The 55480-nt window shown below is 70.3% G+C and carries 55 protein-coding genes and 3 pseudogenes (2 of these 58 cut by a window edge); 29 read left to right on the forward strand and 29 right to left on the reverse strand.

What is annotated here, in order from left to right; all coding sequences use genetic code 11:
* On the reverse strand, nucleotides 1-362 hold the start of the coding sequence (locus tag ACFY0F_RS11465; RefSeq protein ID WP_388791953.1) for an acetyl/propionyl/methylcrotonyl-CoA carboxylase subunit alpha. Its footprint begins 1411 nt before the window's first position; the window shows 362 of its 1773 coding nt (coding positions 1-362); it begins with the start codon at nucleotides 360-362; the stop codon falls past the left edge of the window.
* Between the two features lie 373 nt (nucleotides 363-735).
* On the opposite strand from ACFY0F_RS11465, the gene ACFY0F_RS11470 reads away from it, so the two are divergent.
* Complete coding sequence (locus ACFY0F_RS11470; RefSeq protein WP_388791955.1) at nucleotides 736-1263, forward strand: hypothetical protein; 528 nt, start codon at nucleotides 736-738, stop codon at nucleotides 1261-1263.
* On the opposite strand, the gene ACFY0F_RS11475 is transcribed toward ACFY0F_RS11470, so the two are convergent.
* The 4 genes from ACFY0F_RS11475 to ACFY0F_RS11490 form a co-directional block, all read right to left on the reverse strand.
* A complete protein-coding gene (locus ACFY0F_RS11475; protein WP_388791957.1) occupies nucleotides 1235-1852 on the reverse strand; it encodes a Maf family protein in 618 nt (205 codons plus the stop codon). The genes ACFY0F_RS11470 and ACFY0F_RS11475 overlap by 29 nt on opposite strands.
* 32 nt (nucleotides 1853-1884) lie before the next feature.
* Nucleotides 1885-2013, reverse strand: a complete 129-nt coding sequence (gene mmpB, locus ACFY0F_RS11480) for a morphogenic membrane protein MmpB (protein WP_361813067.1) — start codon at nucleotides 2011-2013, stop codon at nucleotides 1885-1887.
* Between the two features lie 82 nt (nucleotides 2014-2095).
* On the reverse strand, nucleotides 2096-2305 hold the full coding sequence (locus ACFY0F_RS11485; protein WP_388791959.1) for an acyl-CoA carboxylase epsilon subunit: 210 nt from the start codon (nucleotides 2303-2305) through the stop codon (nucleotides 2096-2098).
* Nucleotides 2306-2314: 9 nt separating this feature from the next.
* On the reverse strand, nucleotides 2315-3925 hold the full coding sequence (locus ACFY0F_RS11490; protein ID WP_388791961.1) for an acyl-CoA carboxylase subunit beta: 1611 nt from the start codon (nucleotides 3923-3925) through the stop codon (nucleotides 2315-2317).
* 110 nt (nucleotides 3926-4035) lie between these two features.
* Here ACFY0F_RS11490 and ACFY0F_RS11495 point away from each other — a divergent pair, with 110 nt between their 5' ends.
* On the forward strand, nucleotides 4036-4893 hold the full coding sequence (locus ACFY0F_RS11495) for a biotin--[acetyl-CoA-carboxylase] ligase (RefSeq protein WP_388791963.1): 858 nt from the start codon (nucleotides 4036-4038) through the stop codon (nucleotides 4891-4893).
* Between the two features lie 243 nt (nucleotides 4894-5136).
* Nucleotides 5137-6264, forward strand: a complete 1128-nt coding sequence (locus tag ACFY0F_RS11500; protein WP_388791965.1) for an adenylate/guanylate cyclase domain-containing protein — start codon at nucleotides 5137-5139, stop codon at nucleotides 6262-6264.
* A 32-nt stretch (nucleotides 6265-6296) separates the two neighbouring features.
* Here the strand turns inward: ACFY0F_RS11500 and ACFY0F_RS11505 are convergent, their stop codons facing one another.
* On the reverse strand, nucleotides 6297-6890 hold the full coding sequence (locus tag ACFY0F_RS11505; protein ID WP_388791967.1) for a hypothetical protein: 594 nt from the start codon (nucleotides 6888-6890) through the stop codon (nucleotides 6297-6299).
* A gap of 187 nt (nucleotides 6891-7077) precedes the next feature.
* On the opposite strand from ACFY0F_RS11505, the gene ACFY0F_RS11510 reads away from it, so the two are divergent.
* The 3 genes from ACFY0F_RS11510 to hutH all read left to right on the forward strand — a co-directional run bounded on the left by ACFY0F_RS11510 (nucleotide 7078) and on the right by hutH (nucleotide 10730).
* Complete coding sequence (locus ACFY0F_RS11510) at nucleotides 7078-7872, forward strand: enoyl-CoA hydratase/isomerase family protein (RefSeq protein WP_388791969.1); 795 nt, start codon at nucleotides 7078-7080, stop codon at nucleotides 7870-7872.
* A gap of 88 nt (nucleotides 7873-7960) precedes the next feature.
* Nucleotides 7961-9103 (forward strand): diguanylate cyclase domain-containing protein, encoded by a 1143-nt coding sequence (locus ACFY0F_RS11515; RefSeq protein ID WP_388791971.1) that lies wholly within the window; start codon nucleotides 7961-7963, stop codon nucleotides 9101-9103.
* Nucleotides 9104-9191: 88 nt separating this feature from the next.
* Nucleotides 9192-10730 carry a histidine ammonia-lyase gene (gene hutH / locus ACFY0F_RS11520; protein WP_388792412.1) on the forward strand — a complete coding sequence of 513 codons (1539 nt, stop codon included), beginning with the start codon at nucleotides 9192-9194 and terminating at the stop codon, nucleotides 10728-10730.
* Between the two features lie 53 nt (nucleotides 10731-10783).
* Here hutH and ACFY0F_RS11525 read toward each other — a convergent pair whose 3' ends face one another.
* Nucleotides 10784-11575: a hypothetical protein gene (locus tag ACFY0F_RS11525; RefSeq protein ID WP_388791973.1), complete on the reverse strand. Its 792-nt coding sequence runs from the start codon at nucleotides 11573-11575 to the stop codon at nucleotides 10784-10786.
* A gap of 41 nt (nucleotides 11576-11616) precedes the next feature.
* A complete protein-coding gene (locus ACFY0F_RS11530) occupies nucleotides 11617-11937 on the reverse strand; it encodes a hypothetical protein (protein WP_388791975.1) in 321 nt (106 codons plus the stop codon).
* Nucleotides 11938-12046: 109 nt separating this feature from the next.
* On the opposite strand from ACFY0F_RS11530, the gene ACFY0F_RS11535 reads away from it, so the two are divergent.
* The 3 genes from ACFY0F_RS11535 to ACFY0F_RS11545 all read left to right on the forward strand — a co-directional run bounded on the left by ACFY0F_RS11535 (nucleotide 12047) and on the right by ACFY0F_RS11545 (nucleotide 17493).
* Nucleotides 12047-12388, forward strand: a complete 342-nt coding sequence (locus tag ACFY0F_RS11535; protein WP_388791977.1) for a hypothetical protein — start codon at nucleotides 12047-12049, stop codon at nucleotides 12386-12388.
* Nucleotides 12389-12623: 235 nt separating this feature from the next.
* Nucleotides 12624-13874, forward strand: coding sequence for an Ig-like domain-containing protein (locus ACFY0F_RS11540; protein WP_388791979.1), 1251 nt, complete (start codon nucleotides 12624-12626; stop codon nucleotides 13872-13874).
* Nucleotides 13875-14190: 316 nt separating this feature from the next.
* Complete coding sequence (locus ACFY0F_RS11545; RefSeq protein WP_388791981.1) at nucleotides 14191-17493, forward strand: S8 family serine peptidase; 3303 nt, start codon at nucleotides 14191-14193, stop codon at nucleotides 17491-17493.
* A gap of 87 nt (nucleotides 17494-17580) precedes the next feature.
* On the opposite strand, the gene ACFY0F_RS11550 is transcribed toward ACFY0F_RS11545, so the two are convergent.
* A complete protein-coding gene (locus ACFY0F_RS11550) occupies nucleotides 17581-18474 on the reverse strand; it encodes a helix-turn-helix transcriptional regulator (RefSeq protein ID WP_388791983.1) in 894 nt (297 codons plus the stop codon).
* 117 nt (nucleotides 18475-18591) lie between these two features.
* Here ACFY0F_RS11550 and ACFY0F_RS11555 point away from each other — a divergent pair, with 117 nt between their 5' ends.
* The gene (locus ACFY0F_RS11555) at nucleotides 18592-19632 is read left to right on the forward strand and encodes an NAD(P)-dependent alcohol dehydrogenase (RefSeq protein ID WP_388791985.1); all 1041 of its coding nucleotides are present in this window, start codon (nucleotides 18592-18594) and stop codon (nucleotides 19630-19632) included.
* Nucleotides 19633-19702: 70 nt separating this feature from the next.
* Here ACFY0F_RS11555 and ACFY0F_RS11560 read toward each other — a convergent pair whose 3' ends face one another.
* Entirely contained in the window at nucleotides 19703-20437 is a 735-nt protein-coding gene (locus tag ACFY0F_RS11560) for a Type 1 glutamine amidotransferase-like domain-containing protein (protein WP_388791987.1), read from the reverse strand.
* A gap of 220 nt (nucleotides 20438-20657) precedes the next feature.
* On the opposite strand from ACFY0F_RS11560, the gene ACFY0F_RS11565 reads away from it, so the two are divergent.
* Nucleotides 20658-22190 (forward strand): lysyl oxidase family protein, encoded by a 1533-nt coding sequence (locus ACFY0F_RS11565; RefSeq protein WP_388791989.1) that lies wholly within the window; start codon nucleotides 20658-20660, stop codon nucleotides 22188-22190.
* Nucleotides 22191-22250: 60 nt separating this feature from the next.
* On the opposite strand, the gene ACFY0F_RS11570 is transcribed toward ACFY0F_RS11565, so the two are convergent.
* The 5 genes and pseudogenes from ACFY0F_RS11570 to ACFY0F_RS11590 form a co-directional block, all read right to left on the reverse strand.
* Nucleotides 22251-23528 (reverse strand): ATP-binding protein, encoded by a 1278-nt coding sequence (locus tag ACFY0F_RS11570; protein WP_388791991.1) that lies wholly within the window; start codon nucleotides 23526-23528, stop codon nucleotides 22251-22253.
* Between the two features lie 133 nt (nucleotides 23529-23661).
* Nucleotides 23662-24177 (reverse strand): DUF4291 domain-containing protein, encoded by a 516-nt coding sequence (locus ACFY0F_RS11575; RefSeq protein ID WP_388791993.1) that lies wholly within the window; start codon nucleotides 24175-24177, stop codon nucleotides 23662-23664.
* 88 nt (nucleotides 24178-24265) lie between these two features.
* The gene (locus ACFY0F_RS11580; protein ID WP_388791995.1) at nucleotides 24266-24916 is read right to left on the reverse strand and encodes a hypothetical protein; all 651 of its coding nucleotides are present in this window, start codon (nucleotides 24914-24916) and stop codon (nucleotides 24266-24268) included.
* An 82-nt stretch (nucleotides 24917-24998) separates the two neighbouring features.
* Nucleotides 24999-26516, reverse strand: a complete 1518-nt coding sequence (locus tag ACFY0F_RS11585) for a restriction endonuclease (RefSeq protein WP_388791997.1) — start codon at nucleotides 26514-26516, stop codon at nucleotides 24999-25001.
* Between the two features lie 205 nt (nucleotides 26517-26721).
* Nucleotides 26722-26877, reverse strand: a pseudogene (locus tag ACFY0F_RS11590) (DUF4291 family protein); the annotation flags it as partial.
* Between the two features lie 369 nt (nucleotides 26878-27246).
* Between ACFY0F_RS11590 and ACFY0F_RS11595 the strand changes: the two are divergent.
* From ACFY0F_RS11595 to ACFY0F_RS11635, 9 genes and pseudogenes are all read left to right on the forward strand, one after another.
* On the forward strand, nucleotides 27247-27693 hold the full coding sequence (locus tag ACFY0F_RS11595) for a fluoride efflux transporter FluC (RefSeq protein ID WP_388791999.1): 447 nt from the start codon (nucleotides 27247-27249) through the stop codon (nucleotides 27691-27693).
* Entirely contained in the window at nucleotides 27693-28040 is a 348-nt protein-coding gene (locus ACFY0F_RS11600; protein ID WP_388792001.1) for a DUF190 domain-containing protein, read from the forward strand. The genes ACFY0F_RS11595 and ACFY0F_RS11600 overlap by 1 nt, the downstream gene beginning before the upstream one ends.
* Nucleotides 28037-28411, forward strand: coding sequence for a fluoride efflux transporter CrcB (gene crcB / locus ACFY0F_RS11605; protein WP_388792003.1), 375 nt, complete (start codon nucleotides 28037-28039; stop codon nucleotides 28409-28411). Before ACFY0F_RS11600 ends, crcB begins: the two co-directional genes overlap by 4 nt.
* Nucleotides 28412-28818: 407 nt before the next feature.
* Nucleotides 28819-29148, forward strand: coding sequence for a hypothetical protein (locus ACFY0F_RS11610; protein ID WP_388792005.1), 330 nt, complete (start codon nucleotides 28819-28821; stop codon nucleotides 29146-29148).
* Between the two features lie 518 nt (nucleotides 29149-29666).
* The gene (locus ACFY0F_RS11615; protein ID WP_388792007.1) at nucleotides 29667-29945 is read left to right on the forward strand and encodes an FmdB family zinc ribbon protein; all 279 of its coding nucleotides are present in this window, start codon (nucleotides 29667-29669) and stop codon (nucleotides 29943-29945) included.
* Between the two features lie 51 nt (nucleotides 29946-29996).
* Nucleotides 29997-30653: an AmiS/UreI family transporter gene (locus tag ACFY0F_RS11620; RefSeq protein WP_388792009.1), complete on the forward strand. Its 657-nt coding sequence runs from the start codon at nucleotides 29997-29999 to the stop codon at nucleotides 30651-30653.
* 121 nt (nucleotides 30654-30774) lie between these two features.
* On the forward strand, nucleotides 30775-32022 hold the full coding sequence (gene fmdA, locus ACFY0F_RS11625; protein WP_388792011.1) for a formamidase: 1248 nt from the start codon (nucleotides 30775-30777) through the stop codon (nucleotides 32020-32022).
* A 259-nt stretch (nucleotides 32023-32281) separates the two neighbouring features.
* Nucleotides 32282-32634 (forward strand): annotated as a pseudogene (locus ACFY0F_RS11630) (transposase); the annotation flags it as partial.
* Nucleotides 32635-32655: 21 nt separating this feature from the next.
* Nucleotides 32656-33084, forward strand: a complete 429-nt coding sequence (locus ACFY0F_RS11635; protein WP_388792013.1) for an ester cyclase — start codon at nucleotides 32656-32658, stop codon at nucleotides 33082-33084.
* Nucleotides 33085-33118: 34 nt separating this feature from the next.
* Here the strand turns inward: ACFY0F_RS11635 and ACFY0F_RS11640 are convergent.
* From ACFY0F_RS11640 to ACFY0F_RS11650, 3 genes and pseudogenes are all read right to left on the reverse strand, one after another.
* A pseudogene (locus ACFY0F_RS11640) lies at nucleotides 33119-33202 on the reverse strand (DUF4291 domain-containing protein); the annotation flags it as partial.
* A gap of 141 nt (nucleotides 33203-33343) precedes the next feature.
* Entirely contained in the window at nucleotides 33344-34057 is a 714-nt protein-coding gene (gene msrA / locus ACFY0F_RS11645; protein ID WP_388792015.1) for a peptide-methionine (S)-S-oxide reductase MsrA, read from the reverse strand.
* A 104-nt stretch (nucleotides 34058-34161) separates the two neighbouring features.
* Nucleotides 34162-35280, reverse strand: a complete 1119-nt coding sequence (locus ACFY0F_RS11650; protein WP_388792017.1) for a hypothetical protein — start codon at nucleotides 35278-35280, stop codon at nucleotides 34162-34164.
* Between the two features lie 130 nt (nucleotides 35281-35410).
* Here ACFY0F_RS11650 and ACFY0F_RS11655 point away from each other — a divergent pair, with 130 nt between their 5' ends.
* A complete protein-coding gene (locus tag ACFY0F_RS11655) occupies nucleotides 35411-36565 on the forward strand; it encodes a cystathionine gamma-synthase (protein WP_388792019.1) in 1155 nt (384 codons plus the stop codon).
* 29 nt (nucleotides 36566-36594) lie between these two features.
* Here the strand turns inward: ACFY0F_RS11655 and ACFY0F_RS11660 are convergent, their stop codons facing one another.
* The 3 genes from ACFY0F_RS11660 to ACFY0F_RS11670 form a co-directional block, all read right to left on the reverse strand.
* On the reverse strand, nucleotides 36595-36840 hold the full coding sequence (locus ACFY0F_RS11660) for a hypothetical protein (RefSeq protein WP_388792021.1): 246 nt from the start codon (nucleotides 36838-36840) through the stop codon (nucleotides 36595-36597).
* 34 nt (nucleotides 36841-36874) lie between these two features.
* Nucleotides 36875-37378: a sigma factor-like helix-turn-helix DNA-binding protein gene (locus ACFY0F_RS11665; RefSeq protein WP_388792023.1), complete on the reverse strand. Its 504-nt coding sequence runs from the start codon at nucleotides 37376-37378 to the stop codon at nucleotides 36875-36877.
* A 158-nt stretch (nucleotides 37379-37536) separates the two neighbouring features.
* Nucleotides 37537-38043: a MarR family winged helix-turn-helix transcriptional regulator gene (locus ACFY0F_RS11670; RefSeq protein ID WP_388792414.1), complete on the reverse strand. Its 507-nt coding sequence runs from the start codon at nucleotides 38041-38043 to the stop codon at nucleotides 37537-37539.
* A 163-nt stretch (nucleotides 38044-38206) separates the two neighbouring features.
* Between ACFY0F_RS11670 and ilvA the strand changes: the two genes are divergently transcribed.
* The 3 genes from ilvA to ACFY0F_RS11685 all read left to right on the forward strand — a co-directional run bounded on the left by ilvA (nucleotide 38207) and on the right by ACFY0F_RS11685 (nucleotide 41472).
* Nucleotides 38207-39436, forward strand: a complete 1230-nt coding sequence (gene ilvA, locus ACFY0F_RS11675; RefSeq protein WP_388792025.1) for a threonine ammonia-lyase — start codon at nucleotides 38207-38209, stop codon at nucleotides 39434-39436.
* Between the two features lie 180 nt (nucleotides 39437-39616).
* Entirely contained in the window at nucleotides 39617-40618 is a 1002-nt protein-coding gene (locus ACFY0F_RS11680; RefSeq protein ID WP_388792027.1) for an ATP-binding cassette domain-containing protein, read from the forward strand.
* Nucleotides 40615-41472, forward strand: coding sequence for an ABC transporter permease (locus tag ACFY0F_RS11685; RefSeq protein WP_388792029.1), 858 nt, complete (start codon nucleotides 40615-40617; stop codon nucleotides 41470-41472). Before ACFY0F_RS11680 ends, ACFY0F_RS11685 begins: the two co-directional genes overlap by 4 nt.
* Nucleotides 41473-41545: 73 nt before the next feature.
* On the opposite strand, the gene greA is transcribed toward ACFY0F_RS11685, so the two are convergent.
* Nucleotides 41546-42046, reverse strand: a complete 501-nt coding sequence (gene greA / locus ACFY0F_RS11690) for a transcription elongation factor GreA (RefSeq protein WP_388792031.1) — start codon at nucleotides 42044-42046, stop codon at nucleotides 41546-41548.
* Between the two features lie 168 nt (nucleotides 42047-42214).
* Nucleotides 42215-42613 (reverse strand): DUF4307 domain-containing protein, encoded by a 399-nt coding sequence (locus ACFY0F_RS11695; RefSeq protein WP_388792033.1) that lies wholly within the window; start codon nucleotides 42611-42613, stop codon nucleotides 42215-42217.
* A 155-nt stretch (nucleotides 42614-42768) separates the two neighbouring features.
* Here ACFY0F_RS11695 and mca point away from each other — a divergent pair, with 155 nt between their 5' ends.
* On the forward strand, nucleotides 42769-43650 hold the full coding sequence (gene mca, locus ACFY0F_RS11700) for a mycothiol conjugate amidase Mca (RefSeq protein WP_388792035.1): 882 nt from the start codon (nucleotides 42769-42771) through the stop codon (nucleotides 43648-43650).
* A gap of 1 nt (nucleotide 43651) precedes the next feature.
* On the forward strand, nucleotides 43652-43891 hold the full coding sequence (locus ACFY0F_RS11705) for a hypothetical protein (protein WP_388792037.1): 240 nt from the start codon (nucleotides 43652-43654) through the stop codon (nucleotides 43889-43891).
* A gap of 7 nt (nucleotides 43892-43898) precedes the next feature.
* Here ACFY0F_RS11705 and ACFY0F_RS11710 read toward each other — a convergent pair whose 3' ends face one another.
* Both ACFY0F_RS11710 and ACFY0F_RS11715 read right to left on the reverse strand, forming a co-directional pair.
* Nucleotides 43899-47096, reverse strand: coding sequence for a tetratricopeptide repeat protein (locus ACFY0F_RS11710; protein ID WP_388792039.1), 3198 nt, complete (start codon nucleotides 47094-47096; stop codon nucleotides 43899-43901).
* A gap of 106 nt (nucleotides 47097-47202) precedes the next feature.
* A complete protein-coding gene (locus tag ACFY0F_RS11715) occupies nucleotides 47203-47589 on the reverse strand; it encodes a hypothetical protein (RefSeq protein ID WP_388792041.1) in 387 nt (128 codons plus the stop codon).
* Nucleotides 47590-47704: 115 nt separating this feature from the next.
* Here ACFY0F_RS11715 and ACFY0F_RS11720 point away from each other — a divergent pair, with 115 nt between their 5' ends.
* Both ACFY0F_RS11720 and ACFY0F_RS11725 read left to right on the forward strand, forming a co-directional pair.
* Entirely contained in the window at nucleotides 47705-48283 is a 579-nt protein-coding gene (locus ACFY0F_RS11720; RefSeq protein ID WP_388792043.1) for an ArsR/SmtB family transcription factor, read from the forward strand.
* Nucleotides 48264-50348 (forward strand): thioredoxin domain-containing protein, encoded by a 2085-nt coding sequence (locus tag ACFY0F_RS11725; RefSeq protein ID WP_388792045.1) that lies wholly within the window; start codon nucleotides 48264-48266, stop codon nucleotides 50346-50348. The genes ACFY0F_RS11720 and ACFY0F_RS11725 overlap by 20 nt, the downstream gene beginning before the upstream one ends.
* Nucleotides 50349-50411: 63 nt before the next feature.
* Here the strand turns inward: ACFY0F_RS11725 and ACFY0F_RS11730 are convergent, their stop codons facing one another.
* From ACFY0F_RS11730 to ACFY0F_RS11745, 4 genes are all read right to left on the reverse strand, one after another.
* Nucleotides 50412-51143, reverse strand: a complete 732-nt coding sequence (locus tag ACFY0F_RS11730) for a Mut7-C RNAse domain-containing protein (protein WP_388792047.1) — start codon at nucleotides 51141-51143, stop codon at nucleotides 50412-50414.
* Nucleotides 51144-51176: 33 nt separating this feature from the next.
* Nucleotides 51177-51812 (reverse strand): TetR/AcrR family transcriptional regulator, encoded by a 636-nt coding sequence (locus tag ACFY0F_RS11735; RefSeq protein WP_388792049.1) that lies wholly within the window; start codon nucleotides 51810-51812, stop codon nucleotides 51177-51179.
* A 2-nt stretch (nucleotides 51813-51814) separates the two neighbouring features.
* Complete coding sequence (locus tag ACFY0F_RS11740) at nucleotides 51815-53422, reverse strand: MFS transporter (RefSeq protein ID WP_388792051.1); 1608 nt, start codon at nucleotides 53420-53422, stop codon at nucleotides 51815-51817.
* Between the two features lie 116 nt (nucleotides 53423-53538).
* Nucleotides 53539-54252, reverse strand: a complete 714-nt coding sequence (locus ACFY0F_RS11745) for a hemolysin III family protein (protein WP_388792053.1) — start codon at nucleotides 54250-54252, stop codon at nucleotides 53539-53541.
* Nucleotides 54253-54616: 364 nt separating this feature from the next.
* Between ACFY0F_RS11745 and ACFY0F_RS11750 the strand changes: the two genes are divergently transcribed.
* On the forward strand, nucleotides 54617-55480 hold the start of the coding sequence (locus ACFY0F_RS11750; protein ID WP_388792055.1) for a phosphoenolpyruvate carboxykinase (GTP). 960 nt of this gene lie beyond the right edge of the window; the window shows 864 of its 1824 coding nt (coding positions 1-864); the start codon lies at nucleotides 54617-54619; the stop codon falls past the right edge of the window.

Genomic DNA, 55480 nt, shown 5'->3' on the forward strand with positions numbered 1-55480 from the left:
ATGTGACGGGCCGCCACCTTGTCACCCAGATCGCGGATGGCCTGCGGCGGCGGACCGATCCAGATCAGACCCGCGTCCAGGACGGCCTGGGCGAACTCCGCGTTCTCCGACAGGAAGCCGTAGCCCGGATGGATGGCGTCGGCGCCGGACTCACGGGCGGCACCGAGGACCTTGTCGATGTCGAGGTAGCTGGTGGCCGGAGTGTCACCGCCCAGAGCGAACGCCTCATCCGCGGCGCGGACATGCAGAGCGTCCCGGTCCGGGTCGGCGTAGACGGCAACGCTCGCGATACCCGCGTCCCGGCATGCCCGGGCCACGCGGACAGCGATTTCGCCACGGTTGGCGATGAGCACCTTGCGCACGATTGAGGCTCCCTCCTTGAAACAAGCCGAGTTTAGGGACTGCCGACACGGCACTTCGACCCGTCCCCAATGGTGAGCTTGCCCACACGGAGCGTGATTCGAGGCTCGCTCGACCCGCGAAAGCCCATGTCGCACCCAGGTGCGCAGGACCCCACCGGGCAACCCTAGTCCCGTCATGTGGTCAAGGTCTCTGTGAGAGCGTGCCGCGCCCCACTCGGTTTCTTTGTCGAGTCCCTACGAATGGCCCAACGACTCTTTGCTCCCGACCGGACCCTTGTCCCGAGGTTTACCCGTTAGTAGCGTTCAGGATGTCTCGGACGTACTGCAGGCAACGCGGCTCTGGTCGAGCCGCGGTCGAAAGTGGGTGGGGCCGGTGGTGCGCAGACCGGTGGCGTGGATCGTGGCGGTCATACTCCTCGTCGAGGCGTTCGGTGTCGCGGCACTGAACTGGTTCCTCGGAGTGGTCGTCGACCACCAGAACATGTCCCTCGCCGGCCTCGACGCGGACAAGATGGCACTCTCCTCGAAGATCGGCGGAGTGCTCTTCGGTCTCTACTTCGCGCTGTGCGCCCTGGTGGCGCTGCTGGTGGCCGTCCGCGACCGCGCACCGGCCGGCGTCGGCCGCGTCCTGCTGATCAGCGTGGCGGTGGTGCACGGGCTGCTGGGCGCGTTCGCGGTGGGGCTGGTGGGCTGGAAGGCGTTCACCTTCATGGCGGTGGTGCTCGCGCTGATCGTGCTGCTCCTGATGACGTACGACCGTCAGGAGGGCCCCGCCGCGGCGGCGGCCGGGGGCACGCCCGGCGACGGCGGCGGCCCCGGTGGCGCCCCGGTCCCGGACCCCGAGCCGCAGGACGAGGTGCCCCCCGCCCCGGTCACTGGGCCGGCGCCCACAACTCCGTGATGCCGACGCCCAGTTCTCCCAGCAGCCGCCGGACCAGGGGCAGGCTGATGCCGATCACGTTGCCGTGGTCGCCGTCGATTCCCTCGATGAACGGTGCCGAGCGGCCGTCGAGGGTGAACGCGCCGGCGACGTGGAGGGGCTCGCCCGAGGCGACATAGGCGGCGATCTCCTCGTCGGTGGGTTCACCGAAACGGACCACGGTGGAGGCGGTCGCGGACACGTACCGCTTGGCCACCGTGTCCCACACGCAGTGACCCGTCTGGAGGACCCCGGCCCGCCCGCGCATCGCCTTCCAGCGGGCGGCGGCCTCCTCGGCGTCCGCCGGCTTGCCCAGCGCCTGCCCGTCGAGCTCCAGCACCGAGTCGCAGCCGATCACCAGGGCGCCCTGCACCTCCGGCCGGGCGGCCACCACGGAGGCCTTCGCCTCGGCCAGGGCGAGGGCCAGCTCGGCGGGGGTGGGCGCGGTGACGGCGTCCTCGTCGACCCCGCTCACGATCACCTCGGGCTCGATCCCGGCCTGCCGGAGCAGACCGAGCCGGGCGGGGGACTGGGAGGCGAGCACGAGTCGCCTGCGCGGCTTGGCAGTCATGCGGCCAGGTTAGCGAGGCCGGCGTGGCCCCCTCACCTCAGCCCGATCACCACCATCGCCAGCACCATGGCCAGTGCCATGAGGAGGCCGAGCCGCCGAAGCATGTCCTGCATGTCGCGCAGTTCTTTCGGCGGCTCGTTCTCGGGGTCGGACCACAGCATCCCTCCATGGTCCGGCGGGGCGCCCGCGCGGCGCCTGAGTACGCGTACTCAACTTGGCCGCGGGGGATTCCGCTTGTCCGGGTCACCCGGGCCAGTAGGTGCGGCTCCACGCCGCCGGGCCCGGCCGGGGCAGCCGGCGGGCGGCGATGCGGGCCGGGTCGGCCCAGGAGTCCCGGGGCCCCTCCGCGCCGGACGGCGTGTCCACAGCCGCCGCGGCGCGGGCCCGGACCACCGCCAGGGCGGCGGCCAGCTCCTCGGGGGTCGGATTGCCCCGTACCACTCTGATCGTCACAACGGCTCCTTACAGCGGAATGTTGCCGTGCTTCTTCGGAGGAAGGGATTCCCGCTTCGTACGCAGCTGACGCAGGCCCCGCACCACGTGGCCGCGCGTGTCGGACGGCATGATCACCGCGTCGATGTAGCCGCGCTCGGCCGCGACGTACGGGTTGAGCAGGGCGTCCTCGTACTCCTGGATGAGCCGCGCCCGGGTGGCTTCCGCCTCGCCGGCGGCCTCCGCCTCGGCGATGGTGCGGCGGTGCAGGATGTTGACCGCGCCCTGCGCGCCCATCACGGCGATCTGCGCGGTGGGCCAGGCCAGGTTGAGGTCCGCGCCCAGGTGCTTGGAGCCCATGACGTCGTACGCCCCGCCGAAGGCCTTCCGGGTGATCACCGTGATCAGCGGGACGGTGGCCTCGGCGTACGCGTAGATCAGCTTGGCGCCGCGCCGGATGATGCCGTCGTGCTCCTGGTCGACGCCCGGCAGGAAGCCCGGCACGTCGACGAAGGTGATGACCGGGACGTTGAAGGCGTCGCAGGTCCGCACGAACCGGGCCGCCTTCTCGCTCGCGGTGATGTCGAGGCAGCCCGCGAACTGCAGCGGCTGGTTGGCGACGATGCCCACCGGGTGGCCCTCGACCCGTCCGAAGCCGGTGAGGATGTTCGGCGCGAACAGCGGCTGCGTCTCGAAGAACTCGGCGTCGTCGAGGATGTGCTCGATCACCGTGTGCATGTCGTACGGCTGGTTGGCGCTGTCCGGCACCAGCGTGTCCAGCTCCCGGTCCTCGTCGGTGACGGTGAGGTCCGCCTCCTCCGGGAACACCGGGGCCTCGCTGAGGTTGTTGGACGGCAGGTACGACAGCAGCTGCTTGACGTACTCGATGGCGTCCTTCTCGTCGCCCGCCATGTGGTGGGCCACCCCGGAGGCGGTGTTGTGGGTCCGGGCGCCGCCCAGCTCCTCGAAGCCGACGTCCTCACCGGTGACGGTCTTGATGACGTCCGGACCGGTGATGAACATGTGCGAGGTCTGGTCGACCATGACGGTGAAGTCGGTGATCGCGGGCGAGTACACGGCACCGCCCGCGCAGGGGCCGACGACCAGCGAGATCTGCGGGATCACACCGCTGGCGTGGGTGTTGCGCCGGAAGATCTCCCCGTACGCGCCCAGCGAGGCCACGCCCTCCTGGATCCGCGCACCGCCGGAGTCGTTGATGCCGATGACCGGGCAGCCGGTCTTCAGCGCGAAGTCCATGACCTTGACGATCTTCTGCCCGTACACCTCGCCCAGCGCCCCGCCGAAGACGGTGAAGTCCTGCGAGAACACGGCGACGGGCCGCCCGTCGACGGTCCCGTAACCCGTCACCACCCCGTCCCCGTAGGGACGGTTCTTCTCCAGCCCGAAGTTGGTGGACCGGTGCCGGGCGAACTCGTCCAACTCGACGAAGGAACCCTCATCGAGCAGCAGTTCGATCCGCTCACGGGCCGTCAGCTTGCCCTTGGCGTGCTGCTTCTCGACGGCGCGTGCGGAGCCGGCGTGCGTCGCTTCCTCGATACGGCGCTGGAGATCCGCGAGCTTGCCCGCGGTCGTGTGGATGTCGATCCCTTGGATCTCTTGACGCTCTTCCGGCTCGGACATCGGGACGCGGCTCCCTGCCTGCTCAAAAGTGGGGACGATTACTCATCCGAAGCGTAGTGGGGTGCCCGCCGGTCGGCAGTGCGGTGTATGCCACACCTAGGGTGGCTTGCATGACGCCACGAGATGCAGCAGACAGCCGCTGGTCCGACCTGGACCGCCCGCCCCTGAACGCCGCGGCACTGCGGCGGGCGCTGGTGCGGGAGGGCGGTCTGTGGACCCGGCTGGAGGTGGTGCAGCGCACCGGATCCACCAACAGCGACCTGGTGGCCCGGGCAGACAAGGGCGAGGCCGCCGAGGGCGCCGTGCTCGTCGCCGAGGAGCAGACCTCCGGCCGGGGCCGCCTGGAACGCCAGTGGACCGCCCCCGCCCGATCCGGCCTGTTCTTCTCCGTCCTGCTGCGCCCGGCCGAGGTGCCCGTGGCCCGCTGGGGCTGGCTGCCCCTGCTGACCGGGGTCGCCGTGGCCACCGGCCTGTCGCGGGCGGCGGGCGTCGACACGGCCCTCAAATGGCCCAACGACCTGCTGATCACCGTGGGCGGCGAGGAACGCAAGGCCGGCGGAATCCTCGCGGAACGGGCCGGGGGCGACGGGGTCGTCATGGGCGTCGGTATCAACGTCTCCCTGCGCGCCGAGGAACTGCCGGTCCCCCAGGCCGGTTCGCTGGCGCTCGCCGGCGCGGTCACCACGGACCGCGACCCGCTGCTGCGGGCGGTGCTGCGGTCGCTGGAGGACTGGTACGGGCGCTGGCGGCGGGCCGGGGGCGACCCGACGGCGAGCGGCCTGCAGGAGACCTACGCGGCGGGCTGCGCCACCCTCGGCCGGCACGTACGGGCCGAGCTGCCGGGGGACCGTTCGGTCGTCGGCGAGGCGGTGGCGATCGACGGGGACGGCCGCCTGGTCCTGGCGACGGAGGAGGGGGTACGGGAGCCGGTGGGGGCGGGGGACATCGTGCACCTCAGGCCGGCCTGAGGTCTGCAGCGCCGGGTGAGCGTATTCCGGCCTGTCCGGCGTTTGAGGACGAGGCCGTTCAGGCCGAAAGCGGGGGTATGGGGGCGGCAGCACCCCCAGTCGACGGCAAGGTCACCAGGCCATCACCAAACCGGCACCGACCACTGAACCCCCGCCGAACCCAACGGAGTGAGCTGGCGCACACCTGCCGTAGAGTGAAGGCCGGTCGATAACTGACCGTGGCAGATCGGAAGGGCAGCAGGCGTGACCGTCGACGACACGGGCTCCGGCGCGGACGCGGACGGCCGGGTGGACCCCCTTGCCGCCGACTCCGGCGAGGACAACCCGCTCGCCCTGCGCCTCGAGCACCTCATCCTGGGCGCCGAGCGCCGCTACACCCCTTTCCAGGCGGCCCGCAGCGCCGGCGTCTCGATGGAGCTGGCCTCCCGCTTCTGGCGGGCCATGGGCTTCGCCGACATCGGGCAGGCCAAGGCGCTGACGGAGGCCGACGTACTGGCGCTGCGGCGGCTGGCCGGTCTCGTCGAGGCGGGGCTGCTGAGCGAGGCCATGGCCGTGCAGGTGGCCCGCTCCACCGGGCAGACCACCGCCCGGTTGGCGGAATGGCAGATCGATTCCTTCCTGGAGGGGCTGACCGAGCCGCCCGAGCCGGGCATGACCCGCACCGAGGTGACGTACCCGATCGTCGAGCTGCTCCTGCCCGAGCTGGAGGAGTTCCTCGTCTACGTCTGGCGCCGCCAGCTCGCCGCCTCGGCCGGCCGGGTCGTGCAGGCCGCGGACGACGAGGAGATGGTCGACCGCAGGCTGGCCGTCGGCTTCGCCGACCTCGTCGGCTTCACCCGGCTGACCCGCCGGATGGAGGAGGAGGAGCTCGGCGAGCTCGTCGAGGCGTTCGAGACGACCGCCGCCGACCTGGTGGCCGCACGCGGCGGCCGGCTCATCAAGACCCTCGGCGACGAGGTCCTGTACGCCGCCGACGACGCGGGCACGGCCGCCGACATCGCGCTGCGCCTGGTGGAGACGATGGCGAACGACGAGACCATGCCCGAGCTGCGCGTCGGCATGGCGTTCGGCACGGTGACCACGCGCATGGGCGACGTCTTCGGTACGACGGTGAACCTGGCGTCCCGACTGACGTCGATAGCGCCCCGCGACTCCGTGCTCGTCGACAGCGCCTTCGCCGAGGAGATCATCCGCACCGGCGAGGCACCCGCGTCGGAGGCGGAGGCGGCCGAGGCCGCGGCCGCCGCCGAGAAGGAGGGCGAGGAGCCTCCGACGTACCGCTTCGCGCTCCAGCCGATGTGGCAGCGCCCGGTCCGCGGCCTCGGCGTCGTCGAGCCGTGGCTGCTCTCGCGACGGGACAGCGAGGCCTAGGGCGACCGACGCCCGGGACGGGAGACCGACGCCTAGCGCGAGGCCCGCTCCACGCACAGCCCTATGATCGGCACGCACACGCCCCCCGGCTGACTCCGCGTCGGCGCGGGACCGCCCGTGCTCCGGCTCGGTGCCGGCACCGGTGCCTGGGGCGAGGCAGGGGCGTGGTGCGTCGCCGACGGCCTCGGCGTGGCCGCCGGTGCCGCAGGGTCCTCGGCCTTCGTGGGGATGGTCGTGGGGACGGTCGCCGGGGGTGCCGTCGCCGCGGCGCGGGCGGAGCCCGGGAGCGCCATGGGCGACGAAGCGGCGGCCGGCGTGGGGCGCCCGCTCACTCCGCCCATCGTGGAGGTCGCCGAGGGCAGTTCCGTCGGTACGGCGCCGATGGTGACGGACCGGTCCGTGGTGGCGCCGGTGTCGGGCCGTGGCTCGGCCTCCGCGGTGCGCGGGACGCCGACCCCCGCGTCCGGTGCCAGCCGTACGAGGCTGAGGGCACTGGCGGCCAGGGCCAGGCCGCCGGCGGCGATCAGGGCCTTGCGGGGACGGGGCTTGCGGTGGCGGCCGCGCCGGAACAGCGGTGCCAAGGTCCGCGCCGGGACCGTATTCGTGTGTATGTCCGTGTCTGTCATGTCGCTCCCTCCCCGCCGCGTGCCCCGATACCCCGAGCAGCGCACGCTATGCGCTCCCGTGGGCGGTTGGGCCCGACTCGGGCGGGATGTCACTCGAACGGGGTAGCGGTCCGCCTCTTTCCCCGGTCGGGTCCGGCTGCGATGATCAGGGCGTCAGGGAGTTAACCCGCGTTAACCGGAGGGTGTCATGAGCGAGGAGCGGTTCGGGGAGTTCGTGCTGGTGCGACGGCACGGGCACGTCGCGGAGCTCGTGCTGGACCGGCCGGGGGCCATGAACGCCGTCTCGACCGACATGGCCCGGTCCGTCGCCTCCGCGTGTGCCGCGCTCGCCGCCGACCGGGACGCGCGCGTGGTCGTGGTCACGTCCTCGCACGAGCGGGCCTTCTGCGTCGGGGCGGACCTGAAGGAGCGCAACTCGTTCAGCGACGCCGACCTGGTGCGCCAGCGGCCGGTGGCCCGGGGTGCGTACACCGGGGTGCTGGAACTGCCGATGCCGACCATCGCCGCGGTGCACGGGTTCGCGCTGGGCGGCGGCTTCGAGCTGGCGCTGTCCTGCGATCTGATCGTGGCCGACCGCACCGCCGTGCTCGGGCTGCCCGAGGTGTCCGTGGGCGTGATCCCGGGCGGCGGCGGCACGCAGCTGCTGCCGCGGCGCGTCGGGGCGGCGCGGGCCGCCGAGCTGATCTTCACCGCGCGGCGGGTGGAGGCGCCCGAGGCGCTGGAGCTGGGGCTGGTGGACCAGTTGGTGGAGGCGGGCCGGGACCGGGACGAGGCCCTGTCGCTGGCCGCCCGGATCGCCGGGAACTCGCCGGTCGGGCTGCGGGCGGCGAAGCGGGCGCTGCGGCTGGGGCAGGGGCTGGGCCTGCGGGCCGGGCTGGAGGTCGAGGACGCGGCCTGGCGGGCGGTGGCGTTCTCGGGGGACCGGGCGGAGGGGGTGGCCGCGTTCAACGAGAAGCGCAAGCCCCAGTGGCCGGGGGAGTGAACGGGCCGCGGCCGCACCGCAGACCCGTTTGGCACCGTATTGCCATCCTTTTCCGGAGCTTCCGGTGAAACGTACCTAACCTGGGGTGATGGGTGAGGACAAGCGGCTCGCCGCCGTGGTCGCACTGGCGCAGGGCATGGCGGCGGCGCGCACGCCCCGTGAGTCCTGGCGGGCCGCCGCGCTCGGCGCGTGCCGGGCGCTGGACGGGAGCTTCGCCGCGCTGTCCGTGTGGGAGCGGGACCGGGGGCAGCTCCGGGTCCTGGTGAACGTGGGGGAGCGGGCCCCGGACGAGGAGGAGTTCCCGGACCACGAGGCCTATCCGGTGCACCAGTTCCCGGAGATCACCGAGTTCCTGCACGAGCGGTGGGCGGGCGGTCAGGGACCCAACGCCTGGGTGGAGACCTCCGAGGGGCCCGCCGCCGGCCGTCCCGGTTACTTCCACCAGCGCGTCGCCGCCCTGCGCCGCCGTGGACGCGGCTGCTGCGTGATCGCACCGGTCCTGCTCTACGGCAGGGCCTGGGGCGAGCTGTACGTCGCCCGCGCGGCCGACGCCCCCGTCTTCGGCCGGGGCGACGCCGACTTCGCGACCGTGCTGGCGGCCGTCGTCGCCGCGGGGCTCGCGCAGACCGAACGGCTGCGGGAGGCCCGGCGACTGGCGTACACCGACCCGCTGACCGGCCTGGCCAACCGCCGCGCCGTCGACGTGCGCCTGGAGGAGGCCGTCGAGCGGCACCGGCGGGAGGGCGTCGTGGTCAGTCTGGCCGTGTGCGACCTGAACGGGCTCAAACGGGTCAACGACACCCAGGGTCACGCCGTGGGGGACCGGCTGCTGGAACGCTTCGGCTCCCTGCTCTCGCTGTGCGGGGCGACGCTGCCCGGGGCCCTCGCGGCCCGTCTGGGCGGGGACGAGTTCTGTCTGCTCGCGGTGGGGCCGCCGGCCGACGCCGTGGTCAGGGCGGCGGACGAACTCTGCCGCCGCGCCGCGGAGCTGGACCTGGGCGAGGGCGTGGCCTGCGGGGTCGCGTCCACCGCGGACCCCATCGGTGACGTGCGTTCCGCCCGCCGGCTGTTCCGGCTGGCCGACGCGGCGCAGTACCGTGCGAAGGCACTGGGCGCGGGCCGGCCGGTGGTCGCCGGGCGGCAGGGCCCCGACGATCCGGTGGTCCGCCTCGCCGACGAGCCGTCGCCCGAGCGGGCCGAGCGCCGCCGGTTCCGCGGCCGCCGGCCGTGACCGCGTCGTCGGCCCATGAGGTAAGGGTCGCACCCGTACCCCACTAGTGACATCCCCGCATTCAATGCGTACGCTCCTGAATATGGATATGCACACTGTGGTGGTGGGGACGACGGGTGTCACCGCGTCCGACGTTCTCGCCGTGGCGCGCGGCGGCGCCCGCGTCGAGCTGTCGCAGGAAGCGGTGTCGGCCCTCGCGGCGGCCCGGGGGATCGTGGACGCCCTGGCGGCCAAGCCGGAGCCGGTCTACGGCGTGAGCACCGGTTTCGGAGCCCTGGCGACCCGGCACATCAGCCAGGACCTGCGCACCCAGCTGCAGCGCAACATCGTCCGCTCGCACGCCGCCGGCATGGGACCGAGGGTGGAGCGGGAGGTCGTCCGGGCCTTGATGTTCCTGCGCCTCAAGACCGTCTGTTCGGGGCACACCGGTGTCCGGCCCGAGGTCGCCCAGACCATGGCCGACGTCCTCAACGCCGGAATCACCCCGGTCGTGCACGAGTACGGCTCGCTCGGCTGCTCCGGCGACCTCGCCCCGCTGTCCCACTGCGCCCTGACCCTGATGGGCGAGGGCGACGCCGAAGGCCCCGACGGGACGGTCCGCCCCGCCGGTGAACTGCTCGCCGAGCACGGCATCGCGCCGGTCGAGCTGCGTGAGAAGGAAGGCCTCGCCCTCCTCAACGGCACCGACGGCATGCTCGGCATGCTGGTCATGGCCCTCGCCGACCTCGACCTGCTCTACAAGTCCGCCGACGTCACCGCCGCCCTCAGCCTGGAGGCGCTGCTCGGCACGGACAAGGTGCTCGCGCCCGAACTGCACGCCATCCGCCCCCACCCCGGACAGGGCGCCTCCGCCGCCAACATGCTGGCCGTGCTCAAGGGCTCCCAGCTCACCGGTCACCACCAGGACGACGCACCCCGCGTCCAGGACGCCTACTCGGTGCGCTGCGCCCCGCAGGTCGCCGGCGCCGGACGCGACACCCTCGCGCACGCCCGGCTGGTCGCCGAGCGCGAGCTCGCCTCCGCCGTGGACAACCCGGTGGTGCTTCCCGACGGCCGCGTCGAGTCCAACGGCAACTTCCACGGCGCCCCGGTCGCCTACGTCCTGGACTTCCTCGCCATCGCCGCCGCCGACCTCGGCTCCATCGCCGAGCGCCGCACCGACCGGCTGCTCGACAAGAACCGCAGCCACGGCCTGCCGCCGTTCCTCGCGGACGACGCCGGCGTGGACTCCGGGCTGATGATCGCCCAGTACACGCAGGCCGCGCTGGTCAGCGAGATGAAGCGGCTCGCCGTGCCGGCGTCCGCCGACTCCATCCCGTCCTCCGCCATGCAGGAGGACCACGTGTCGATGGGCTGGTCGGCGGCGCGCAAGCTGCGCACCGCGGTCGGCAACCTGGCCCGGATCATCGCCGTCGAGCTGTACGCCGCCACACGGGCCATAGAACTCCGCGAGGGGCTCGCGCCGGCACCCGCCTCGCAGGCCGTCATCGACGCCGTACGGGGCGCGGGCGTGCAGGGCCCGGGACCGGACCGGTTCCTGGCCCCCGACCTGGCCGCCGCCGAGGCGTTCGTGCGCGACGGCGGGCTCGTGGCCGCCGTGGAAACGGTCACCGGACCGCTCCAGTAGCACCCGGACGAGAGGGGGCCCTGTCCTCGGACAGGGCCCCCACATGCCGTGCGTCACTTCAGCTTGGCCGCCTGGGCCTTGATCACCGGGGCCGACACCGTGTAGGCCTTCTTGGCCATCGCGGCGCCGATGTTGATGGTGCTGTACGTCGCGACGGTGTTCCCGTGCCGCACGACCTCGCCGTGCAGCGGAACGGCCCCGTCCGGCGTGTTGTTGGTCGCCGTGAAGGCCAGCGACTCGTCACCCGTGGCCGCGGACTTCTCCTCGGCGACCTTGGTGAACTTCCCCTTCTCGCCGGCCTGGTCGCCCGAGAACCCGCCCGCGCACGCCTTCACCGCGGCGGAGACCGACCGCAGGGCCTGCTCGGCGCCGTCCCCGTCGTACGAGGACAGGGTGACCACGGTGACGTCCGAGTCCATGGAGTCCTTGAGCGCGTCCTCGAACTTGCCGTCGGCCAGGTCGTCCAGGGACGTGGCGTCGTCCGTGGGGTCCTTCTTGTCCTGCCTGGCCATGCGGCTGGTGTGCGTCGCGGGGTCGCCCGGCGCCACACCGGTCAGGACGTCGAGCAGCGGGTCGCACCCGGCGTCGTCCGTCGTGACCGCGCTGTCGGCGGGGATGCCGCCCTGGACGGCCCCGACCTTGAAGCCGGGCACCTCGCCCCTGGCGATGATCAGCTTCTGCAACTCGGCGCCGCTCAGCGCCTTCGCGGCCGGCTTCTCGCCCTTGCCGCCCCCGCCGTTCCCCGAATCGCCGGAACCCCCGTCTGAACAGCCCGTGACAAGGGCGAACGACAGCACGCTCACTGTGGCAGCGGCGCACCGTCGCACGCCCGATGATCTCTTCATGAGCGGACTATGAGAGACGGGTCAAAGGATCGTCAAGGCCTTTAAAAGTCGAGGCGTTCCCGGCGCACCGAATACACCACGAAACCGGCGCCCACGGCGAGGCAGAAAGTGCCGCCGATGACATACGGCGTGGTGTCGGGGCTTCCGGTGTCGGCGAGTCGGGCGTCGTCCGCCGAGGCCGACGTGGTCTCCGTCTGCGTCTCGGCCTCGGACACCGCCTTCGCCTGGGTGACCTGCGCCGCCGGGGTCTCCGCTCTCACCGTGGTGTCCTGCGACGCGTTCGCGGACGGGACGAACCACAGGGCGCCCAGGAGGGTGCCCGCGGCGGTGGCGGTCAGCAGCGGGCGGCGAACGGATGACACGGAATATCGATCCCCTTGTGACGCTGGCGAATTGGCCGTGTGGGGCGATGTTAGTGAAAGGCGCGGGTCACAGGAAAGTCACGGGAGGTTTCCGCCGTACTCTCCGGGCATGAGCATTGAAGAGACATCACGTTTTGTACGGCTTCGGGTTGAATTGGTCCTTGAGGTGGAGGACGACGGCGAGGTCACCAGGGCCGCGCTGCGTCGGCTCGCGGCGGATCCGGAGCTGCCGGACGACGAACGGGCGCAGGCCGAGAGCAGTGTGACGGAAGACACCGCGGAGGCCCTGGCCTATCTGGTCGATCCGTTCGACCTGGTCGGTGAGGTGCCCGGGGTGGAACTCCAGCAGGCCTCCTGGTCCACCGAGCGGATCGACTACGACCCCGATTCGCCGGACTGGGATCTCGACGAGGAGGATGACGAGAAGGAAGACGAAGGCGACGAGGCCTGAAACGGCGGCATCGGCCGGGCATCAGGGGGGCGCGCGACCTCGGACGGCAACCGCCGACCGGGGTTTCGTCGTCTCAGGGGGCGCACGGCCGACTTCCGCACCACCCGTCCCGCGGACGTGGTGTGGCCCACATCCGCCAGGAATGCGGAACGGAGCGCAACGGTCGTAGCGTTGAAGATTCGCAGGCGGGGGACTCGGGGTCTTTGGGGATTCGGCGAACATGGAGAAGCGTGTGATGACGGACAGTAAGCGGCGCAAGGGCCTGATGGCCGCGTCCGCACTGCTCGGTGGTGTACTGGTGCTCTCGGCGTGTTCCGGTGGCGACGACAAGTCCTCCGGCAGCGGCAGCGGCGACAGCTCGCAGGCCCAGGCCGACGAGGCGGCGGCCAAGAAGTCCTCCGAGGCCCGGATCACGATCACGCCCAAGGACGGTTCGGACAACGCGTCCATCAACAAGTCCGCCACCGTCCAGGTCGCCAAGGGCACGCTCACCGAGGTGACCATGACGACCGCCGACGGCAAGGCCGTCGCGGGCCAGTTGGCCGCCGACAAGAAGAGCTGGAAGCCCAGCGTCCAGCTCGAGCGCTCCACCACCTACAAGGTCGCCGCGGCCGCGAAGGACTCCGAGGGCCGCGTCGCCCACGAGAACGCCTCGTTCACCACGGTCTCCCCGGCCAACAGCTTCATAGCCAACTTCACGCCGGAGGACGGCTCCACGGTCGGCGTCGGCATGCCCGTGTCGATCAACTTCGACAAGGCGATCACCAACAAGGCCGCCGTCCAGAAGGGCATCACGGTCTCCTCCAGCAGCGGCCAGGAGGTCGCCTGCCACTGGTTCGGCGCCAACCGCATGGACTGCCGCCCGCAGGACTACTGGAAGGAGAACTCCACCGTCACGCTGAAGCTCGCGCTCGACGGTGTCGAGGGTGCCTCCGGTGTCACCGGCGTCCAGCAGAAGACGGTCACCTTCCACATCGGCCGCAACCAGGTCTCCTACGTCGACGCGAAGACCAAGCAGATGAAGGTCACGCAGGACGGAAAGACCGTCAAGACCATCCCGATCTCCGCCGGTTCGCCCGAGAACAAGACGTACCAGGGCGTCATGGTGATGCAGGAGAAGTTCAAGCAGACCCGTATGAACGGCGCGACCGTGGGCTTCACGGACGACGACGGCAAGGGCGAGTACGACATCAAGGACGTGCCGCACGCCATCCGCCTCACCAGCTCCGGCACCTTCCTGCACGGCAACTACTGGGGCGCGAAGTCCATCTTCGGCAGCGTCAACACCAGTCACGGCTGCGTGGGCCTGTCGGACACCAAGGGCGCGAACGACCCGAACACACCGGCCGCGTGGATGTACAACCACTCGATCCTCGGTGACGTCGTCGTCGTGAAGAACACCGGCGACAAGACCGTCGCCCCGGACAACGGCCTCAACGGCTGGAACATGGACTGGGCGCAGTGGAAGGCCGGTTCGGCCGTCTGACGCTCACCCGACCCACATCCTTCCGGTGCCGCCCCCAGGGGCGGCACCGGTTTTTTCCCGCCGCTGGAGGGCGCAGCACGTATAGCACCGCTCACCGGTAGTGAACTTCGCGATTCTGTAACGGTGTTCCCCCTGGTGCGTAACAGTTCCCGGTAGCGCTTTCTCACCTGTCTCTCATCTATTGAGCCGTCAGATCACCCCCCGGCATACTGCGTGCTCCGGGGGGTTGACGTTCATGCGTACGAGACTGCCCCCGGCCGGGTGAACGGGGAATTCGCCCGGTACTCCGTCTCCAGGGGGAGTTTTGCGCAGACAAGTGAAAAGAGCGGCTGCGGCCACCGTGGCCACCGCGGCCGCCGTCGCCCTCGCCGCGGGTATGACCAGCCCGGCGTCGGCGAAGCCCGGGCAGCGGTCGACGACCGCCGCCGCATCGCTCACGTCCAAGCACCGCATCACCCTGATCACCGGCGACCGGGTCGCCGTCGACGCCAAGGGCCGGGTCGTCGGCCTGGAGCGGGCCAAGGGACGCGAGCACATCCCGTTCCAGATCCGCAGGGCCGACGGACACACCCTCGTCATCCCCGCCGACGCGGCTCACCTGGTCGCCTCCGGCAAGCTGGACCAGCGGCTGTTCGACATCACCGAACTCAACAAGGCCGCCACCCGCAAGTCCCAGAAGAACGGCCTGAAGGTCATCGTCGGCTACAAGGGCGCCGCGACGGCCGCCAAGTCCGACGTCCGCGACGCGGGCACCCTCCGCCACAGCCTCAAGACGCTGAACGCGGACGCGGTGCAGACCCCGGCCAAGGAAACGCCGGAGCTGTGGGACGCGGTCACCAACGGTGACAAGACCGCCTCCGGCATCGCCCACGTCTGGCTCGACGGCGTCCGCAAGGCCAGCGACGACAAGTCCGCCCCGCAGATCGGCGCCCCGACCGCGTGGGCGGCCGGCTACACCGGCAAGGGCGTCAAGATCGCCGTCCTGGACACCGGTGTGGACACCACCCACCCGGACCTGAAGAGCCAGGTCATCGAGTCCAAGAACTTCTCGACGGCAGCCGACGCCAAGGACCACTTCGGCCACGGCACCCACGTCGCGTCCATCGCGGCGGGCACCGGCGCCAAGTCGAACGGCAAGTACAAGGGCATCGCACCCGACGCCAAGATCCTCAACGGCAAGGTCCTGGACGACAGCGGCTCCGGTGACGACTCCGGCATCCTCGCCGGCATGGAGTGGGCGGCCTCGCAGGGCGCGAGCGTCGTCAACCTCAGCCTGGGCGGCTACGACACGCCCGAGGTCGACCCGCTCGAGGCCGAGGTCAACAAGCTCTCCACCGAGAAGGGCATCCTGTTCGCCATCGCCGCGGGCAACTCCGGCCCCCAGTCGATCGGTTCACCGGGCAGCGCGGACGACGCGCTCACCGTCGGCGCCGTCGACAAGTCCGACAAGCTGGCGGACTTCTCCTCCACCGGTCCGCGCACCGGCGACGGCGCCATCAAGCCGGACGTCACCGCGCCCGGCGTGGACATCACCGCCGCCGCGGCGCCGGGCAGCGTCATCGACACGGACCCCGAGGTCCCGCACCCGGCGCCCGGCTACCTGACCATCTCCGGTACGTCGATGGCCACCCCGCACGTCGCGGGCGCCGCCGCGATCCTGAAGCAGGAGCACCCGGACTGGGGCTTCGCCGAGCTGAAGGCCGCGCTGACCGGCTCCGCGAAGGGCGGCAACTACACGCCGTTCCAGCAGGGTTCGGGCCGTATCGCGGTCGACAAGGCCATCAAGCAGACCGTGGTCGCCGAACCGGTGTCGGTGAGCTTCGGCACGCAGGCGTGGCCGCACACCGACGACACCCCGGTCACCAAGCAGATCGAGTACCGCAACCTCGGCACCAAGGACGTCACGCTCAACCTGGCCGCCACCGCCGCCAACCCCAAGGGGCAGGCGGCTCCGGCGGGCTTCTTCAAGCTCGGCGCCACCAAGGTGACGGTCCCCGCGGGCGGCAAGGCCTCCGTCGGCCTCACCGTCAACACCAAGCTGGGCGGCACTCTCGACGGCGCGTACTCCGCGTACGTCACGGCGACCGGCGGCGGCCAGACCGTGCGTACGGCCGCGGCCGTGCAGCGCGAGGTGGAGTCCTACACGGTCACCTTCAAGCACACCGGCCGTGACGGGCAGCCGACGGGGGTCTACGACACCGAGCTGTCCGGTTACACCGGCATCGGCAAGGACCAGTACTTCGTGGCGCAGCCCGACGCCTCGGGTACCACGACCCTGCGTCTGCCCAAGGGCACGTACCTGCTGAACTCGGTGATCGCGAAGAACTTCACCACCTTCGAGGGCGGCGTCGACTGGCTGGTGCAGCCGAAGCTGAGCGTCACCAAGGACCTCACGGTGAACCTCGACGCCCGCACCGCCAAGGCGGCGGACATCACCGTGCCGGACGCCCAGGCCAAGTCCACCTCCGCGATGATCAACTACTTGTACGCTCCGGCGAACAACGGCTTCGAGATCGATCTGGACAGCTTCGCCAACATCCGCATGGCGCACCTCGGCCCGGAGCTCCCGAGCGGTCTGACCCAGACCTGGGGCGGCCAGTGGACGAAGGGCGCGAGCACCGAGTACGACGTGGCCACCAGGACGCAGGTCAAGAAGATCCAGGGTGACAAGGTCCGCCACTTCAAGGCCGGTGAACTGGCCACGGTGAAGAACGCGGTCGGCGCCGCAGCCTCCGGCAAGACCGGCGGCATCACCCCCTGGGCCGTCCTGGGCGACGACACGGTGTTCGGCAACCCGGTGGAGCAGAAGCTGCCCGGTACGCGCACGATGTACGTGTCGGCCGTCGACGGCGCCCAGTGGAGCTTCGACGTCGACCAGTACAGGGGCCACGACGCCGACGGCTTCCCGATCTCGGAGGCCTTCTACCTGCTGGGCGCCCCGCAGACCTTCAAGGCGGGTCAGACCTACAGCAAGACCTTCAACACCGCGGTCTTCGGCCCGCACCTCAACTCCGAGTACGGCCTGTTCCGGCAGGACAACGAGATCTACGGCGCCCTGCCGCTGTTCGCGGACAGCAGCGGGCACGACGGTTTCTCGGACTTCACCGGGGCGACCACCACCCTGTACCGCAACGGCACCAAGGTGGGCTCCAACAAGGACCCGCTGTTCGGCGAGACCTTCAAGGTTCCCGCCGGTGACGCCGAGTACAAGCTGACCACCTCGGTGACGCGGACCGTCAAGGTCGCGGCCGCCTCCACCCGGATCGACGCGAGCTGGACCTTCCACTCCAAGAAGCCGGCCGGCGGTTTCGCCCAGCTCCCCGCCTCCACCGTCCGCTTCAACGCCAAGACCGGCCTGGACAGCCGCGTCGAGGCGGGCAGGACGGTCACCTTCCCGGTCACCGTGGAGGGCGCGGCAGCGGGCCGCAACCTGCAGTCCCTCGCGGTGTGGGTGTCGTACGACTACGGCCAGACCTGGAAGAAGGTCACGGTCAGCAACGGCAAGATCACCGTGAAGAACCCGGCGAACGGGAAGGCCATCTCCTTCCACGCCAAGATCGCCGACAAGAAGGGCAACAAGTCGACGATCTCGATCTACAACGCGTACTACGGCAAGTGATCGGCAAGTAGTCCGCAGGCAGTAAGAGGGGCGTACCGGAGATCTCCGGTACGCCCCTCGCCGTGCGCCGGGCCGGGCGCCGCCCGGTCAGCCCTTCGCCCCTGCGCGGGTCGCGTCCGCTCCCCAACTGGCCAGCAGGCGCAGGGCCTCGGCCGACGGGGAGCCCGGTTCGGCGTGGTAGACGATCAGGGACTGGTCCGCGTCGTCCGTCATCCTGAAGGACTCGAAGTTCAGGGACAGCGCACCCACCAGCGGATGCCGCAGCCGCTTGACGCCGTGGCTCTTCTCCTTGACGTCGTGGGTCGCCCACAGCCGCCGGAAGTCCTCGCTCTTCACGGAGAGCTCGCCGACCAGGGCGGACAGCCGGGGATCGTCCGGGTAGCAGCCGGCGTCCATCCGCAGGGCGCAGACGATGTCGATCGCCTTCTGTTCCCAGTCCTCGTACAGGTCCTGGTACTCGGGCCGCAGGAACACCAGCCGCGCCCAGTTCCGCTCCGCCGCCGGCAGCTCCGACCAGTCGCCGAACACCGCCGCCGCCATCCGGTTCCACACGAGGATCTCCGAGCGCCGCCCGACCACGTACGCGGGCACCGCGTCCATGGTCTCCAGCAGCTGCCCGATCGACGCCCGCACCTGCTGCGGCCGCGCCGACGGCTTCTTCTTGTGCTGCTTGCCCTTGGCGAGACGGGTGAGGTGGGCCTGCTCGGCGTCCGTCAGCCTGAGCGCCCGGGCGATGGAGTCCAGCACCTCCGCCGACACGTTCTGCCCGTTGCCCTGCTCCAGCCGTGTGTAGTACGCCACGGACACCCCGGCCAGCTGCGCCAGCTCCTCACGGCGCAGACCCGGCACCCGCCGGTGCCGCCCGAGGTCGGGAAGCCCCACGTCCTGCGGCTTCAGCCGGGCCCGCCGGGTGCGCAGGAACTCGCTCAGCTCGGCACGCCGGTCGAGGGAGGGGCCGGAGGGCTGGGGTTGTGCGTCCATGAGGCCAGTATTCATGGTCGTACGTCCACGAGCCTGACCCCGCCAGTGGTAGGCACGGCAGTCGTACGAAGAGGCGTGATCTGGGTGAAGCCGGAGCCATGGGGCACGCTGGACGTCATGACCACTGTTGCTGCATACGCCACCCCCGCCGCGAAGGCCCCGCTGGAGCGGACCACCATCGAGCGGCGGGCGGTCCGCGAGAACGACGTACTGATCGACATCAAGTTCGCCGGTATCTGCCACTCCGACATCCACCAGGCCCGCGAGGGCTGGGGCAAGGCCATCTTCCCGATGGTCCCCGGCCACGAGATCGCGGGCGTCGTCTCCGAGGTCGGTCCGGGCGTGACCAAGTTCGCCGTCGGCGACCGCGTGGGCGTCGGCTGCCTGGTCGACTCCTGCCGCGAGTGCGACAACTGCAAGGCCGGCCTGGAGCAGTACTGCACGGGCGGCGCCGTCGGGACGTACAACGCGGTCGGCAAGGACGGCGAGCCCACCTACGGCGGCTACTCCGAGAAGATCGTCGTGGACGAGCGCTTCGTCGTCCGTATACCCGACGGCCTTGCCCTGGACGAGGCCGCGCCGCTGCTGTGCGCCGGCATCACCACGTACTCGCCGCTGAGGCACTGGAACGCCGGCCCCGGCAAGAAGGTCGCCGTCGTCGGCCTCGGCGGTCTCGGCCACATGGGCGTGAAGATCGCGCACGCGCTCGGCGCGGAGGTCACCGTCCTCTCGCAGTCCCTGCGCAAGAAGGACGACGGCCTCAAGCTGGGCGCCGACCACTACTACGCCACCAGCGACCCCGAGACGTTCGAGGAGCTCAAGGGCTCCTTCGACCTGATCCTCAACACGGTCTCGGCGCCGCTCGACTTCGCCGCCTACCTGTCCCTGCTGCGCACGGACGGCGCGATGGTCAACGTGGGCCTGCCCGAGGAGCCGGTCAACATCACCCTTCAGTCCGTCTTCGGCAACCGCCGCAGCCTCAGCAGCTCCGGCATCGGCGGCCTCCCGGAGACCCAGGAGATGCTGGACTTCTGCGCCGAGCACGGTCTGGGCGCCGAGATCGAGCTGATCCGCGCGGACCAGATCAACGAGGCGTACGAGCGGGTGCTGGCGAGCGACGTCCGCTACCGGTTCGTGATCGACACGTCGACGATCTGATCCGACAGCATCGTCAACCGCCCCGGGCCCGGCCGGTCGGCCCTCGCGGCCGACCGGCCCCCCGGACCGGTCAGTCGACGGGTGTGACGGGGAAGGTCCCGCCGGCCGAGTAGGACCGCACGAGCACGTCCCCGTCGCCGGTCGGTCGTACGACATGCGCGCGGCCGAGCCCCGAAACCCGGGCGTGCCCGTCGCCGGCCACCTCCACCAGCGTGTTCTCGTCGAGCGCGACACCGTACGGCATGTCGCCCCGCCCGACGGCGGCGATCAGCCGCGGCAACGTCCCCCACTGCGCGGCGTGCACGTCCACCCCGAAGGGCACGAGCCCCAGCCCGGCCCGCACGTCGACCTCCGCCAGGTCCTCCGCGCTGTCCTGCGGGCACACCGGCACCCCGTCCAGCAGCCAGCCGCCCACCACGGCGCGACGCGCGGCGACCGCGGCCCCCGCGGAGAACCCGGCGTACGGAAGACCCCGCTCGGACAGCAGCCGGCGAAGGCCGTCGAGGCACCCCGCGAACGCCTCTTGATACGCGGGCGTCAGCCCACCGCTCACCAGCACCCCGTCGAGGTCCGCGAGGAGCCCCGGGTCGAACCGCCCGCCGACCGGCACCAGCAGCGGTACCGGTGCGCAGTCCCCAGCCTTCGCCAACGCCCCCTCGTACCGGGTGAACTGCTCCTCGCCGTCCCCCTCGTCGACGATCACGCACCCGATGCGCGGCGCGGCCCCCGCCGCCCGCAGAAACGGCCCGTAGACCTCGGCAGGGGCGTCCCACCCGCCGCCGGTCAGAAACGTAGGACTGCTCACCGTGGTTCCTCCTCCGTGCCGGGCCGTGCCGGGCCCGGCCGCGCATCCACGAGAGCGGGCGGCGGTCGCAAACCGGCAACTGGCCGACATTCGGGGCGACTTCGGGATGCCGGGCAACCCGGAGCCGCTTTTGGCACTTTTCACAGGTGGCGCAAAGAACCTCCATCGGCGCTTGCAAGACGCGCACTGCACGTCCCGATCAACGCACAGCGAGGAACTCATGACCACACACCACCGTAGAGCCTTACGCCGTTCGACGATCATCGCCGTCGCCGCCCTCACCGCCGGCGCCGCCGGAACCCTCGCCGCGCCCGGCGCGGGAGCGGCGCCCACGGCGGGCACGCCGAAGCTCAAGGTGATCGCCGCCACCAAGGCGGTGACCCTCGACCGTTACGACCAAGAGGGCGGCGTCTACCTGGACCTCGGCACCTATGTGACGGTCGACGGCGGACCGCTCGAGCTGCGGGTGACGCGCAAGTCCTACAACGACCCGATCGTCGTGTCGGAGATCATCCACTCCGGCAGCCGGACCGTGACCAAGACCCTGCCGAGCGGGCTGGTGAAGGACTTCTCGGGCCTGCCCGACTTCCTCAAGATCAGCGTCAAGGACACGTCGGGCGCCAAGGTGCTCGACACCACCCAGTCGTTCTGTCCCGACAACCGGGCGGGCCGGATCCGGCCGGACGCCCCGGCCACGTCGAGGTACCCCGACGGTGGGAGCTGCTCCGACAACCCGTTCACGCTCGGCGGTGTGTGGGGCGTGGAGAAGGGCTGGGCCGCGCGCACCGCGTCGCCCTACGACGGCAAGCCGGTGGACCTGCCGGTCGGCGAGTACACCGCCGACGTCTCGGTGGCGAAGAAGTACCGCGACCTGTTCGGCATTCCCGACACGACCCAGAAGATCAAGCTGACGGTCCGCAAGGGTGACGAGGGAGGCGAGGGCGGAGGACACGGCCTCGCCCGCGGCGAACACGCCCACAAGGGCGCGCTGAAGTCCCTGAAGCCGGCGTCCGAGCGCCCGGTCGGCAGGGGCGCCGTCCCCGCCGACACGCCGAAGCCGGACCTGCGCGCCCTCCCCGCGTGGGGAATCGCCGTCACCGACGGCGGGGACGGCGAGGAGGGCACCGCCCCGGGCAAGGAGTACCTCGCCTTCAGCGCCACCGTCTGGAACGGTGGGCCCTCGCCCCTGGTCGTGGACGGCTTCCGCAGCCCGGGCAAGGACAAGATGGACGCCTACCAGTACTTCTACGACGCCAAGGGCAAGCAGGTCGGCTACACCCGCACCGGCACCATGGAGTGGGACCCGCGCGAGGGCCACCAGCACTGGCACTTCAGCGACTTCGCCAGCTACCGGCTGCTCGGCGCGGACAAGAAGGAGATCGTCCGCAGCGGCAAGGAGGCCTTCTGCCTGGCCAACACGGACGCCATCGACTACACGGTGAAGAACGCCGACTGGCACCCGTACAACACGGACCTGGCCACCGCCTGCGGTGAGGAGAACTCGGTGTCCGTCCGCGAGGCCCTGAACGTCGGCAACGGCGACACCTACGAGCAGTTCCGGCCCGGCCAGTCCTTCGACATCTCGAACCTGGCGAACGGCACGTACTACATCCAGGTCATCGCCAACCCGGACAACCGGCTCAAGGAGCAGAGCACGGCCAACAACGTCACGTACCGCAAGGTCGTCCTCGGCGGAACGCCGGGGCACCGCACGGTGACCGTGCCGAAGTACGGCCGCGTCGACGCCCCCTGACCACCCGGCGCGGACGGGGGCCCGTCCCCGTCCGCGCACCCGTCCGGGACCGCGCGGGGATCAGAGCCGGCTGTACTTCTCGATGTCCTCGGTGAACTCCTCGATCGCCCGTGTGGTGAGCGTCGGCCGGGTGTCGGCGATGGCCGTCATGAAGTCCTCGGTGGTGGCCGACCGTCCCCGCCGGTGCGCGACCTCCTGCTCGAACGCCGCCTGCGCGCCCTTGCGGGCCGCGAACTCGATGTCGGCCGGAGTGAACAGCTCGCTGGCCTCGACCAGCCGCGCGAGGTCCACCGAGCCGGCGGCGGCCCTGAGATAGCGGGTCCAGATCGCCCCGCGGGCGGCGGGGTCCGGCGGCCCGATGGGGATGACGTAGTCGAACCGGCCCGGCCGCAGGAACGCCGCGTCGAGCGAACGGACCGAGTTGGTGGCGCACACCAGCAGCCGCGCGTCCTGCTCGCGGAAGACGGGGATGAGCTTGAGCAGCTCGTTGGTCACCCCGTGCCCGGGATCGACCGCCTTCCCGGACCGCACCCCGGCGATCTCCTCGACCTCGTCGATGAAGAGCAGCACCGAGTCCAGCTCCGCCAGCTCCGCGAAGACCTCCCGCAGCGCCGCGGCCAGCCCCTCGCTCGTGTCGGCCGCCAGCCGGGACGGGAAGAGCTCCACGAACGGCCAGCCGAGCCGTGAGGCCACCGCCTTGGCGAAACTGGTCTTCCCGGTGCCGGGCGGACCGAACAGGATGACCGCCTTGGGCGGCAGGACGCCGTAGCGGTCGGCCAGCGCCGGCTCCGTCAACGGCAGCACGACACGGCGCTCGACGACCTGCTTCTCCCGTTCCATGCCGGCCATGGCGCCCCAGAGCCCGTCGGGCAGCATGCGGCCGCCCAGCGCCGCGAGAACCCCGGCCTCGGCCGCGCCGGGCGGCCCGAACTTCTCGTAGTAGGTCAGATCCTCGCGGAACCGGTAGCCGGAGTTCTCCAGCGCCTTCGTCCCGGCCGCGTCCGCCGGCAGCAGCGCGCTGATGTGCCGCACTCCCAGCGCCCGCAGTCGTCGCTCCAGCTCGGCGAGGAGAGCACTGCCGATCCCGCGCCGGCGCCACCGGGAGGCGAGCGCGACCTGCAGGATCCACCCCCGCTTGCCGTGCGCCTCGGCCACGGCCATCCCGACCAGTTCCTCACCGACCGCCGCGACCACCGCGGGCTGCCCGGCCTTCGCCGCGGCCATCACCTCGGACACCGGGAAGACGGGGTCCTCGTCGGCATGGCGGCTCTGGTCCCAGATCTGTATCGCCTGGTCGAGATCGTCGTCGTGATAGTCACGCAGACGCCATGCGGGCATCGCCACCACCTCGCCCGTCCCGGGAGCCCCATTGTCCCCCGCCGGCCCACCGGGGCACGAGCGCAGACGGACACCGAGGCCCCTGGCCCCGTGCCGGTCACGGCTGCCGCCGCCACGGCCCGATCACCTCGCGTCACCGCAGGTGCGCGAGCAGTCCGTCCTCGGCGGGGTACGGCCGTTCCTCGGGCAGCAACCGGGCCGCGGCGTCCAGGTCGCCGCCGGTGACGCGTGCGTGGATCTCGGTGACGAGCGGGGTCACGTCCCTGATGGAGACCGTCCACTCGTCCGCGTACCGCCGTACGGCCTCACCGGAGAGGCCGAGCTGCAACGAACGGTAGGGCAGCGGCTGAAGCCGCAGATCCCGCTCGGGGTCCCACTGCACCCGGGCCGGTGCACGCTTCACCTCCCGTTGCCAGGCACTCCGGTCCGGATGCAGCCCCGGTACGTAACTCGACAGGCACGCGTTGCGCAACGCCCACTCGAAGCCGTCCCGAGCGATCTCGACGGCCAGCACGGTCTCCTGCCCCGGCTTCGTGCCCCAGCCGCAGCGGTACATCATCCACAGGAACGACGGCTTGATCCACGTCAAGCCGCGCTCACAAACAATTTGTCGAGCGGGGCGACACCCCTGCGGCCGACCGCAGGGCAACGCGACGGGTCACACCTGGAACCTCATAGCCTGCGCCTGGTGGCCAGCGAGAATCAGCAGACTGACGATCTCACTCCCAGGCTGATCATCAGTCGCTACTGCGACTGTGGTCGGCGCCACGAGTCCACAGGGACAGATCGCTGCTCGTCGCTACGGCAAGGGTCTGCCCGGAGGGCGAGAACCCAGCGGCACGGAGCTCGGAGTAGTTGGAGTGGAAGATGTGCCACCAGCGCTCCCCGTGCGGACCGGAATGCGGCAAACCGCCGTCGCGAGAGAGCAGGACACGCTCGTTCGGCCAGGCCGGGGCAACGACCTCCAGCTTCCAACCGTCTCCGCTGGTGGTGTGCAGTGCTCCTCCGAAAAGCCCGGCGATGCGCACTTTGCTTCCGGCGACCGGTCCCAATCCCGGACACTGCAGAGCGGGATCCGCGTCGGGGCTGCTGTCCTCGGGGTCCGCGTCACGATCCCGCGCGATCTTCTCTCCCGTGACGGCGTCGAAGAGACCGTGACCGTCGTGCGAGACGACCATCACCAAGTCCTGGCCGGCGCCGGGGTGCGAGGCGAAGCCGATACCGAGAAGTCCGCCGACCGGGGCGTAAGCGATGCGCTGCCAGGGCTCGGGCGCCGGTACTACTGGGGCCGCGAGGAGCCTTTGCCGCATCGCCTGCTGGTACGGGGAAAGCTCCGGCTCAGGACCTGGCTGCTCGACCGGAGGTTCGTTCTTCGTCCACTTCGTCACGCAGCCATGATCCATACTGCATCGGTTTCGCCCAACACAGTTCCAACAGTAGGCAGCAGCCCAGGGCGCACCGGCTCAGCGGTCAGTGCTGGTCACGGGTCTCCCAGCCGGGCGGAGTCTTGGGCAGGCTGATCAGTGCATCGATCCCTAGGTGCTCCAGCAGGAGAGCTTTGAGTCCGCGGCCGTCGATGAGTTCCATACGGCCGGTGCGGTAGGCGAAATCCTTGCTGGCCTTACCGAACCATGCGGTGGTGACGATGATCCCCTTCGCGGCGGCTTTGTCATGCATGACGCCGGCCAGAGCGCGCACCGTGTCGGCTGGTACCGCATTGCGGGTGCGCTTCGCTTGGATGATGCACAGCCCACCCACGATGGGATCCTCGTTGGTGGCGACGGCGTCGATACCGTCATCGCGGGAAGCCTGCGTCACCCAGGCTTTGAGGCCAATGGCCTCGAACAGGCGCCGAACGAGGTGCTCGAACTCGATCGGATCGAGTTCCATGAGGTCGGGGCGGTGATCGAGCCCGGCGACGACGTCGATGTCCGGCCCCCACTTGTACTTGGTGAGGTCGAAGGTGACGACAGGACGGACGGGTTCAAGGTCGTAGGGGTGCTGTGAGACGACAGCGTTGAGATGCCGGAGGCATTCGACCGGGTCGAGTTCAGGCTCGTCCAAGACAAGATCGTCCAGAGTCTCCCTGGTCGCGCGCACGCTGACGAGGCAGGGACGGATCGCTTTGCCGGTGGCACGGTTCTTCGCGTTCACATGGCCGTTGGAGACGACCACGTCGACCAATGCTGCAGGGGTCAGCGTGAGCACTTCATTGATAGCGCGCAGGGCCAGGCGAGCGACCAGGAGCCGGTACATCTGCTTGATCTCAGCCTCTTTGCGTGGCTGGGCAGTCACAGCAGGTGGAGTCGACGCCTTGTACCGGTATGCAGCCGCAGTCGGTACGACTGACTGCCCCGGTAGATCCACTTCCAAGAGCAACTCTCGTGCCTCTGGGACAAACGCGCATCGCCACGAGTCGCGCAAGCCCTCAGGGTAGGAAGCCTCGGTCATAGCGGCTTCCACAGAACCAGTGAGTGCCTCAGGATCGCCCCCCACGAGCGCCGCTTGCACTCTCTCAAGCCAATCGGGTGACGGTGTGTACGGCGAAGAGAGAACAGAGTTCAGCTGCACGACCCTCCGCTGCACCTCCGCCGTTCGCTGCTCAGCCTGCGCCCGCAGCTCCTGGGCCGCCTGCTGTTTGGCAAGTCGCTCCCGCTCAGCCGTTTGCCGCTGCGCGGCCTTCTTCTTCGCTTCAGCCTGTCGACCTCGCACCGCTTCGCGCTTGGCCAAGTCACGTTCGACCTGTTCAGCGGCCCGCGCTTGAGCCAGGCGCTCCCGCTCCGCAGCCTTCTGTGCCCGCGTCCGCTCCTGAGCCTGCTCCCGCTCCTGCCGCGCACGCTCCCGCTCTATACGCTTCCGCTCCTGCTCGGCAGCGCGCGCCGCTCGCTCCTGCAGCTGCTGCCGACGCTTGGCTTCGGCTTCCTTGGCCTTCTGAGCATCGCGGTACGCCTGGACCAACTGTGCCGTCAGCGACTTCTTCCGAGCCATCGTCCCCCCAACCCCGGTGCTGGCAACGACTATGCCCAAGTGCCTGGCCGGCCAAGTCGCAGGCAGGAAGGTTGGCTCGATCTGCGCTCAACCGGCATGGCCCGAGCACCGAGAGGATGCATCCCGAACAGGGATGGGTCGCCGCACTCACACGCTCACTTGTCTGCCGCTTAGGTTGCTGCCAACCCACAGGAGTCTGTCAACGCGGCTTGATGACCCACGTCATGCGATCCCGCTTCCACGCGGTGGGGAAACGACCGCTGCGAACCGCGGGCACGCCGGTCTCCGGCGAGTACGCCTGATAGACGGTGATCGTGGAGGCCGTGTGCAGCGCGCGGATCCTGTGTCGTGGTTCTTCCACGGCGTACAGAGTGCGGTCGGCGGATCCGGCCGGGCCAACGGTTTTCGAAGGGTGTGGGCCCGACCGATCCGCCTGCCGTATCAGCGCGCGACCAGCCGGTGATGGGCAATCGCGTTGTGTGACGCCGACCGGCCGCTCCCAGGTGACGCACGGTCGCCGTACCTTCCTTGAGGCTGGCGAACGGCACGGGTACCGGTTGCGGTACTAGGCTGGGTGGCACGAGAGGTGAGCAGCTCTTGCGGCCGTCCGAACCGGTCTGCGAACAAGTGTGGCCTCGTTCTCGCGCGAGGTTGCACGTCGGGTGCGTAATGAGCTGGACCAGGCGATGTGACTGACGAGCCCGCACGGCCTTCCACGGCAGCCACTCCCATGGGACGTTCCGCGGTTGCGAAGGCGTCCAGGCGTCCCAAGGACCGCCGCGGGCAGTGGCCGGTGCTCGCAGCCGTTGCCGCGGGCGGAGCGATAGGGGCCTCCGCCCGGTTCGAAGCGGCGCTGCTGTGGCCGACGGGCAAGGCCGGGTTTCCGTGGACGACGCTGGGTGTCAACGCCGTGGGATGCCTGGTCATCGGTGTGTTCCTGGTATCGATCACCGAGGTGTGGGCTCCGCACCCGCTGCTCCGTCCGTTCTTCGGGACCGGGGTCCTCGGCGGCTTCACCACTTTTTCCACGTACTGCATCGACATCGAACGCCTGGTGCGCCAAGACCGGCCCGGCCTGGCACTGGCCTATCTGGTGGGGACCGTGGTCGTCGCCATGGGCGCCGCGAAGGCCGGCGTGGTCGGCACCCGGCGCATCCTCGCGACGAGGGGGCCGTGATGGCACTTGAGGGACGCGCACTCTGTATGACGATCTATGTCGAAGACACCGACACCTGGCATCACAAGCCCCTGTTCACCGAGATCGTGCACCGCGCCCATGCCTTCGGACTGGCCGGGGCGACGGTCTTCCGAGGTGCCGAAGGCTTCGGGGCCACGTCGATCGTGCACACCGCGCGGCTGCTGTCCATGGCGGATGACCTGCCGACGGCGATCGTGATAGTCGACGAGGAGGACCGGATCCGGTCTTTCGTGCCGCAGCTGGAGGAACTGTCCATCAGCGGCCTGATCACCCTGCACCGAGTCGAGGTGATCCACTACAGGGGCCGGGAGGAGGCGAGCACATGAGGTTCCTGCTCGTCGCACTGGGCGGTGCACTGGGCGCCCCACTGCGGTATCTCATCGACCGGACCGTCCAGGCCCATCACGACACCACGTTTCCCTGGGGCACCTTCGCGGCCAACATCACCGGATCGGTGATTCTCGGCGTCCTGACGGGAGCGGCCCTGTCCGGCGCCGCCTCGCAGGATGTACAGGATCTGCTGGGAATCGGGCTGTGCGGTGCCTTGACCACGTACTCCACCTTCTCCTACGAGACGCTGACCCTGGTCGAAGCGGGAGCGCGTTTCTTCGCGGTGGCCAACGTGGCGGCATCGGTCGTCGGCGGCCTGGGGGCCGTGTTCCTGGGGCTGACCTTCGCCCAGGCTGTCTTCGCATAGCCCGGCCACCAATACTGCTGATCAGAACTCATTGCCACACTCAGGAAAGCGGATCATCACTTGTGATTCACTTCACCGGTGAATTGCTGGATTGATCTGTATCCAGCACTTTAGCCTCTTTGAGCAGTGTGCAAGCCTCATGGATGATCTCCTCGCGCAGTGGCCGCACGGACACGACGGGAGCGGACCGGCCGGACAACTCCGGAGAGCGGTCGCTGTTTCCAGACACTTCAGAGCGTGTGAGAGAGATGCGGCGTACTTGTCGCCGGCATCACCAGAGGGCAATTCGAGCTCGGAAGGCAGAAGAAGTGAGCGAAGACGCCGTGTGGGTTCGAGGCGTGACGGGAATCCAACTCCACCACGTCACCGATCTGCAGGATGCTCGGCGGTTTCTGGGCAATGCCGTCATGGCGCTGAATGCCGCCCATGTACGGACCGGCGACGCCAGGTTCTGCGTTCTTGCCGACCAGCTCAAGGGCATGGTCGCCACGACGCGTGACCTGGAGGGCGAGGCGCGGGAGAGGATGCAGCAGCTGCACTCCGAGGACCCGGAGCGGTTCGTGCGCTGCCGGGAGGGCGAGGAGCCCTGGCCGGACGAGCTCCAGGCGGGCTTCGTCCCACGGCACACCTGCCGCGACGAGTGTCTCTACCACGACCATGAGGTGCTGGACGGCATTCTGCAGTGCACCTGCGGCCGACCGCCGTGCCGCGCTTGCGCGATCGTGGGAACGCCCTGACAGGGATCCGCCGTCCCGCCGCCCCCTGCACTCCGGCCCTCTTCGGGTCGGCCCTCCCCGGCTTCCCCCCGCTTTCTCCGTGAATTCCTGGCGTGGCTCCGTTGAGTCGCGTTCGTTGAAGCGTCTTCAGTTGAAGATTCTCTCAATGCGGCATCGCGCAGCGGATAAGGCAGGTCCGGCCGCGCAGCGCGGCCGGACCTGCCTTATCCGCCACAGCGACGTGTCGGCGCCGAACACTCACCGCGCCGAGCGCAGTCCGGCATCGAACGGACACGACAGGTGGACGCCCCGGCAGTCCGCAGCGAACGAAATGGGAGTCGCTGCTCTTTGGCGGCCCCACGCCTCCGGTGCCCATTTGCGGCGGGCGCGGGGAGCGTCCCGGGGCAGCCTTCGGCCCGCCTTGACACACCGCCGTCGGAGGGGTTGCCTTGAATCAGGATGTGTCTTATGCGGCGTCCCGCCGGACTGGCAATTCATGCACGTCCATGGTTGGAGGCGCGGCGGGGTGGAGACGTTTTATGGCGACGTATGAATATTCCTGCGGTCGCTGCGGATCATTCGACCTAAAGCTGCCGATAGGCACTGCGCCGACGCAGTCGAGCTGCCCTCGGTGCAAGGACGCCGCGCGGCGTGTGTACTCCTCTCCGGCACTCGCCTCGACGCCGCCCGCAGTGGCGGCCCTGCGTGGGCGGGAGGAGAGATCCCGGGAGAACCCCGAGGTGGTTACGCGAATCCCTGCCGGGAACGCCAAGCCGAGCAGGGCTCATCCCGCGCTCGCCCGGCTTCCCCGGCCCTGAGGCCGGCGGACGTGTAGCCGCCGGGAGCGGAATATCGGGAGGTGTGTCCTCTTGGCCAACGTCGGACTGCTCTTCGTGGGCGCTGTGCTGTTCATCAACGGGCTGATGCTGCTGGGCAAGGTGGACAGTAGGTCCGCAGCGGTGTTCAACCTGTTCGTGGGGGGACTTCAGGTCCTCACGCCCGTATACCTCATCATCGCCGCGAACGGGGATTCAAGGCGCATCATGCTGGCGTCGGGAATATTCCTCTTCGGCTTCACATACCTGTATGTAGGTATCGGACTGCTCATGGGGCTGGACACGACTGGCGTCGGTTATTACTCGTTGTTCGTGGCCATCGTTGCCCTGGGGTTCTCCTTCGTCAGTTTCCGACTGGTGAAAGACCAGCCGTTCGGTGTGATATGGCTCTACTGGGCGTTTCTCTGGTTCCTCTTCTTCCTGCTGCTGGGGCTCAAGAATGAGGCGCTGACGCCCTATGTGGGCTGGGTGACCGCGATCGAGGGCTGGGTGACCGGTGTCATCCCGGCATTCCTGCTGCTGACGGGTTACTGGGTTCCTGCGAACTTCTACGAGACGGCGATCGCGTTGGGCGCTTTCGGCGTACTGACCTTCGCCTCGCTGTGGTTCGTCCTCCGCCACCGGGGTCCCGGAAGGCCTGCGCACGAGGAATACGGAGCCCCCGGCCATCCGGCCGGAAGCCACGGCTGACCCTGCTGGGCGAATGAGCCGGAGGTGGTTGCCGAGACGCGAGCAGCAGCAGGCATGGCTGGCACTCGGGCCGCGGGCGCCATGCCAAACCGCATCGTCAGGCGCAACACTAGGAGTTGACATGCCTGAAATAGTCTTCAGCGTCGATCAGTCCCGGTCGATGCGTGACCAGGAGGTGCCCGGACACAACAGGTGGCATCCGGACGTCCCGACTGTCGCCATGGTCCGCCCGGGGGACGAGTTCCGTGTCGAATGCCGCGAGTGGACCGACGCGCAGATCGGCAACAACGACTCCGCCAACGACGTGCGCGATGTCGACCTGAAGCGGGCCCACATGCTCAGCGGGCCGATCGGTGTCGAAGGCGCGGAGCCGGGCGACCTGCTGATCGTGGACATCCTGGACCTCGGGCCGGTGCCGCAGCAGGTCGGGGACGCCCCCGGCGAGGGCTGGGGGTATACCGGCGTTTTCGCCAAGGCCAATGGTGGAGGTTTTCTGACCGACTACTTCCCGGACGCTTACAAGGCGATATGGGACTTCCACGGGCAATTGGCGACGTCCAGGCACCTTCCCGGCGTCCGCTTCACCGGCATCACACACCCCGGCCTCTTCGGCACCGCGCCGTCCGCGGAGCTGCTGGAACGGTGGAACAGGCGTGAGCAGGCCCTGGTGGACACCGACCCGGATCGTGTCCCGCCTCTGGGGCTCACACCCGACCCGGACCAGGCCCTCGGCGGTCAGGCGACAGGATCGGACGCGGAACGCATAGCCCAGGAAGGGGCGCGCACCGTGCCCGCGCGGGAGAACGGCGGCAACCACGACATCAAGAACTTCACCCGTGGGTCGCGCGTCTTCTACCCCGTCCACGTCAAGGACGCCAAGTTGTCGGGCGGCGATCTGCACTTCAGTCAGGGAGACGGTGAGATCACCTTCTGCGGCGCCATCGAGATGGGCGGCTACATCGATTTCCACGTCGATCTCATCAAGGGCGGCATGGAGAAGTTCGGGATCACCACCAACCCTGTCTTCATGCCGGGCAACGTCGAGCCGCGATACACGGAGTTCATGTCCTTCATCGGGATCTCCGTGGACCACGACACCGACACCAACTACTACCTGGACGCGACGGTCGCCTACCGTCGTGCCTGCCTCAACGCCGTCGAGTATCTGAAGAGGTTCGGCTACACCGGAGAGCAGGCCTACCTGCTGCTCGGCTCGGCCCCCATCGAAGGACGCATCAGCGGGATCGTCGACATCCCCAACGCCTGCTGCTCCCTCTACCTGCCGACCGGCATCTTCGACTTCGACGTCCGTCCCACCGCGGAGGGACCGAAGACCGCAGACCGCGGGCAGTGTGCGGTCAGTAGCTGAGCCGAGGGGAGCCCGACACGCTCCCGGCCCCCGCACGGCGAGCCGCCGGGCGGGGGCCGGGAGCGTGTCGGGCTCTCCCTTCGGCAGATCCCTGAGCACGAGGACATCTCACCGTGCCGCGGCCGCCGACCCGTCAGCCGTTGGCCGCCGCGACCCCGATCGGGCAGGACACCCCGGTCCCGCCCAGCCTGTGCTGTCATGTGACCCGGAGCCGGCTGTCGGGCGGACCGGTCCGTCATCCGCGTAGGTGGGCGAGAAGGCGATCGAGGAGTTCGCGAAGACCTACGGCGCGAGTGGCCCAAGGCCGTCAAGAAGATCACCGACGACGCCGAAGAACTGCTGGCGTTCCACGACTTTCCCGCCCAGCACTGGATCCATCTCCGCACCACGAACCCCACCGAATCAACCTTCTCCGCGGTGAAACTCCGCACCAAGGTCACACGCGGCGCTGGAAGCCCGGCCGCCACCCTCGCCATGGTCTTCAAACTCGTCGAGTCCGCCCGGGAACGCTGGCGCGCGATCACCGCACCTCACCTCGTCGCCCTCGTCCGCAACGGCGCCCGATTCGAGAACGGTCAGCTCATCGAACGCCCCCAGCACGCCGCAACGTGAGCGGGATGTCACACTTCGCCAATGATCAATGCCAAGGACACCGTCCGCCAGTTCCTCCTGCAGGTGCGCTCGGGGCTGCACCCTGACCGAGCCAGTCACTTCATGGCCGACCGGGTCCGGGCCCATCAGGTCGTCTCGGAGGCACCGGTGGTCGTGGAGCGAACGCCACAGCAGTACACCGAGCACATCCAGGAGATGCTCGACGCATACGGCCCCTTCACTCTGACCGTGGACGAGCTGATCGCCGAAGGGGATCGGGTCTACGCCCGCTGGACCCAGAACGGGCGACACGTCGGACCGGTGGACGGTCACCCGCCGACCGGTGCGCAGGTCACGGCGATGACCAGCGCGGTCTATCGCGTCGAGGACGGACTCATTGTCGAGTACTGGATCCAGATCGACCGGCAGGGAATCACCGCTCAGCTACAGCAAGCGGTCACCGAGCACTGATCCCGACTCGATCCACAGGCATTGACAATTACTCGCCGATTTCCGGACCGTACGCCTGGTAGACGGTGATCGTGGAGTCCGCGTAGGCCGCACGGATCTCGCGTTGCGGTTGTTCCATGGCGTACAGCGGGGTGACAGCCGGTTCGGGGCGGCCACTGATTTTCCACTGCCGGTCACTGCGACGGAGACCGCCTACCGCAGCACCGTGGGAATCCCCCGGTGCCACGGCGTCCGCGTCAGACCTACCGCACGCTACCGGCTACTTGTCCGTGGCCTCCGGCGCCGGAGCGATCCCCGTCGGGCAAGAAGCCCCCCAGTTCGTCTCGAACGGGTCACTTAGCTTGACCCCCGTCCCGCCCAGCCCGCAGTACCCAGCCGGGTTCTTGTCGAGGTACTGCTGGTGGTAGGCCTCGGCCGGGTAGAAGGGGCGGCCCTGCGACGGGAGGATCTCCGTGGTGATCGTGCCGTGGCCGGAGGAGGTCAGGACCTTCTGGTAGGCGGCCCGGGAGGCCTCGGCGGCGGCGGCCTGTTCGGGGGTGTGGGTGTAGATGGCGGAGCGGTACTGGGTCCCGACGTCGTTGCCCTGGCGGAAGCCCTGGGTGGGGTCGTGGGACTCCCAGAAGGTCTTCAGGAGACGGTCGTACGAGACCAGCTTCGGGTCGTAGACCACGCGGACGGCCTCCGTGTGGCCGGTCAGCCCCGAGCAGACCTCCTCGTACGTGGGGTTCTCGGTGTAGCCGCCCTGGTAGCCGACCAGGGTCGTCCACACCCCCGCCGGAAGCTGCCAGAACTTGCGCTCGGCGCCCCAGAAGCAGCCCAGGCCGAAGTCGGCGACCTCCAGGCCGTCGGGGTAGGGGCCCTCAAGCGGGTTGCCCAGGACGGTGTGGCGGGCGGGGACCTCGAACGCGGGCGCGGGCCGGCCCTTGAGCGCCTGCTCGGGCGTGGGCAGCTGGGGCGTACGGCCGAAGAGCATGGGGTCTCCCTGTCGGTCTGGGGGCTGGGACCACCGTCTCGCGATGGCACCTCTTGCAACGTGCGGGGGACCCGTCGCATTCCGGTCGGGCCGAGGCCCGCCGGTCAGCTGAGCAGCGTCGCCGGGCTGCCGCCGTTCGCCTCGTAGCCCGCCACCGCAAGGGCGCGGTGCAGGGCGAACTCGGCGGCCGGGTCGGCGGACAGGATCCAGGGCAGGGCGCCGACATGGCCGTCGACGTGTATCAGCTGGTTCATGGCCTCCGACCAGCGCTCGGCGCGCACCAGGAAGAAGAACAGCAGATGGCGGACGTGCGCCTGGACCGGGTCGTCGGGGCGGGCCGCGTGCACCGCGTGGAGCGCGCCGTGGATCGCCCTGGTGACGACCTCGCTCTGGTAGAAGCTGCTCACGAGGTTCACCTCGGGGAGGTGCTCGAACACCGCGAACAGCGGCATCGCGGCCAGCAGGGAGCCCTGCGGGGCGCGGGCCGCCGCGGCCTCCGCGAAGGAGTACGCCAGCTCACGGGAGCCGTGCCACTTCTCGCACCAGTAGTGCAGGGCCGCCAGATGGGCGCCCATGTGGGCGGGGGCGCGGTCCAGGATCCTCAGCCAGAGCTTCTCGAACTCCGGCTGGGACCAGCCGAGTCCGCGGGCCACCGACAGCTCGACGATGTGCGGGACCGGGTCGCCGGGCGCCAGCAGGGCCGCCTGGGCGCAGGCCTCACTGGCCTCCTCCATGATGATCCGGAAGTCGTCCGTGCCCGGCGTCGACGTACGCCATGCCTGCTGTACCAGGAACTCCGCGTGCACGGCCGCGCCGCCCGCGTCCTTGGGCTGCTCGGCCCGCCACACCCGCAGCCACTGTCCGCCGGGCGTCTCGTGCACCCCGCCGGGCCGCTGCCGCAGCTCCAGCGCCGCCGCGCCCGCGAAGGCCTGCACCCGCTGCCAGCGCAGCTCGCCCTCGGACTCGGTGCCGGCCAGCAGCTGGGCCGCCGCGCGGTAGTCCTGGGTGCGCTGCACCAGGTCCAGGACGTCCAGCAGGTCCTGGTCGGGGCCGGGCATCCGGACGTCCAGGTCCTCCTGCCGCACGAAGCCGTAGTCCGCCGGGTCGGCGGCGTCCGGGTGGTCCGGGGTCACCTGCTCGATCATTCCTCGCCTGCGCCGCAGCGTCGGCAGCAGCACGAAGCTCATCATGAGCAGCGCCATCAGCACCCAGAGAATCGCCATGCGTCAAGCGAACCAGACACCGCCGACCATTGGCCAACCGGTTGGGGGAGCCTGTGGAAAACCCTCCCGCTCCACCGCCCGGGCCCGGGCGTCCGTCATCAGCCCCGCGGGCGCATTACGCTCGGTCCCCATGAGCGACAGGCACATCAGTCAGCACTTCGAGACCCTCGCGATCCATGCGGGCAACACCGCCGATCCCCTCACCGGCGCCGTCGTCCCGCCGATCTACCAGGTCTCCACCTACAAGCAGGACGGCGTCGGCGGCCTGCGGGGCGGTTACGAGTACAGCCGCAGCGCCAACCCGACCAGGACCGCCCTGGAGGAGAACCTGGCCGCGCTGGAGGGCGGTCGCCGGGGCCTGGCGTTCGCGTCCGGGCTGGCGGCCGAGGACACCCTGCTGCGTACGCTGCTCAGCCCCGGCGACCACGTCGTCATCCCCAACGACGCGTACGGCGGTACGTTCCGCCTGTTCGCCAAGGTGGTGGCCCGGTGGGGGATCGAGTGGTCCGTCGCCGACACCAGCGACCCGTCGGCGGTGCGGGCGGCCATCACCCCGAAGACCAAGGCCGTCTGGGTGGAGACCCCCTCCAACCCGCTGCTCGGTGTCACTGACATCGCCGCGGTCGCTCAGGTCGCCCACGACGCCGGCGCGAAGCTCGTCGTGGACAACACCTTCGCCACGCCGTACCTGCAGCAGCCGCTGTCGCTCGGCGCCGACGTCGTCGTGCACTCCCTCACCAAGTACATGGGCGGCCACTCGGACGTGGTCGGCGGCGCGCTGATCGTGGCGGACCAGGAGCTGGGCGAGGAGCTGGCGTACCACCAGAACGCGATGGGCGCGGTCGCCGGGCCCTTCGACTCCTGGCTGGTGCTGCGGGGTACGAAGACGCTGTCGGTGCGCATGGACCGGCACAGCGAGAACGCCACGAAGATCGCCGACATGCTCACCCGCCACGCGCGCGTGACGAGCGTCCTGTACCCGGGCCTGCCCGAGCACCCCGGTCACGAGGTCGCCGCCAAGCAGATGAGGGCGTTCGGCGGCATGGTCTCCTTCCGGGTCGAGGGCGGCGAGGAGGCGGCCGTCGAGGTGTGCAACCGGGCGCAGGTGTTCACCCTGGGAGAGTCCCTGGGCGGCGTCGAGTCGCTGATCGAGCACCCCGGTCGCATGACCCACGCGTCCGCGGCGGGCTCGGCCCTGGAGGTGCCCGCCGACCTGGTGCGCCTCTCCGTGGGCATCGAGAACGTCGAGGACCTCCTGGAGGACCTCAGGCAGGCGCTGGGCTAGAAGCCTTCCTCACGGAGCCGGACCGCGGGTCACCAGCCCGTCAGCGGTGGAGTCGTCCGGGACGGCGGCTCCCCCCAGGGCGCCGTCAGCGCCCAGACGGTGAAGGCCACGCACGCGGCGCACAACAGCAGCCACAGCAGGCGGCGGGCCAGGACCCTGCGGCGCAGCAGACGGCCGCCGCGCCGTACGGCGTCCGTGCACAGCTCCGTGGGCACCGGCGGCGGCGTACGCTCCATCAGCCGCCGCACGGTCGCCTCGCGCTCGGAACGGTTCACCTCGGCTCCCCGCCGTCCCGTCGGCGCACGCCGGTCATGACGGCGCCGCCTTCGCCCGGACCACCGCCGGTGGCGGTCTGCGGGGCGGATGCAGAACGGTCGCCGTCGCACGGTCGCAGATGGCGTGCACGCGCTCCGTGGGCAGCCCGAGCAGCGCCGCCACCTGTTCCTCGGCGACCCCCTCGTACAGCCGCAGGACGAGGATCAGCCGCTCCCGCGGTGTGAGGGCGGCCAGGGCGTTGCGGGGGTGGGGGCGGGGACGGGCGAAGCCGCCGTACTCGTGCCAGGCACCGTGGGCGAAGCGGGTGGCCAGGTACTGGCGGGCACAGTCGTAGGGGTCCTCCCCGCGCAGCCGGTCCCAGCGCGCGTACGTGTGCGCGAGCGCCAGCGTCAGCAGGCGCCGGGCACGCGGGTTGTCGTCCGGTGCCTCCCCGGTGAGCAGGGTGGCGGCATGCAGCAGCCGCCCGCCCGCACCCGTGACGAACGCCTCGAACTCCCGGGCACGGCGGGCGGGTCCGGACGCCTTCCGCTCTCGCACCGCGCCTCCCCGCCTGAGGGGCCCCGCCGGTCCACGACGAACGCGAACGCCGTGTGCCACGAGGATCCGGTCTCATATGAGGCCAGTGGCGGCCCGCGGTCAAGAGCCGTGCGGCACGCGCGTGTGCGGACCTGCCGCCCGGCCTGGCGCGGGCGGTCTCAGGAGGCGGTCGGCGTCTCCGGCGCCGGCATGCCCTGGACCGCCATGCGCGCGGAGAGAGCGACGTTGAAGCGCGTGAGGAGCGTGCAGAACGTCTCGCGCTCCTCCGGCGCCCAGTCGTGTGTCAGCTCCGCCATCAACTGACGCCTGGACGAGCGCACCTCCTCGAGCCGGGACAGCCCGCGCGGGGACAGCTGGAGCACCACCGCGCGCCCGTCCTCGGGGTGCGAGGTGCGCTTGACGAGCCCGGTGTCCACGAGTGGAGCAACCTGCCGGGTGACCGTCGAGGAGTCGATGCCCATGCTCGCGGCCAGCGCCTTGACGCCCATCGGGCCTTCCTTGTCGAGGCGGTTGAGCAGCAGGTACGCGGCACGGTCCATGGAGTTGCGCACCTGCCCGACGCCGCCGAGCCGGGTCTGTTCGGCACGGCGGGCGAACACCGCGACCTCGTGCTGCAGCGTGTCGAGGAGACCGGTGTCACCGACGGTCGTCATGTCCATCGACATTTCAGGTGTTGTGGGCATGGCCGGGGGCTCACTTCAGATAAGGGGTGCTGGGTTGGGGGACAGGGTACGCGGCCGGGGGGCGGCCCGTACCGGCGCTGCGCAAACCGGTCTCGGAGCTTGGTCACACCAGTCGGACACGACTGTGAACTGCGAGACTGGAGTCATGAGCTACAGCACGGCTGACTCCTCCCTGCCCGTGACCCTCGACGACGTGCGCGGCGCCCAGAAGATGCTGTCGGGGGTGGCGCGGGTGACCGCGATGGAGGGCAGCCGGCACCTGTCCCAGCTGGTCACGGCACCGGTGCACCTGAAGTGCGAGAACCTCCAGCGGACGGGCTCGTTCAAGCTGCGCGGCGCATACGTCCGGATCGCCGGGCTGCTGCCCGAGGAGCGGGCCGCGGGCGTGGTCGCCGCGAGTGCCGGCAACCACGCGCAGGGCGTGGCGCTGGCCTCCGCGCTGCTCGGGGTGCACGCCACCGTGTTCATGCCGAACGGCGCACCCCTGCCCAAGATCAGCGCCACCCGTGACTACGGGGCCGAGGTCCGCCTGCACGGTCAGGTGGTCGACGAGACCCTGGCCGCGGCCCAGGAGTACGCGGACGAGACCGGCGCGGTGTTCATCCACCCGTTCGACCATCCGGACATCATCGCGGGGCAGGGCACGGTGGGCCTGGAGATCCTGGAGCAGTGCCCGGAGGTGCGCACGATCGTCGTCGGCATCGGCGGCGGCGGGCTCGCGGCCGGCATCGCGGTGGCGGTGAAGGGGATCAGGCCGGACGTGCGGATCGTCGGCGTGCAGGCGGAGGGGGCGGCCGCGTATCCGCCCTCCCTCGCGGCCGGGCGTCCCGTGGCGATCGAGGACGCGGCGACGATGGCCGACGGCATCAGGGTCGGGCGGCCCGGCGACGTGCCGTTCGGCATCGTCGGCGACCTCGTCGACGAGGTCCGCACGGTCAGCGAGGACGAGTTGTCCGCGGCGCTGCTGCTGTGCCTGGAGCGGGCCAAGCTGGTCGTCGAGCCGGCGGGGGCCAGCCCGGTCGCGGCGCTGCTGAGCGACCCGGGCGCCTTTCCCGGGCCGGTCGTCGCGGTGCTGTCCGGCGGTAACGTCGACCCGGTGCTGCTCCAGCGCGTCCTGCGGCACGGCATGGCCGCTCAGGGGCGTTACCTGGCCGTCCGGCTGCGCCTGACCGACCGTCCCGGCGCCCTCGCCACGCTCCTCGGTGCGTTGACGGTGGTCGACGCCAACGTCCTCGACGTGAGCCACGTACGGACCGACCCGCGGCTCGGGCTCGCGGAGGCCGAGGTGGAGCTGCACCTCGAGACCAAGGGCCCGGTGCACTGCGCCGAGGTGCGGCAGGCGCTGCGCGAGGCGGGTTACACGATCATCTCCTGAGCCCGGTGGTCTCCGGGGCACTCGTTCGAGGAAATCCATTGAGGGACGCGATACATCGCGTTAGTCTGTGTCTCGTCCGCCACCTCCCGCGTCACGGCGACCTGGAAGCGGTAGGAGCGGGCGCAAATCGGCGCACAGTACCTAACCTTGCAAAGCATCCCCGACGACGTGGAGACTCACATGCCAGGCGCCATCTATGCCGAAGGCCTGGTGAAGACCTTCGGTGACGTAAGGGCATTGGACGGCGTCGACCTCGACGTCCCCGAGGGCACGGTCCTCGGACTGCTCGGGCCGAACGGCGCGGGCAAGACGACGACCGTCCGTTGTCTGACGACCCTGTTGCGCCCCGACAGCGGCCGGGCGGTCGTCGCGGGCATCGACGTGCTCGCACAGCCCGACGCCGTCCGCCGCTCCATCGGTCTGTCCGGCCAGTTCGCGGCCGTCGACGAATACCTGACCGGCCGCGAGAACCTGCAGATGGTCGGCCGTCTCTACCAGATGAGGGCCAAGGCGGCGAAGGCTCGCGCGGAGGAACTGCTGGAGCAGTTCCATCTCGCGGACGCCGCCGACCGGCCCACCAAGACCTACTCCGGGGGCATGCGCCGCCGGCTCGACCTCGCGGCCGCCCTGGTGGTATCGCCGCCGGTGATGTTCATGGACGAGCCGACGACCGGCCTCGACCCGCGCAACCGGCAGCAGCTCTGGGAGGTCATCAAGCAGCTGGTCTCCGGGGGGACGACCCTGCTGCTCACCACCCAGTATCTGGAAGAGGCCGACCACCTCGCCCATGACATCGCGGTCGTCGACCAGGGGCGCGTCATCGCCAAGGGCACCTCCGACCAGCTCAAGGCCCGCACCGGCGGTGAGCGCGTGGAGGTCGTGGTGCACGAGCGCGAGCACATAGCGGCCGCCGCGGAGGTGCTGGGCGGCTTCGGCAAGGGGGGCACGACGGTCGAGGAGCACACCCGAAAGCTCACCGTGCCTGTGGCCGGGGGCGCCAAGCTGCTCGCCGAGGTCATCCGCGAGCTGGACACCCGCGGCATCGAGATCGACGACATCGGACTGCGCCGCCCCACCCTCGACGACGTCTTCCTCTCGCTGACGGGGCACGTGGCCGAGGTGAAGGACGGGGAGAGCGGCGCCGCGACAGCCGGCGCGAAGACCAAGGAGAGCGTGAAATGAGCGCCGTCACCGACGCCGCGCCGGTCGCGGCACCCCGCAACCCCGTCGGCCAGTCCGTCCGGGACTCGCTGATCGTCGCCCAGCGGAACCTGATCCGCATGTCCAGGATTCCCGAAATGGTGATTTTCGGGCTCATCCAGCCGATCATGTTCGTCGTGCTGTTCACCTATGTGTTCGGCGGCTCCATGCAGATCGGCGGCAGCACCAGCCCGACCACCTACAAGAACTTCCTCATGGCGGGCATCTTCGCGCAGACCGTCACGTTCGCCACCGCCAGCTCCGGTGCCGGCATAGCCGACGACATGCACAAGGGCCTCATCGACCGCTTCCGCTCACTGCCCATGGCCCGCGGCGCCGTGCTCACCGGGCGCACGCTCGCCGACCTGGTCCAGACGGCGCTGACCCTGCTCGTCCTCGCCGTGGTCGCCCTGCTGGTCGGCTGGCGCGTCGGGACGGCGGGGGACACCAACGCCCTCAAGGTCCTGGCCGCCTTCGGTCTGCTGCTTCTGCTCGGGTATGCGTTCACCTGGGTCGGCGCCCTGATCGGTCTGTCCGTGCGCACGCCCGAGGCGGCCACCTCCGGCGGGCTGATCTGGCTCTTCCCGGTGACCTTCATCTCCAACGCGTTCGTCGACACCGCCAATATGACCCCGTGGCTGCGGCACGTCGCGGACTGGAACCCGTTCAGCGCCACCGTCCAGGCGGCCCGTGTCCTGTTCGCCAACGCACCCGATTCCGCGTCGGACGCCTGGCCCATGCAGCACCCGGTGTGGGCCTCGCTGATCTACTCGGTCCTGATCGTGGCCCTATTCCGGACGCTGGCGGTCCGCAAGTACCGCTCGGCGACGGCATGACAACGCCCCCGGCGTCGCGGGGACGCCGGGGGCGGTTCGGGTGGGAGACTGTCGGCCGGGCCGCGGGAGCCGCTCAGTCCGAGTACGGCTCGGCCTTCAGGATCCGCACCGAGGCCTTCTTGCCGTTGGGCAGCTCGTAGTCCGCGTCCTCGCCGACCTTGTGGCCGATCACGCCGGCGCCCAGCGGGGACTGCGGCGAGTAGGTCTCGATGTCGGCGCTCGCGTACTCGCGCGAGGCGAGCAGGAACGTCAGGGTGTCGTCCTCGTCACCGTCGAAGGCGATCGTGACGACCATGCCCGGCGCGACCGCACCGTCGGCCGAGGCCGGAGCCTCACCGACCTTGGCGTTCTCCAGGAGCTGGGTCAGCTGGCGCACGCGGAGCTCCTGCTTGCCCTGCTCTTCCTTGGCCGCGTGGTACCCGCCGTTCTCGCGCAGGTCGCCTTCCTCGCGCGCGGCCGCGATCTTGGCCGCGATCTCCGTGCGCGCAGGACCAGTAAGGTACTCAAGCTCATCCTTGAGCTTGTTGTACGCCTCCTGGGTCAGCCAGGTGACGTTCTCGCTGGTCTGGGTCACAGGTGCTCCTCGTCGGTACTGGGAATACAAAGCATCGCCCTACCCAGAAGAATGTTCCTCCATGGATGGGCGAAACCACGAGCCTAACAATTCGAGCGCCGAAGGGGGAGGACATAAGCCACTTGAATCACATCAGCGCAGGTGAGCGCCTACGTATTCCGGACGGCCTCAGTCGGCGTGGCACCCGAGCAGCTCGGCCGTCATGCCCTTGGCCGTCGTCCGGAGCGTGACGACCTTGTCGATCCGGGTGGCGGAGCCGGTGAAGCGGAAGTCCGCCCGTCCCACGTCGTTGCCGTCGGCGCCCTGGGAGCGCAGGGTGCAGTAGCCGGAGGCGCCGGAGTCCTTGTGGACCTCCAGATGCACCTTGACCGCGTCGTCCGAGGCCTGGAAGGCGACCACCTGAGCGCTGATCTTGTTCTGGACGACGTAGTGGTAGGCGAGGTAGCCGACCAGCGCCAGCACGGCGGCGCCGAGGACCACCGCGGCGACCCTGAGCCTGTGGTCGGCGCGCTCGTCCGAGGAACGGCCGTATCGCCCCTCGGGCAGCTGCATGCTCGCCGTGCTCATGGTCGTCCCTCCGCGGAATTATTCGCCCGCCGTTTCGGTCACTATAGAAGCGCCCGCCCGCCACCCGACCACCGCCCCTCATCGACGTCCCTGCGGGACGACACCTGTTGAACTGCGCCCGAAGACACGGGGGCGCCGACTACGAGGATTGAGTCTTGACTGACCAACTGCGACTGATGGCCGTCCACGCGCACCCCGACGACGAGTCGAGCAAGGGCGCGGCCACCATGGCGATGTACGTGTCGGAGGGGGTGGACGTGCTGGTGGTGACCTGCACCGGCGGGGAGCGGGGCTCCATCCTCAACCCGAAGCTTCAGGGCGACAAGTACATCGAGGAGCACATCCACGAGGTCCGCAAGAAGGAGATGGACGAGGCCCGCGAGATCCTGGGCGTCAAGCAGGAGTGGCTCGGCTTCGTCGACTCCGGCCTGCCCGAGGGCGACCCGCTGCCCCCGCTGCCCGAGGGCTGCTTCGCCCTCGAGGACGTCGACAAGGCGGCCGGTGAGCTGGTCAAGCAGATCCGCGCCTTCCGTCCCCAGGTGATCACCACCTATGACGAGAACGGCGGCTACCCGCACCCCGACCACATCATGACCCACAAGATCTCGATGGTGGCGTTCGAGGGCGCGGCGGACACCGAGAAGTACCCGGAGGCCGAGTACGGCCCGGCCTACCAGCCGCTGAAGCTGTACTACAACCAGGGCTTCAACCGCCCGCGCACCGAGGCCCTGCACAAGGCGATGCTCGACCGGGGCCTGGAGTCGCCGTACGGCGAGTGGCTCAAGCGCTGGAACGAGATCGAGCGCAAGGAGCGTGTGCTCACCACCCACATCCCGTGCGCCGACTTCTTCGAGATCCGCGACAAGGCGCTGATCGCGCACGCCACCCAGATCGACCCCGACGGCGGCTGGTTCCGTGTGCCGATGGACGTCCAGAAGGAGGTCTGGCCCACCGAGGAGTACGAGCTGGCGAAGTCCCTCGTCGATACCTCCCTCCCCGAGGACGACCTCTTTGCGGGCATCCGCGACAATGCCTGACATGAGCGCAAGCCTGGCACTGACGCACCTCGTCCCCCTCGCCAAGGAGGTCGACGAGAACAAGGTCACCCCCGGCGTCCTCGGCTTCATCGTCTTCGCGGTGATGGCCGTGGCCGTGTGGGGTCTGATGAAGTCCATGAACAAGCACATGCAGAAGGTCGACTTCAAGGAAGCCCCGGACACCAAGACCAAGGCCGAGACCGGGGCCGCTCCGGCCGAGCCCAAGCCGCACCAGGGCTGAGGGCGGCTCACTGCCCGGCCGGCACGGGGACGCCCATCACCTCCCGGGCATGCCGGTCGGGCACCATGCCCAGCCGCCACGCCTGCCAGCCCGCCTCCAGACCGACGCCTCGCTCCAGGAGCAGCTGGTACGCCCCGGCGTACTCGCTCAGCTTCTCGTCCCTGGCCGGATGGCCGGCCCGGGCGAGCTGGGCCAGTTCCTCCTGGGCGACCGCCGTGCCGACCTCCACCCCGCCGGGGGCCGCATACGGCAGCAGGGTGCAGCGCAGGAAGCGGGCCCAGTCCGCACCGCGGTGGTCGCCGTAACCGGTGAAGAGGTCGAGCGCCTCGTCGCACAGGGCGAGGGCCTGCTGGGTACGGGCATTGCCCGCGTCGACGACCGCCAGCTCCAGGCAGGTCCACGCCTCGCCGTGAGCGACGCCGATGCGCTGGAAGTCGGCGCGCGCGTCGACCAGCAGCTGGCGGGCGAAGCCGGAGTTCAGCAGCGAGCCGGTCTGGGCGGCGCGCTGGTCGCGGGTGACGCGCGCCGAATGATGGCGGGCGCAGGCCAGGCCGTAGACGTCACGCATCCGCGAGAACATCGTGCGGGAACGCTCCAGTTCGCGGACCGCCTGGTCCAGGTCGCCCGTCTCCTCCAGCGCCTGGCCGAGGTAGTACACCGTCCAGGCCTCCCCGCGTACGTCCTCGTTCTCCCGGTGCCGGACGGCCGCCCGGCGCAGGCCCTCCACCGCGGGAGAAGCGTCGCCGTCGACCAGGCGGGCCCGGGCCAGCTGGGTCAGGGCCCACGCCTCACCACGGGCGTCACGGGTGCGGCCGTAGCGGTCGAGGGCGGCCTGAAGCTCGGTCTCCGCCCGCGGTACGTCGCCCATGCGCAGCGCCAGCTGGCCGAGCTGGAAATGGGCCCAGGCCTCGCCGTGCACCGAACCGCCCTCGCGGTGCAGGACCAGGGAACGGGTCAGCAGATCCAGGGCTTCGCCCAGACGGGCCCGGTCGCGCTGGACCGCGGCCAGCGCGTGCATCGTCCACGCACGGTCCGTGGCCAGCTCGGGCGCACCCTGCAGGTCCAGCGCCTCCTGCAGCTTGGCCGCCGCCTCCGTGAGGTTGCCCTGGTGGTGCAGGGTGATGCCCAGCGAGCACAGGGCACGGGCGGCACCCGCGTCGTGGTGGGCCTCCAGATAGAGGTCGACCACGGAGGTCAGAGTGGCACGCGCCTTGTCCAGCTCGCCCAGCTGGCGGGCCGCGATACCGGTGCGCCACTGCACGGAACGGACCAGCAGCCCCTGGTCCACGGCCTGTGCGAGCTCGCTGATCTCACCGAGGCGGTAGAGGTCGCCGCGCAGCAGGCAGTAGTCGCACAGCGCGCCGAGCAGATTCAGCACCGCCGACTGGTCCACACCCTCCGCGTGGCGCAGCGCCGCCGTGATGAAGCTCGACTCCTCGTCCAGCCAGCGCAACGCCTCGTCGAGGGAGGTGAAACCGTGCGGACCGAAGCGGTCCGAGCGGGTCGACATGTTGCCGTCGACCAGGCGGAGCACCGAATCGGCCAGTTCCGCGTAGTTCACGATCAGACGTTGCTGCGCCGCCGTGCGCTCGGCCGGGTCCTCCTCGTCCAGCAGACGGGCCTGGGCGAAGGCGCGCACCAGGTCGTGCAGCCGGTAACGGTTGCCGCGGACGTGGTCGATCAGCCCCGCCCGCGCGAGCGCGACGAGATGCCGGGTCGCTTCCGCCTCGTCCACGGCGAGCAGCGCGGCCGCCGCGGCGGCGCCGAGCGAGGCGCGGCCGGCCAGCGCCAGCCGTCTCAGCAGCCGCCGGGCCGGCTCCGACTGGTCGGTGTAGCGCAGCCACAGCACACGCTCCACCGGCTCCACCGGGCCGTACGCGGCCAGGTCCGTGGCCAGCCCACGAGGTGAGCGCCCGCCCAGGCAGGAGCCCGCGATACGCAGCGCCAGGGGCAGGCCGCCGCACAGCTCCCGGATCCGGTCGCCGGCCTGGGCGTCGTACGGCTCCGAGGAGTCCTGCGCCACCGCGCCCAGCAGCTCTTCCGCGCCCGCCGTGTCCAGCGGCTCCACCGGGAGCTGATGCACCCAGGCCGACAGGTCCGCGGGCAGGTCGAGGGGTTCGCGGGCGGTGACCAGGACCAGGCTGTCGGAGCGGTCCGGGACGAGGGCGCGGACCTGCTCGGCGTCCGAGGCGTCGTCCAGCACGATCGTCACCGGCAGCCCCGTCAGATGCTGGTGGTACAGCTCGCTCAACCGCTTGATCTGCTGGTCGGGCGAGGACCGCTCGCGGAACAGCAACTGTTCGCGGGGCGCGCCGAGCCGGTTGAGCAGGTGCAGCAGTGCGTCCCGGGTGGGCAGCGGCGGCTCCTGGCTGTCGCCGCGCAGGTCGACGACGACCGCGCCGCGAAAGTGGTCCTTCAGGTCGTGCGTGGCACGGACCGCGAGAGTCGTCCGTCCGGAACCGGGCGCCCCGTGCAGGACGACCACCGTCGGCCGGGTCTCGGTGGTCGCCCGGGCCGCCTGCACCCACTGCCGGATCCGGGCCATCTCCGGCCGGCGTCCCGCGAACGGGCCGTCGGCGTCCGGTAGTTGCCCGAAGGACTGCTCCAGCACCGTACGCCTGCGGGCCGCCGCGCTCTTGTCCGAGCCGCGCAGCTGGGGCCCGTTCTTCTTCGGGCCCATGGAAGCGGCGAGCACCCGCTGCTGGTCGAGGAAGGGACGGATGCCCCGCACCTCCAGCGCCGTCAGCCACTCCAGCCGCAGCTGTTGCGCACCGCCCGGCTGGCCCGCCGCACCCGCCCGGTGGTGGGCGGCGGGCAGATGGGAGCCGGCCACCTTCACCACGGTGGCCGCCGCGGCGACGACCCCGACGGCGGCACCCGCGCCGAACGCGGTCGCCGCACCGGTGCCGAGAGAGAGGTCGGCGACGGTGGCCGCGACCGCTGCGACCGCCGCCACCAGCAGCGGAGTTCCCGCGCCCTCGCGCGCGTACCGCTGGCCGAAGGTGAGCCGGCCCGCCTCCCCCTCGTCGAGGGCGCGTGTGTACGCCTCGTACTCCTCGGCGGCCGTCCGGGCCATGGCGTCCAGTGCGCCCCGCGCCCGCGACAGCAGCGCCTGCCCGTCGACGCGTCCGCCCGAGCGCCGCACCTCCTCCTCCACGGCCCGCACCACCAGCCGCTCGGCCTCCGCCCGATGGCCGTCCCGCATGTCCCGTCCCCCTCCGGCGTCAACTCCTTGGCCTATGAGTGTCCTTCGGGGAAGCCGGGAGCGCGAGGGTGCGGCGATCAGCGGATCCGTGTCATCCCATCCCGTGTCATCCGGGGGTCGCCTTGCCGCGCCCCTTCGACAGGGCCAGGAACACGCATGCCACCGCCAGCCCCCCTTCCGCCACCGCGCATGCCACGGCTTCGGCGAGGGGACCGCCGACCTGCGAGGTGGTTATGTCGAACCAGGCGTCCAGCACGGCGACGGAGGCGGTCGCCGAAGCGGTCAGCCGGGCCCGGGGATCACCGCGCAGCCCCAGTAAGGCCGTGGCAGCGCAGCCCGCCGCCATCAGTACATCGAGGCCGATCCAGGCCAACGACCAGTTGTGCACGCGGGTGCTGGCCGGAAGCGTCAGGGCCAGCACCACCATCCAGGGCACGAGCAGCACGGCCGCCGCCCCCAGCAGCACCAGCGCCCACTTCCTCTTCACGGCCATCGACATCACGGAACCTCCCCTTCTGCCACTACGTGTGCCCAGCCTAGACCGCAGAAAAAATTCTGCAGAGAAAATTCTGCAGAAATCAGGGACGTCTCAGGGATACCGTGACGACATGACCGAGATGACCAGCCTTGAGCGCACCGCTCTCTACAAGTCCCTCGGCAACCCCCTGCGCCGCCGGATCCTCGAGTACCTCGGCCGGCACGGCGAGGCCAACTCCACCGTGCTCGCCCGCGAACTCGGCGAGAGCTCCGGCACCACCAGCTACCACCTGCGCAAACTCGCCGAGCAGCAGCTCATCGAGGAGATCCCGGAGAAGTCCGGCGGCCGCGAACGCTGGTGGCGGGCGCTGCCCTTCAGCCACACCACCCCCGACCCGGCCACGATGTCCCCGGAGGAGTACGCGGCGGCCGAGCACCTGGCCCGGCTGAAGATCGAGGTCGACACCGAGCTGTACCGCCGGGCCCACCGGGAGTACCGGGGCCCGGAGGGCTGGGCCCAGGTCCAGCGGCACGGCTCCTGGATGACCAGGGAGGAGATGCTCGCCTTCATGCGCGACTACCACGAACTCGTGTCCCGCTACGGCCACACCCGCGAGGAGGCCCCCGAGGGGGCGCGCCCGGTGAGCTTCCGTTTCTACGCCGTGCCGGAGGGCGTGGGAGAGTGGAACGGTGAACCGACTGGCCCATGAGACGTCCCCGTACCTGCTTCAGCACGCCGACAACCCGGTCGACTGGTGGCCCTGGTCGGACGAGGCGTTCGAGGAGGCCCGCAGAACCGGGAAACCCGTCCTCCTCAGCGTCGGTTACAGCAGCTGCCACTGGTGCCACGTCATGGCGCACGAGTCCTTCGAGGACGAGGCCACCGCGGCCTACATGAACGACAACTTCGTCAGCATCAAGGTCGACCGCGAGGAACGCCCCGACGTCGACGCCGTCTACATGGAGGCCGTGCAGGCGGCCACCGGGCAGGGCGGCTGGCCCATGACGGTGTTCCTCACCCCTCAGGCCGAGCCCTTCTACTTCGGCACCTACTTCCCGCCCGCCCCCCGGCACGGCATGCCGTCCTTCCGGCAGGTCCTGGAGGGTGTCCGGCACGCCTGGAGCGACCGGCGCGACGAGGTGACCGAGGTCGCCGGGAAGATCGTGCGGGACCTGTCGCAGCGGGAGATCGGCTACCAGACCGCGCACCTCCCCGGCGAGCAGGAACTCGCCCAGGCCCTGCTCGGCCTCACCCGGGAGTACGACGCGCAGCGCGGCGGATTCGGCGGCGCCCCCAAGTTCCCGCCGTCCATGGTGCTGGAGTTCCTGCTGCGCCACCACGCCCGCACGGGCGCCGAGGGCGCGCTGCAGATGGCGCTGGACACCTGCGAGCGCATGGCGCGCGGCGGGATCTACGACCAGCTCGGCGGCGGGTTCGCCCGGTACTCCGTCGACCGCGACTGGATCGTGCCCCACTTCGAGAAGATGCTCTACGACAACGCCCTGCTGTGCCGGGTGTACGCCCACCTGTGGCGGGCCACGGGCTCGGAACTCGCGCGCCGGGTCGCCCTGGAGACCGCCGACTTCATGGTCCGCGAACTGCGCACCGCGGAGGGCGGGTTCGCCTCCGCACTGGACGCCGACAGCGAAGAGGAGGTGCCGCGCGAAGCGCGTCTTCAGAAGGGCGGTGGCGGGCGACGGGAGGGCGGGACCGGCCGGCACGTGGAGGGCGCCTACTACGTGTGGACGCCGCGGCAGCTGGCGGACGCGCTCGGCCCGGAGGACGCCGACTTCGCCGCGCGGTACTTCGGGGTGACCCAGGAGGGCACCTTCGAGCACGGGCAGTCGGTGCTTCAGCTTCCGCAGCAGGACGCGGTGTTCGACGCCGAGCGGATCGGGTCCGTCCGGGAGCGTCTGCTGCGGGCGCGCGGCGAGCGGCCCGCCCCCGGCCGCGACGACAAGGTGGTCGCCGCCTGGAACGGTCTCGCCATCGCCGCCCTCGCCGAGACCGGCGCCTACTTCGACCGCCCCGACCTGGTCGAGGCCGCGGTCGGCGCCGCCGATCTCCTCGTACGGCTGCACCTGGACGAGCACACCCACCTGCTCCGCACCAGCCGCGACGGCCGGGCGGGCGTCAACGCCGGTGTGCTGGAGGACTACGCCGACGTCGCCGAGGGCTTCCTGGCGCTGGCGTCCGTGACCGGGGACGGGGCGTGGCTGGAGTTCGCGGGGCTGCTCCTCGACCATGTGCTCACCCGTTTCACCGACCCGGAGACCGGCGCCCTCTTCGACACCGCCGCCGACGCCGAGCGGCTGATCCGCCGACCGCAGGACCCCACCGACAACGCGACCCCGTCCGGCTGGACCGCCGCCGCGGGCGCCCTGCTCGGCTACGCGGCCCACACGGGTTCGGAGAACCATCGCGCCGCCGCGGAGAAGGCGTTGGGCGTTGTGAAGGCGCTCGGTCCGCGCGTTCCCCGGTTCGTCGGGTGGGGGCTGGCCGTCGCGGAGGCCCTGCTGGACGGGCCCCGCGAGGTCGCCGTCGTCGGTCCCGCCCTCGACGAGGAGGCCACGCGGTCCCTGCACCGTACGGCGCTGCTCGGCACCGCTCCGGGTGCGGTGGTCGCCGTCGGCACCCCGGGGAGCGACGAGTTCCCGCTGCTCGCCGACCGGCCCCTGGTGGGCGGTGAACCGGCCGCGTACGTCTGCCGTGACTTCACGTGCGACGCCCCGACGACCGACCTGGAGCGGTTGCGCGCCGCGCTGAGCGGCTGACCGGCCCACCGCACTCGGGCCGCCCTCGGGCCGGCGTATCCGGCGGGCGCATCCGGACAGGCCCTAGCCCCGGTCGGCGAACTCCGTGAGGGCGCGCTCCACGATGGCTTCCAACTGGTCGTGGTGCGCGCCCTTCCAGTACGCGCGGCCGCACTCCGCGCACTGCGCGAACACGTCGTACGAGCGCCGGGTGCCGTGCTCGAGCCGGTCGGCGAGCTCTTCCTTCGTGGCGTCCCGCAGCAGCCCGTTGCACGCGGTGCACCGGGTCCAGGGCCGCAGCTCGGGGTGGAAGCGGCCGAGGACGTCGCGGAGCTGGTCGTCGGGCCGGGTGCTGTAGACGAAGGCACCCGCGAACAGTTCGCGGCGGCGCAGCAGGCCCCGGTCGCGGCTGAGCATGACCCGCTGTTCGGCCGCCGAGCGGGCGGCCAGCGCCGGGTCACCGATGTCCGTCGACTCGTACGCGGTGTCCACGCCGAGCAGACGCAGCCGGCGGGCCAGGGTGCCGAGGTGGACGTCGAGGAGGAAGCGCAGGGGAGCGCCGGTCACCTTCTGGGGGCGTGCGATCGTCCGTACGTCGACCCGCTCGCCGGCCGCCGGGATGTGCGAGGCGGGCACCTCGCGGCCGTTCACCACCAGTGCGCCGACCTCGGTCAGCGGGACGCCGAGGGACTCGACGACATGGCCGAGGGTCGAGACGCCGTCGGTGGGGACGGCCGTCGCGCCCAGTCGCCGGGCCTGCGGGACGAACAGGTGCAGCTCGGGGGCGACTTCGACGTGGATCTCGGGACCGTTCACCTGGTCAGGATGGCACGGGAAGGGGCCCGGGTCTCACTGGTTTCCGGTGGGGAGGCCGTGTTCCAGGACGTCCAGGGCGCGGTCCATCATGTCGCGGAGATCGTCCTGGAAGCCGTTCTCCGCCCAGGCCATGTTGACCTCCGTCAGGCCGCCGACCAGGGCCATGGCGCAGACCCGCACTTCGAGGCTGTCCGGGGTCAGACCGTAACGCTCGGCGAGGGCCCCGCGGAGCATACGTCCGGTCTCCGACATGCTCTCGACCATCCGGGACCGGACGGCGGGGACCTGGGCCGCGAGGCGGGCCCGGGTCCGGACCACCTCGGGATCCTGGGCCATCATCGCGTCGATGGACCTGTGCATCACGTACCGCACCGAGTCCGTCCACGACTCCCCGGCGGGCCGGGCGCGCAACTCCTCCAGCATCAGCGGGTCGTACTCGTCCGTGAGGACGATGTCCTCCTTGGTCGGGAAGTAACGGAAGACGGTCGACGCTGACACCTCGGCCCGGTCGGCGATCTGCTCGATGGTGGTGGCGTCGTAGCCCTGAGCCTCGATCAGGGCGTACGTCGCCGTGCGGATCGCCTCGCGGGTCTTGATCTTCTTCCGCTCCCGCAGGCTCAGCGGGGGCCGGTCGGCCGGGGAGGAGGTGCTTGCCGTCATGGTGGTCATTGTCAGGCATCGAGGTCGGAGGCGGCCACGCCCTGTACGGAGGCCACCGCGTCCGGTGCCGAAGCCCCCGCGCCCGGCGCCGAAGCACTCGCGTCCGCGTCCGGCGCCGCGGGCAGGAAGGCTCCCGCCAGCAGTGCGGTGACCAGGGAGGCGATGCCGCAGACCAGCAGGACCAGGCCCATGCCGTGCACGTAGGCGGCGTTCGCGGAGGCCGCCAGGTGCGCCGCGTGTCCGGGGCCCGCCTGCGCGGCGACGAGGTGCGCGGCGACCACCGACTCCCCGGCGGTGTGCGCGGCCGCGCCGGGCAGCCCGGTGACGTCCAGCCGGTCGCGGAAGGCGCTCGCGAGGAGGCTGCCCAGCAGGGCGATGCCGATCGCGCCGCCCACCTGGCGCAGTGTCATCAGCAGCCCGGAGCCGCTGCCGGCCCGGTCGGCGGGCAGGGCGGCGAGCGCCCCGTCCATCGCGGGCACCACCGAGAAGCCGAAGCCGAGCCCGGCGACGGACAGCCACAGCGCGGTGAAGCCGTAGCCGGAGTCCACGGTCGTACGGCTGCCCAGCAGCGCGGCGAAGGCGAGCACCACCAGGCCCGCGCAGACCACGGCCCGTGCCCCGAACCGGGCGACGACCGGCTGCGCGCCCTTGGCGGCGACCATCAGCCCGCCCATCATGGGCAGCAGCCTCAGCCCGGTCCCGAAGGCGTCATGGCCGAGGACGGCCTGCAGGTAGGGCGGCAGGACGAACATCAGGCCGGACAGCACGAACATCACCAGGGTCGCCGCGACGGTGTTGAGCAGGAAACCGCGCCGGCCGAGCAGGGTCATGTCGAGCATGGGGCGGGTCATCCCGCGTTCCCGGACCACCAGTGCGGCGAGGAGGACGACGGCGGCCGCGAACATCCCGGCGACCAGCGGGTCGCCCCAGCCGCGGTCGGGAGCTTCGATGATCGCGTAGATGAGGGCGCCGAGGCCGGCCGCGGTCAGCGCGGTGGAAGGCACGTCGAGCTTGGGGGAGGCCGGGTCGCGGGTCTCGGGAAGCAGGAAGACGCAGGCGGCGACGCCGATGCCGACCATCGGCACGTTGATCAGGAAGACCGAGCCCCACCAGAAGTGGTTGAGCAGCCAGCCGCCGATGATCGGACCGAGCGGCATGCCGAGCGCGGAGGCGGCCGAGATGATGCCGACGGCCTTGGTGCGCTCCTCGGGCCCGAACAGCGACGGCAGGATGGACAGCGCCAGCGGCATGATCAGCGCCCCGCCGACACCCATGAACGCGCGCGCGGCGATCACCCAGTCGACGTCCCCGGCCAGCGTGCCGGCCAGTGAGCCCGCCAGGAAGAGACTGAGCCCGGCGACCAGCATCCGGCGGCGGCCGAAGCGGTCGCCGAGCAGTCCGGCGGGGAGCATCAGCGCGGCGAAGACGATCACGTACGCGTCCGCCATCCACTGCTGTTCGCCGGTGGTGGCGCCGAGCTGCTCCGCCATGGTCGGCAGCGCCACGTTGAGGATCGTCATGTCGAAGCCGAGCACCAGCATGCTCGCGACCAGGGCCCCGAGGGCCCACCAGCGGCGGGGATCGCGCCGCGTCCTCATGTGCTCTGTGAGAGTAGCCATGAAATGAGAGTAATTATCAAAAGATAGTAAGTGTCAATAGAGGTGAGGTGTCGAGGCATGAAAAGTGGCCACGGCTCAAGAGCCGTGGCCACTGGGGTAAGGAGGCGGCGGGTGCGTCAGCCGTGCTGGTACGCCACCAGGGAGATGCCGACGTAGTGGACGACGAAGGCGGCGAGGGTGAAGGAGTGGAACACCTCGTGGAAGCCGAACCAGCGCGGTGACGGGTTCGGCCGCTTGATCCCGTAGATCACGCCGCCCGCGCTGTAGAGGAGACCGCCGACGACCACCAGGACCAGGACGGCGATGCCCCCGGTGCGCATGAAGTCGGGCAGGAAGAAGACGGCGGCCCAGCCCATGGCGATGTAGCAGGGGGTGTAGAGCCAGCGCGGGGCGCCGACCCAGAAGACCCGGAAGGCGATGCCGGCGGCGGCCGCCGCCCAGATGCCCCACAGCAGCCACCGCCCCTTGGATCCGGGCAGGAGCAGCATGGTCAGCGGGGTGTAGGTGCCCGCGATGATCAGGAAGATGTTGGCATGGTCGAGTCTGCGCAGGACGCGGTCCATGCGCGGGCTCCAGTTGCCCCGGTGGTACAGGGCGCTGACACCGAACAGCAGGCAGGCGGTCAGGGCGTAGATGCTGCAGGCGATCCGGCCGCGGGCGGAGTCGGCGAGGGCGGTGAGCACCAGGCCCGCGATGAGTACGGCCGGAAACATGCCGAGGTGCAGCCAGCCCCTGAGCTTGGGCTTGACCGGATGCGGCAGGGAGAGCGCCACGGGACCGCGGCCGGCGGCCGGTGGTTCCATGGGCGCATCGGAGGCGGACGCAGTCATGTTCGGCATCGTACCTACGGAGCATCGTACCTACGGAGCCGTAAGTCACGGATGGCTGCGGCCCGCTGACCGGGGCGGAGTGTCCGTCGTCTCGCGGAGCACCTGGCGCCGCGACGCAAAAAGTCCCTCAGGTGAACCCAACGTGCGCGCAAAGGATCCCGGAGTTATCCCGGAGGTATCCCGGACGGGCGCGGTTAAGCGTGGCCTTCCTCACGTCGCTCACATGTGAGGCCCTCTGGACAGATGCGCAGTACCATCGGATGATCAAATGAGTGCGGTCGACACCGGATGAGCGGCTACGAAGCATCCGGGTCGCAGCCCCCACGGGGCCAAAGATCAAAAAATCCCTCACTTAGGAGCAATCGTGGCGCGCGACATCGCGGCTCCCCCCGTCATCCCCACCAACCACCAGGAACTGATCTCGTGGGTGAACGAGATCGCCGAACTGACGCAGCCGGACGACGTGGTCTGGTGTGACGGATCCGAGGCCGAGTACGAGCGACTGTGCGAGGAGCTCGTCGCGAAGGGCACCTTCACGAAACTCGACCCGATCAAGCGCCCCCACTCCTACTACGCCGCCTCGGACCCGACCGACGTCGCCCGGGTCGAGGACCGGACCTTCATCTGCTCCGAGAAGGAGGAGGACGCGGGGCCCACCAACCACTGGAAGGCGCCCGCGGAGATGCGGGACGTCTTCCAGGGCGAGAACGGCCTGTTCCGCGGCTCGATGCGGGGCCGCACGATGTACGTCGTGCCCTTCTGCATGGGCCCGCTGGGCTCGCCGCTCTCCGCGCTCGGCGTGGAGATCACGGACTCGGCGTACGTGGCGGTGTCGATGCGCACGATGACGCGCATGGGCAAGCAGGTGCTGGACGAGCTCGGTGACGAGGGCTTCTTCGTCAAGGCCGTGCACACCCTCGGCGCCCCGCTGGAGCCCGGCCAGGAGGACGTGCCCTGGCCCTGCAACTCGACCAAGTACATCTCGCACTTCCCCGAGAGCCGCGAGATCTGGTCCTACGGTTCCGGGTACGGCGGCAACGCGCTGCTCGGCAAGAAGTGCTACGCCCTGCGCATCGCCTCGGTCATGGCCCGCGACGAGGGCTGGCTGGCCGAGCACATGCTGATCCTCAAGCTCACCCCGCCGCAGGGCGAGTCCAAGTACGTCGCCGCGGCCTTCCCCTCCGCCTGCGGCAAGACCAACCTCGCCATGCTGGAGCCGACGATCTCC

Source organism: Streptomyces sp. NPDC001544 (assembly GCF_042894285.1).
Lineage (GTDB): Bacteria > Actinomycetota > Actinomycetes > Streptomycetales > Streptomycetaceae > Streptomyces.

Coding starts and splice junctions, on each gene's coding strand:
- ACFY0F_RS11680 (WP_388792027.1), top strand. CDS start 39,617: ATGCCAGGCGCCATCTATGCCGAAGGCCTGGTGAAGACCTTCGGTGAC.
- ACFY0F_RS11635 (WP_388792013.1), top strand. CDS start 32,656: ATGATCAATGCCAAGGACACCGTCCGCCAGTTCCTCCTGCAGGTGCGC.
- ACFY0F_RS11655 (WP_388792019.1), top strand. CDS start 35,411: ATGAGCGACAGGCACATCAGTCAGCACTTCGAGACCCTCGCGATCCAT.
- ACFY0F_RS11535 (WP_388791977.1), top strand. CDS start 12,047: ATGAGCATTGAAGAGACATCACGTTTTGTACGGCTTCGGGTTGAATTG.
- mmpB (WP_361813067.1), bottom strand. CDS start 2,013: ATGCTGTGGTCCGACCCCGAGAACGAGCCGCCGAAAGAACTGCGCGAC.
- ACFY0F_RS11510 (WP_388791969.1), top strand. CDS start 7,078: ATGAGCGAGGAGCGGTTCGGGGAGTTCGTGCTGGTGCGACGGCACGGG.
- ACFY0F_RS11740 (WP_388792051.1), bottom strand. CDS start 53,422: ATGGCTACTCTCACAGAGCACATGAGGACGCGGCGCGATCCCCGCCGC.
- ACFY0F_RS11570 (WP_388791991.1), bottom strand. CDS start 23,528: ATGCCCGCATGGCGTCTGCGTGACTATCACGACGACGATCTCGACCAG.
- ACFY0F_RS11745 (WP_388792053.1), bottom strand. CDS start 54,252: ATGACTGCGTCCGCCTCCGATGCGCCCATGGAACCACCGGCCGCCGGC.
- fmdA (WP_388792011.1), top strand. CDS start 30,775: ATGCCTGAAATAGTCTTCAGCGTCGATCAGTCCCGGTCGATGCGTGAC.
- ACFY0F_RS11705 (WP_388792037.1), top strand. CDS start 43,652: ATGAGCGCAAGCCTGGCACTGACGCACCTCGTCCCCCTCGCCAAGGAG.
- ACFY0F_RS11585 (WP_388791997.1), bottom strand. CDS start 26,516: ATGGCTCGGAAGAAGTCGCTGACGGCACAGTTGGTCCAGGCGTACCGC.
- crcB (WP_388792003.1), top strand. CDS start 28,037: ATGAGGTTCCTGCTCGTCGCACTGGGCGGTGCACTGGGCGCCCCACTG.
- ACFY0F_RS11735 (WP_388792049.1), bottom strand. CDS start 51,812: ATGACCACCATGACGGCAAGCACCTCCTCCCCGGCCGACCGGCCCCCG.
- ACFY0F_RS11550 (WP_388791983.1), bottom strand. CDS start 18,474: ATGGACGCACAACCCCAGCCCTCCGGCCCCTCCCTCGACCGGCGTGCC.
- hutH (WP_388792412.1), top strand. CDS start 9,192: ATGCACACTGTGGTGGTGGGGACGACGGGTGTCACCGCGTCCGACGTT.
- ACFY0F_RS11650 (WP_388792017.1), bottom strand. CDS start 35,280: ATGGCGATTCTCTGGGTGCTGATGGCGCTGCTCATGATGAGCTTCGTG.
- ACFY0F_RS11490 (WP_388791961.1), bottom strand. CDS start 3,925: ATGTCCGAGCCGGAAGAGCGTCAAGAGATCCAAGGGATCGACATCCAC.
- ACFY0F_RS11595 (WP_388791999.1), top strand. CDS start 27,247: ATGGGACGTTCCGCGGTTGCGAAGGCGTCCAGGCGTCCCAAGGACCGC.
- ACFY0F_RS11600 (WP_388792001.1), top strand. CDS start 27,693: ATGGCACTTGAGGGACGCGCACTCTGTATGACGATCTATGTCGAAGAC.
- ACFY0F_RS11695 (WP_388792033.1), bottom strand. CDS start 42,613: ATGAGCACGGCGAGCATGCAGCTGCCCGAGGGGCGATACGGCCGTTCC.
- ACFY0F_RS11715 (WP_388792041.1), bottom strand. CDS start 47,589: ATGGCCGTGAAGAGGAAGTGGGCGCTGGTGCTGCTGGGGGCGGCGGCC.
- ACFY0F_RS11495 (WP_388791963.1), top strand. CDS start 4,036: ATGACGCCACGAGATGCAGCAGACAGCCGCTGGTCCGACCTGGACCGC.
- ACFY0F_RS11525 (WP_388791973.1), bottom strand. CDS start 11,575: ATGAAGAGATCATCGGGCGTGCGACGGTGCGCCGCTGCCACAGTGAGC.
- ACFY0F_RS11610 (WP_388792005.1), top strand. CDS start 28,819: ATGGCGCTGAATGCCGCCCATGTACGGACCGGCGACGCCAGGTTCTGC.
- ACFY0F_RS11515 (WP_388791971.1), top strand. CDS start 7,961: ATGGGTGAGGACAAGCGGCTCGCCGCCGTGGTCGCACTGGCGCAGGGC.
- ACFY0F_RS11540 (WP_388791979.1), top strand. CDS start 12,624: ATGACGGACAGTAAGCGGCGCAAGGGCCTGATGGCCGCGTCCGCACTG.
- ACFY0F_RS11555 (WP_388791985.1), top strand. CDS start 18,592: ATGACCACTGTTGCTGCATACGCCACCCCCGCCGCGAAGGCCCCGCTG.
- ACFY0F_RS11670 (WP_388792414.1), bottom strand. CDS start 38,043: ATGTCGATGGACATGACGACCGTCGGTGACACCGGTCTCCTCGACACG.
- msrA (WP_388792015.1), bottom strand. CDS start 34,057: ATGCTCTTCGGCCGTACGCCCCAGCTGCCCACGCCCGAGCAGGCGCTC.
- ACFY0F_RS11615 (WP_388792007.1), top strand. CDS start 29,667: ATGGCGACGTATGAATATTCCTGCGGTCGCTGCGGATCATTCGACCTA.
- ilvA (WP_388792025.1), top strand. CDS start 38,207: ATGAGCTACAGCACGGCTGACTCCTCCCTGCCCGTGACCCTCGACGAC.
- ACFY0F_RS11710 (WP_388792039.1), bottom strand. CDS start 47,096: ATGCGGGACGGCCATCGGGCGGAGGCCGAGCGGCTGGTGGTGCGGGCC.
- ACFY0F_RS11565 (WP_388791989.1), top strand. CDS start 20,658: ATGACCACACACCACCGTAGAGCCTTACGCCGTTCGACGATCATCGCC.
- ACFY0F_RS11475 (WP_388791957.1), bottom strand. CDS start 1,852: ATGACTGCCAAGCCGCGCAGGCGACTCGTGCTCGCCTCCCAGTCCCCC.
- ACFY0F_RS11685 (WP_388792029.1), top strand. CDS start 40,615: ATGAGCGCCGTCACCGACGCCGCGCCGGTCGCGGCACCCCGCAACCCC.
- ACFY0F_RS11505 (WP_388791967.1), bottom strand. CDS start 6,890: ATGACAGACACGGACATACACACGAATACGGTCCCGGCGCGGACCTTG.
- ACFY0F_RS11720 (WP_388792043.1), top strand. CDS start 47,705: ATGACCGAGATGACCAGCCTTGAGCGCACCGCTCTCTACAAGTCCCTC.